Raw genomic sequence first — 55,574 nt, forward strand, 5'->3', positions numbered from 1 at the left:
GGCCGGTGGGTGCGCCGGTGGGGGTGCCGAAGGCCACGAAGTAGATGCCCAGGACGAGGAAGGACAGGAGCGCGGCGACCTTGATGAGGGCGAACCAGAACTCCATCTCGCCGAAGACCTTGACCGAGACCAGGTTCAGGGCCAGGACCAGGACCAGGGCGATCAGGGCCCAGGCCCACTGCGGGACGGCGCCGATCCAGGGCACGTAGCGGCCGAAGAAGTTCATGTACAGGGCCGCGGCGGTGATGTCCACGATGGTGGTCATCGCCCAGTTGATCCAGTAGAACCAGCCGGAGACGTAGGCGGCCTTCTCGCCGAAGAACTCCCGGGCGTAGGAGACGAAGGAGCCCGAGGAGGGCCGGTGCAGGACGAGCTCGCCCAGGGCGCGCAGGATGAGGAAGACGAACGCGCCGCAGATCGCGTAGGAGAGCACGAGCGAGGGCCCGGCCGCGGCGAGCCGGCCGCCGGCGCCGAGGAACAGGCCCGTGCCGATCGCACCGCCGATCGCGATCATCTGGATCTGCCGGGCCTTGAGGCCCTTGTGGTAGCCCGCGTCCTCGGCATGGAGCACGTGGTCCGCCGCGTGCGCGTGGCCATGATCCTCGAGGTGGTCAGGGACCGAACCGACAGCAAGCTCAGTGGGTTCAGTGGGCATGGGTGATCCTTTCGAGGGGGCGAGCAGGAACCAGGAATCAGAACGAGCAGGAGTCAGAAGATGGACCAGCCGGTCCTGTCGGTGAGCTCGGCGAGGGCCGAGGTCCCCGCGAGGGAGTTGCCGTGGGCGTCGAGGCGCGGGCTCCAGACGCAGATGGCGCACACGCCCGGCACGATGGCCAGGATGCCGCCGCCCACCCCGCTCTTGCTGGGCAGCCCGACGCGGTAGGCGAACTCCCCGGCGGCGTCGTACATCCCGCACGTGAGCATGACCGCGCCGATCCGCTTCGCGACGGACGGGGAGACGACCCGCCCGGCCGGCCCCACGCCGTCGTTCGCGAGGAACAGCCCCGCCCGGGCGACATCGGCGCACGACATCTCGACCGAGCACTGGCGGACGTAGTGGCGGACGACGGCGTCTGCCGGGTTCCGGAGATTGCCCAGGTCCGCGAGGAAGTGGGCGAGGGCGAAGTTGCGCTCGCTGCGGGCCAGCTCGGAGGCGAACGCCTCCTCGTTGACCGAGCAGCGCCCGGAGGGCGACGCCAGCAGCCGGAGCACCTCTCCGCTCGCGTCGCCGAACGCCTCGATGAGGTGGTCTGTCACGACGAGCGCGCCGGCGTTGATGAACGGGTTCCGCGGGATGCCTCCCTCGGCCTCGAGCTGCACGAGCGAGTTGAAGGCCGTGCCCGAGGGCTCCCGGAGGACCCGCTGCCAGAGGCCGCCCCCGCCGTCGTGCCCGAGGGCCAGGGCGAGCGAGAACACCTTCGAGATGCTCTGGATCGAGAAGGGGAGGGCGGCATCGCCCGCCGAGAACACCTCGCCCGAGACGGTGGCGACGGCGATGCCGAAGCGACTGAAGTCGACGCCGGCCAGGTGCGGGATGGAGGCAGGGACCGAGCCGAGCGGGCGGGCGGGCCGGTGGACGCGCACGAGGTCCTCGAGGAGGCCGCCGAGCTCGAGCGCCCCGGGCCCGCGTCCGCCGCCGGCAGGGAGCGCGGTGGCGAGGCCCATCACGAGGCCGCCCCCGCGCCGTCGAGCGCCCCGCGGGACCACAGGCCCAGGTGGAGCTGCGCGATCGTGGCGTGCGAGGGGTTGCCGAAGTCGAGGCCGGTGAGGCGCTCGGCCTTGGCCACCCGGTAGTACACGGTGTTGCGGTGCACCCGCATGGCCTGCCCGCACGCGGTGACGTCCATCGACGCCGCGAAGTAGCCGGCCAGCGTCTCGGCGAGCTCCCGGTCCGTGGTCAGCAGCTCCGTGAGCGCCCGGTGCCTGAACGCGGAGGAGGCGAAGCGCGTGACGGCCTCGTGCAGGAGGACGTCCGTCTCGACGTCCCCGATGGCCGCGACCTGCAGGCCGTTGCCCCGCAGGAGGGAGTCCAGGACGGCGTCCGCCTCGTCATGCGAGGCGCGCAATGCCGTGAGGCTCGGGACGATGCGGCCGACGGCGACGAACGCCGTGACGCCGAGGTGACGGCTCGCGTCGGCGACGATCAGGCTCCCGAGCGAGCGCAGCGCGGCGATGTCCGTGCGGGCCGCCAAGGCGGGCAGGACCACGGCGGTGCGCCCGCGGAGCTGCCCGACGATGGCGGAGCCCTTGAAGGCGGCGGCGTGCAGCGCGACGAGGTCGGCGAGCTGGCCGCGCACGAGTTCGGCGTCCTCAGCCATGGCGTCCGCAGGGGAGACGCTGACGAGGAGGAGGCACGACGGCGCGTCGGCCGCCACGCCGAGGGTCTTGGCGAACGCCTCGGCCTCCGCCGGCCCGGAGAGGAGCCGGCCGATGCGGTCCTCGTGCATGGTGACGGACTGCTGGTTCCGGTACCGGATCAGCTCGGATGCGGCGCGCCGTGCGGCGCCGGTGAGGGCGTACGTGACGTTGTCGCCGAACCCCTCGCCAGTCTCCTGGAGCCAGATGTAGCCCATGATGCGTTCGCCGGCGAAGATGGCGATCGCGGCGCGCTCTCGCAGCCCCCGCTCCGGCCGGGCCGGCACGCGGACCACCCCACGCGTGCGGTGCATTTCGCGGTAGGCGCCGAGGTCCTTGAGCATGAGCTCGTATTCGCGCGGCCCGCGCCGGGTCAGGATCGAGGCCATGCGGAGCTCGTCGATGTTGTTCGAGACGGTCGAGTACGCGAGCACCCGGTTCGCGGCGTCCTCGATCACGACATGGCTCGACGTGATCCTCGCGGTCGTCTGGGCCAGGGCGAACAGGTCCTCCTCGAGGAGGGCCATGGCCGCGGCCTGGGGCTCGGCGTCGTTCACCCGGGACGTCGCGGTCGCGACGATGCGGTCCCACGGCACCTCCGGGGCGACGAGCAGGAGCCCGACGCCGGCGGCCCGGCAGAGCTCCTCGGCCTCGGGGGTCCGGTCCCCCTTGACGGCCACGGCCGCCGCTCCGGCCTGGACCAGCCGCCCGATGGCCGGGACGGCGGCCCGCCCCCGCGCGCCGACGAGGCACACGAGCGCAGAGCGCACGTCCGGGTGCGCCCCCGAGGCGAGCGCCTCAGAATTGTCGGCAAAGTCTGCCGCCTCGAGCACGAGGACGCGGGTGACGGCGGGATCCGCGCCTGCCGCGTCCAGCCTGTGGTGTGCCCATCCCGGCGGGAGGTCCGCGAGGATGCTGTTGATGGTGGAGCCCACTGCCTCTTCCTTGAACCGTCTCGGCTCTGTCGGAGCCGCTGTGACCCACCATGTTAGGCGGCTCACAGTGCCGGCCCCGTGGGTGCGGGCACAGGAAAATGCTCCCCTTCTTGGACGTGGGAACAAAGCGGGCCCCAGCGCGCGGCGGGGCGCACGACGGCGGGTGCGCGCCCGCCGTCGTGCGCCCTCCTGGCGCCGGGGCTACTTCACCGGCGACTCGGCGAGGATCGCGTCGATCTGGCCGATGGCCTCCTTCAGGCCCTCCTCCATGCCCATCTCCACCATCCGCTGGAGCTGCTCGAGGCTGCGGAACGAGGCGACCATGGTCATGCGGGTCGTGCCGCCGTCCTCGTCGAGGGTCACGACGGTCGTCGACGTGTCCTCGGGGTCCTGGGGGGAGCCGTCCTCGTTGGCGAAGCCGTCGATGAACTCGAGCCGGTCCGGCGCCTCGACGCTCGTGACCTCCCACCAGCCATGGGGCTGCTCGCCGTCGGGGCCCGTCATGTAGTAGTGCGAGCGGTGCCCGGGGGAGAGCTCGTGCGTGACGAAGGTGGCCGGATACGAGGGCGGGCCCCACCAGCGCTCGAGCTGGCGCGCGTCTTCCCAGACCTGCCACACGCGCTTGGCGTCCGCGGCGAACTCCGCGACGAGGGTGAGGGTCAGGTTCTCGGTGTCCTTGCTGCTGCTGACGAAGGTCATTGCTGGGTGTCCTTCCGGGTGTCATTGCCTGGCGTGTCTGGACGTGGTGCCTCGGTGCCTGGTTCGGAGAGCAGGTCTCCGAGGCGATCGATGCGGTCCCGCCACAGCGCCTCGTAGGCGTCGAGCAGGCGGGCCGCCCTGCGGAGGGCGGCGGGGTTGGAGTGCACGATCTGTTCCCTCCCTCGCCGTTCCTTGGTGACGAGCAGTGCTCGCTCAAGCACCGCGACGTGCTTCTGGACCGCCGCGAAGCTCATGGAGTAGTTCCGCGCCAGCTCGGAGACCGACTGCTCCCGCAGCATCGACTGCCGCAGGATGTCCCGCCGGGTCGCGTCGGCGAGGGCCTGGAAGATGCGGTCGATGTCCGCCTCCTCCAGCCGGTCTCGTGAGCTGGGCTTATATACAACCATTTGGTTGTAGGTTAGCGCGCACGACGGCGGGTGGCAAGGCCTGCTTTCGTGTCGCCGGGCTCGGCGCGGGCCGGCGGCCGCCCGCCCCGGGCAGCCAGGGCAGCTAACCGTTCACACCGCCCAGCCCAACGGGTAGGGTGCCGAAGGTGGACGAGAACTTCGAGGTGATCGTGGTCGGTGGAGGGTTCGCGGGCGTCGCCGTGGCGCGTGAGCTCGGGCGCAAGGGCGTCCGGGTCCTCCTGATCGACAAGAATTCCTACCACCAGTTCCAGCCCCTGCTCTACCAGACGGCCACGGTGCAGCTCGGCGTCTCCGAGGTGGCGCGGCCGCTGCGGGACATCTTCCGCGGCCACCAGCACGTGCGCGTACTGGTCTCCGAGGTCACCTCGGTGGACACCGAGGCCAGGCAGATCACGACGGCGGACGGGCGCGCCTACCAGGCGCGGATCGTCGTGATCGCCTCGGGCGCCGAGGCCAACTTCTTCGGCATCCCCGGCGCGCAGGAGCACGGCTTCCCGCTCTACTCGGTCGAGGACGCCGTGGACCTCGGGTCCTCGCTGGTCGCCGCGCTCGAGCGGGCGGACAAGGACGATGACGGCGGCGAGCTGCACGTCGTCGTCATCGGCGCGGGACCGACCGGCGTCGAGACCGCGGGGGCCGTCGCCGAGACCATCCGCTACGTCCTCCCGCAGTACTTCTCGCCCGAGCTAGCGGCCCGCTCCCACGTGCACCTCGTGGACATGCTCCCGGACGTGCTCAACGCCTTCGCTGCCAGGTCCAAGGCCTACGCGCGGCGCAACCTCGAGCGGATGGGAGTCAAGGTCAAGCTCGGGGTCGGCGTCTCCGAGGTCACCCCCGAGAAGGTCGTCCTCGTGGACGGCACCGAGATCCCTGGGGACATCGTCGTGTGGGCCGGCGGGCTCAAGGCCGGTCCCATCATCGCCGCCTCGGGCCTGGCGCAGGGCCGTGGCGGTCGCGTCGATGTCAACCCGGACCTCACCGCGCCCGGCGCCGAGGGCATCTACGTGCTCGGCGACGCGGCGAACATCACGGACACGCGCGGCACCCTCCTGCCCCAGCTCGGATCCGTGGCCCTGCAGTCAGGCAAGTGGGCGGCGAAGAACATCCTCGCCGACCTCGCCGGGCAGCCGCGCGAGCCGTTCAAGTACGTCGACAAGGGCTACATGGCCATGGTCGGGCGCGGCTCCGCCGTTGCCGAGATCGGCCGCAAGCGCATCCTCATGACCGGCCCGCTCGCGTTCCTCGCGTGGCTCGCCGTGCACGTTGTGCTGCTCTCGGGCAGCCTGCAGAAGATCCGGGCCCTCGTGAGCTGGCCGAGCGACTTCCTCACGCACCGCCGCTCGTACGTCCTGCTCCCGAGGGAGAGCCGGGACTGACGCTCACGCTGATCGGCCGGAACTACGAGTCGACGCGGGCTCTGGCCGCATTCCGTATGCCCTGCCTACACTGACAGGACCAACACGCGGAATTCGGCTGGGGTCTCTCGCGCGACCGTTTCGTTCCGAGGGAGCGACGATGCTTCGCCATCACACCCCGTCCCGCGCCACCCAAGGCCTCAGGCGACGTCTCGCCGCCGCAGGGCTCGCGGCACTTGCCGCCGTCCTTGTTCCAGGACCCTCCGCCTCAGCGGCGCCGTCGTGGTCCAGCTCCAGCTTCGTGGTGCCGCTGACGTCCGCCGAGGGCATTGCCGCCGGAGCGGGCTACACCTTCTATCAGGGCGAGCTCTTCACCGGAGACATCTACCGCGGCAACATACGGTCCGGCACCCTCTCGCGCTTCATCGACGCGCCGGACGGCAGGATTGCCGTCGGGATGAAGGCCGACATCGCCCACAACTTGCTGTTCGTCGCAGGTGGGCCCACAGGCCAGGCCTACGTGTACAACACGAAGACAGGGGATGACGTTGCCACCGTCCACTTGGCCACGGGCTTCATCAATGACGTGGCCCTCACCACCGAGGGGGCATGGTTCACGAATTCCAGCGAGGCCGCGTTGTACTTCCTCCCGGTCGGCCCCAGCGGGCAGCTCGGTGAGGTTGAGCGGTTGGAGCTCTCTGGTCCGGGCGCCGATACGAGCTTGCCCTTCAACCTCAACGGCATTGCTGCCAGCCCGGACGGCAAGACTCTGATCGTCGCCCATACCGGGCTGGGATCCCTCTTCACCGTCGATCCAGAAACGGGCGCTAGCGCCCCCATCGCGATCGATGGAGTAACCGAGGGGGCCCTCGCCAGTCCAGACGGCATCCTCCTCCGAGGACACACTGTGTGGGTCGTGCAGAATACCGCGAATGGTAGCGTCGCGAGGATGGCGGTGAACTCCGACTTCTCTGCAGCAACCACTGAGGCGGTCAATGCGAGCACTGCCTTCCAGTCGCCGGCGACGGCGGCTCTGTTCGGCAACACCCTCGCGGTCGTGAATGCGCAGTTCTTCTCGGGCGCCGGAACACCCTTCGAGGTTGTCCGAGTGCCTGCCCGCTGATCCGAGGGAAGGCCGTCAGCGATCGAGCAGGTGGTTCGGGACCCGGCCGCCCGGGGCCCTGCCCCGGATCTCGAGCAGCTCCCGCGCGTGCTCCCAGAGCCGCCGGTCCTCGGCGGAGGCCGGCTCCCAGTGGCGGACGGGGACGGCCGCGCCGGTCTCGTCGCGGGCGACCATGATGGTGAGGCAGTACGTCGTGAGGTTGAGCTCGTGGCCCTTCGGCGAGCCCGAGCGGACGTGCACCGCGATGTGCATGCCCTTGTTCCCGGTGTAGACGAGCCGGGCCTCGACCTCGACGACGTCGCCGATGAGCAGGGGCCGGTAGAACCGCACGCCGCCCGAGAACACCGCCACGGTGTCGCGGCCGCTGTAGCGCGAGGCGCAGACGTAGGCAGCCTCGTCGATCCACCTCATGACCGTGCCGCCGTGGACCTTGCCACCCCAGTTCACGTCCGTCGGCGCGGCGAGGAAGCGCAGGACGACGCGCTCCGCGGTGCCGGCGTCCGAGTACTCCTGGCCCTTCATCGACTCGACGATCTCGTCGCGAACCCTGATCCGCGCGACGGCCTGGGCCTCGGCCTCGCGCTCCTCGTCGGTCTGCGGGACCCAGCGCGGCACCTCGACGGGCTTGCCGTCCGCGCCCACGGCCACGAAGATCACGAGGCACTGGCTGCGCATCGTCGGCGTGCCGCCCTTCGGGTCGCCTGAGGAGACGACCGTGCGGATGTGCATCGACGTGCGCCCGGTGTAGACGATCGTCGCGGTGACCTCGACCATGTCGCCGACGTTGACCGGGTCCGCGAAGTGGATGTTGCCCACATACGCCGTCACGCAATACGTCTTCGCCCAGCCCACGGCGGCGGCGTAGGCGGCCTTGTCCACCCATTCGAGGACCGTCCCGGCGTCGACCGAGCCCGCGCGGCCGAGGTCCGTCGGGGCCGCAAGGAAGCGGAGGGTGACCTCGTTGCTCAGGGGCGCGTCGGCGTCGTGTGTCGTCATGGGAGCCAGTGTTCCGCAGCGGGGATGCGCGCGCGAGGGTTTGTCGGCGACGTCACGCCCCGGCGCCCGTCGGAGTCAGTCCCGGTCGGGGTCCCCGAAGCCGGTATGCGCGTGGCCCGTGGAGTCCGGGATGCCGCCCGCGCCGGAGGTGCCGAGACCGAACGCGTGGCCGCGCCGCCGCTTCTTCTTCCCGTCGGCCGGGGGATCGACCTCGTGCCGCGGCTCGCCCGGCGGGGCATCCGCGTAACGCTTCGGATCGCGCAGCACCGTGAAGTCCTGATTGTGCCCGTAGTGCTCCTCCTGCGTGTAGCCCTTGTCCAGCGGGGCCTGGTCGTCGAGGGCTGGGAGCCCCGGGGGAGGTATCGCGCGGTCGCCGTCCTGCATACCTGCACGCTAGACGCCCGACGGCGGCACGCGCCAGAGCCTTCGGCTGGCCCCTCGCGTGTGACCTCCCCGGACCCTATCCTCAACTCGGGAGCGTTCCATCTGGGGGACACTGATTGGGGTTGCTCGATGTCCGATTTCTTCACCATGCATCCTGGGGAGACCGCGGCCCCCGTGCCGCCCGGGCCCGCCCTCTGCGCCGGGACCGCGGCCATGCGCCGCGTCCACCGCGTGTTCCTGTGGGCCTACGACGAGGCGCCCGGCCTCGTGCGGTCCGCCCAGCCGGGCGACACCGAGCGCGCCTCCTACGTGGGAGAGGTGCTGGGGACCTTCGACAGGCTGCTCCACGTGCACCACGAGAGCGAAGACGCGCTCATGTACCCCAAGCTCTCCCAGCGCGCGCCCGCCTGTGCCCTGCATGCCGAGCAGATGATCGAGCAGCACCGCCAGGTCGCCGAGCGGCTCGTCGCGATCGAGCCGCTGCGGCTGCAGTGGATGACGGCCGCGGACTCCCTTGCCGGCGAGGACCTTGCCCAGCGCTACGCGGACCTGTCCGCCCTGCTCAAAGTGCACCTGCGCCGGGAGGTCACCGAGGTGATGCCGGCGGTCGAGAAGGTGATGACGGAGGAGGAACTGGCCTCCATGGCCAAGCACAGCCAGGACGAGTTCAGCGTGAAGGTCATGCTCGCCTACCTCGGGCTGGTCCTGGCGACGAACCCGCCGGGAGAGCGCGAGGAGCTCTTCAAGGACATCCCGGCCCCGATCCGCCTCGCCTACCGTCTGCTGGGCCGCCGGCTCTACCGGAAGCAGTATTCGACGCTGTTCCCCGGGCGCGAGGTCCCCGCGACCCTGTAGTGGCGGCCCTGCCGCGGAGCCTAGGCGATCCGGTCGAACAGCACGGCGAGCTCCGCCGTGAGGGCGCGGACCAGCTCCGGATCCGCGCCGATGGCCTTGCCGTCGAGGCGGTTCACCGGAGTCAGGAGCCGCACCGAGGAGATGAGCCACACGGCGTCGGCGTCGAAGAGGTCCTCGGGCTCGAGCGGGCCGTAGCCGAGCTCCCACCCGGCCTCCTTCGCCGCCGCGAACAGCGCCCCCTGCGACGTGCCCGGCAGGATGCCCGAGTCGAGCTGGGGGGTGACGAGCCGCTTCGCGGTTACCCTGCCGGCGTCGTCCGTCTCAGCGTGGGCGACGAGGACGGTCGAGGTGGGCCCCTCGAGGACCTTCCCGTCCGAGGAGGTGAAGATGACGTCGTCGGCGCCCTGCCCGTGCGCGTAGCGCAGGGCCGCCATGTTCACGGCGTAGGAGAGCGTCTTGGCACCGAGCAGGAGCCACGGGGCACGCTCGCCGATGGCCGAGTCGTAGCCGCGCTCGAGGAGGATGACGTCGATGCCATGCTCGCGCTGCCGCTTCGCGTTGGGGTGGGGGGCGGAGGCGGAGACCCAGCACGTCGGCGCGTGGGCGCCCTCGACGCCGCGGGTCGCGACGAGCCGGACGACGACCTCCTGGAGGGGCCCGACCTCGCGCTGGTACTCGTCCAGGGCCGTGACGACCGCGCGCTCCCAGGCCTCGTGCTCCGGGACGTCCAGCTCGAGCAGCCGCGCGCTCGAGGCGAGCCGGCGCAGGTGGGCCGGCAGCTTGCGCACGTGGCCGTCCATGACGAGGAGCGTCTCGAACACCCCGTCGCCGCGCGTCGCTCCGAGGTCCGTGACGAACAGCTGGGGCTTCGAGGCGTCCTCCACCCGGCCGTCGGGGTGCGCGGGGTCGAGGAAGACGAGCACGGTGGAAGTCATGGGGACAGCTTAGGCCGAGCCCGTCCGGGACCCGGACGACCGTAGGCTGAGCACATGCTGTTCCAGCTCCCGCTCGTGGGGTTCCTGCCGGACTGGGTCACGTTCCTCCTTGCCGTCGTCGACCTCGTCATCCGCCTCGCCGTACTCGGCATCATCCCGGGCAACCGGCGCCCCACGACGGCGATGGCCTGGCTCCTGGCCATCTTCTTCATCCCGACCGTCGGGCTGGTCCTGTTCCTCCTGTTCGGCAACTTCCGCCTGTCCCGCCGGCGCCGCGAGCAGCAGCAGGAGGTCAGTGCCCGGGTGCGGGCCGCGCTCGCGGGCTCGCACGACGTCGACATCGACCTCCCAGGGCCGGAGTGGCTGCACTCGGCGGCCCAGCTCAACCGCGGCCTCGGCTCGCTGCCGATCGTCGGCGGCAACGCCGTCCGGCTCATCCCGGGCTACGAGGACGCCATCGCGGAGATGACGGAGGCCGTGCGCGGCGCCGAGCGGTTCGTCAACGCCGAGTTCTACATCATGAGCTCGGACGAGATCACGAACGGGCTGCTCACGGCCCTCGAGGAGGCCGCCGAACGCGGGGTCGAGGTCCGCGTGCTGTTCGACCACATCGGCACGCTGCGGATCCGCGGCTACCGGGACCTCATCCGCCGGCTCAGGGCCTCGAAGATCCACTGGCGGCGCATGCTCCCGCTCCTGCCGGTGCACGGCCAGTGGCGCCGCGTGGACCTGCGCAACCACCGCAAGATCCTCGTCGTCGACGGGGAGGTGGCGTTCACGGGCTCGCTCAACCTCGTCGAGCGCTCCTACCGCAACCCCCGGCACCGGCGCCTCGGCCGGAAGTGGGTCGAGCTCATGGCCCGGCTCGAGGGCCCGGCCGTGACGACGCTCAACGTCGTCTTCGCGACCGACTGGCTCTCCGAGACTGACGACCTGCTCGAGGAGCAGCTGGTTCCCGCCGAGCACGTGGGGGAGTCCGCCGCGCAGGTCGTGCCGAGCGGGCCTGCGTTCGCGAACGAGAACAACCTGCGCCTGTTCAACACCCTCATCTACTCGGCCCAGCACCGGCTCTCGATCTGCAGCCCGTACTTCGTCCCCGACGACTCGCTCCTCTACGCCGTCACCACCGCAGCCCAGCGGGGGGTCGACGTCGAGCTCTTCGTCTCCGAGCAGGGCGACCAGTTCCTCGTCCACCACGCGCAGCAGTCGTACTACGAGGCGCTCCTGGCGGCGGGCGTGAAGATCTACCGCTACCCCAAGCCGTTCGTCCTGCACGCGAAGCACTTCACGGTCGACGACGAGGTGGCCGTCCTGGGCTCATCCAACATGGACATGCGCTCGTTCTCGCTCAACCTCGAGGTCTCGCTCATGCTCCCGGGCTCGGCGATCGTGGGGCAGATGCGCCGCGTCGAGGACATGTACCGCGAGATCAGCAATCCCCTCGACCTCGACTCGTGGCGCCGCCGGCCGCTCCTGAGCCGGTACGTGGACAACGTCGCCCGCCTCACGGCCACCCTCCAGTAGCGCCGAGGTGGGGGCCTGTGCCGCCGAGGTGGGGGCCTGTGCCGCCGAGGTGGGGTCGTGTGCCGCCGAAATGGGGGCCTGTGCCGCCGAGGCGGGTCCCGCGCACGACGGCGCGTGGCGGCTCAGCCGGGGAACTCGGCTCCCAGCGTGCTCAGCACCGCGAAGGCCTTCGTGCGGATCTCCTCGTACTCGTCGGCGGGGTCCGAGTCGGCCACGACGGCGCCGCCGACGCCGAGCGCGAGGCGGGCCCCGCCGTCGTCCGCCTGCTCGACGACCAGGGTGCGGATGACGACCGACGTGTCCGCGGCGCCCGTGCGCGAGAAGTAGCCGATGGCGCCCGAGTAGACCCCGCGGGGGCCGCGCTCGAGGCGGTCGAGGATGTTCATGGTGCTGACCTTGGGCGCACCGGTCATGGACCCGGGCGGGAAGGCCGCCGCGATGGCTTCTGCGCGGGACGCCCCGGGGCGGAGCTGGGCGTCGACCGTGCTGACGAGCTGGTGCACCGTTGTGTAGCTCTCGACGGCGAACAGCCGCGACACGGCAACCGAGCCCGGCACGGCGAAGTGGCTCAGGTCGTTGCGCAGCAGGTCCACGATCATGAGGTTCTCGGCGCGGTCCTTGGGGTTCGCCGCAAGCTCGGCGCGCACTTCGGCGTCGCGCCGGCGGCCGGCCTCGGTGGCGAGCTCGGCCGCGGGGGAGCGGCGGCGCGTGCCCTTGATCGGCTCGGCCCGCAGCGCGCCGTCCGCCGAGATGGAGAGGAACCGCTCGGGAGACGTGCTCGCGACGGCCAGCGGCCCGAACCGCGCGAACGCCGCGAAGGGCGCGGGGCTGCGCCGGCGCAGCGCGCGGTACGCGGCCCACGCGTCCGCGGCCGGGGCGCCGGCGGGGACACGGGCCTCGAGAGTCGTCGTGAGGCAGACCTCGTAGGTGTTGCCCTCCGCGATCTCGGCCTGCGCGGTGCGGACTGCGGCGAGGTAGTCCTCGGAGGCATGGCGGGCGGTGAAGGCGGGGGCGGCGTGGGTTGGCGGCTTCGACTCTGCTTCGCTGCGCTCAGCCACCGGGGCGGCGCTGCGCCCAACCACCGGGGCGACGCTCTGCTCGACCGCCCGGGCCGCCTGCTCGAGCCACTCGGCGGCGTCGGGGGCCTCGAGGGCGAGGAGCCACACCTCCCCGGCCTCGTGGTCGATCACGACGCCGCGCCCGGCGCCGACGAGCTGGGCGTCGGGCACCCCGGCGGGGACGTCGCTGCCCCCGCACTCGCGCTTGAGCTCGTACCCGAGGTAGCCGATCCACCCGAGCGCGAAGCCGCACGCGAGCCCCTCCGGCCCCGGCTGCGGGCGGCCCCAGTCCGCCCCGAGCCAGCGGAAGAACGGCTCGGCGAACGTGGCCACCACGCCTCCCCCGCTCACCTCGGTGGTCCCGCCTCGGTGCACGATGGCGCGCCCCAGGGCGCCGCCGTCGTCCGCCATGACGCTGAAGCGGCTCCGCGGGCCCGCCGCCGGTGTGCCCGCGTCCGAGGCGTCGAGCCACACGGCCCGCGCCGAGCCCCCGTACAGGGACGCGAAGAGCGTGGGCGCGTCGGGCCGCGCGGGGAGGCGGCGGGACATCAGCGGGACGGCGTCGCGCAGGGCGCGCTCTGGCGCGAGCATCTCGCGGAGCGCCGGCAGGCATGCGAGCGCGTCCACGGTCCGGCGGGTGCGGGACGCGGGATCCCCGTCGGGAACGGTCACCGCCGCGGCGGCGGGCACGTCGTCGTCCGAGAGCCACGCCACCTCCTGGGCGGCCCAGCGGTCCCAGTGCGGAGCAAAGGTATCCCCGTCGCGGGCGAGCGCGCGCTGCTTTCGCTCGGCCTCGGGCACCTCGACCCACACGACGGCGTCGACGAGGCCGCGTGCGCCGTGTGATCCAGCGCCGACGCCCTCGACGATCACGATGTCCGCCGGCTCGGTCCCGCGCTCGTGGCCCTCGCGGCCCGCGGCCCAATCCCAGGCGCGCCACCGCGCCGTCTCGCCGCGCCGCAGCGGGGCCAGGACGCGGTCCGCGTAGGTGGCGATGCCGGCGGCGAGGCCGTCCCAGCCGGGGTAGAGGTCCTCGAGGTGGAACAGCGCGACGCTGCGGTGCTCGCGCAGCGCCGTCGCGAGCTCGACGGCGAGGGTCGTCTTCCCCGCCCCCGAGCGGCCGTCGACGGCGATGATCACCGGCGGGCGCGCGGCAGCGCGGGGTGCGGCGGGCATGGGTCTCGGCTCAGGCGCCCGTGAGCAGCCGGGCGCGCGCGTCGAGCTCGCGGCGGACGTGCTCGACGATGCCGGGGAGCGCCGCCGCGATGAGCTGCCACGTGATCTCGAAGTCCGACTGGTCGCCGAACCACGGATCCTCGATGCCCTTCTCGAGCGGGTCGAGGTGGTCGACGGCGGGGTCGAACTCGCGCAGCATCCGCACCTTGTCCTCGGACCCGGCCGGCGCGTGCTCGCGCAGGTGGCCGTAGTGGTCGACGTCGAGCGCGAGGATGAGGTCCCGCCCCGTGTACCAGTCGGGGTCGAACTGGCGCGCCGTGTGGCGCGTGTTGGTGCCGTGCAGGCCGTGCGCGTCGAGCACGCGTGCAGCGCGCGGGTCGATCGGCCGCCCGACCTCATAGCTTGTGGTGCCCGCGGAGTCGACCGCGGCCCTGCCCTCGAGCCCAGCCGCGCGCAGCGCCTCGACGAGCATGAACTCGGCCATGGGCGAGCGGCAGATGTTCCCGGTGCAGACCGTGATGATCCGGTAGGGGCTCGCCATCGAGTTCATGGGCTCAAGCATAGGGGCGCTGCCGCCTGCGGCCAGCATCGGAGGGATTTGATGACCCGACTCCCGCTCAGACGAGCGCGAGGAGGACGCCCACGCCGACGAACAGGACCCCGAAGACCCGGTTGACCACGCGCTGCCCCCGCTCGCTGCGGGTGAAGCGCTGGAAGCCCTTGGCCGCGAGGGCGAAGAAGAACCACATGACGAGGATGTCCACGGCCACGATCGTGGCGCCGATGACCGCGTACTGGCTCCACAGGGGCTGGTCGGGGCGCACGAAGCCGGGGATGAAGGCGAGGAAGAACACGATGGCCTTGGGGTTCAGGAGGTTCACCCACAGGCCCCGTCGGACCATGGACCAGGCCGGCTCGTTCGCGACCGCCGTGACAGCCTCGGCCGAGAGGTCGGGCCGGCGCAGGAACTGCCGGATGCCCAGGTACGCGAGGTACGCCGCGCCGAGGTACCGGATCACGTTGAACGCGAGGGGGGAGCTGGCCACGAGGACGCCCAGGCCCGCCGCCACGATCGCGAGGTGGACGATCAGGGCCGCCTGCTGCCCGAGGACCCCGTAGACGGCGCGCCGGAAGCCCGCACTGAGCGCGTTGCTCATGGTGTTGATGGCGCCCGCGCCGGGCGTGAAGCTGATGAGCATGCTGGCGCCCAGGAGGGTCGCCCAGAGGGAGAACGGCACCATGCAAGGGTAGGGGGCTCGGCGTCCGCGCCGCGCCGTGCCGATCTACGCGCGGCCGATCACCTCGCCGTTGGGGATGAGGAACCACCCGTCAGGGCTCGAGCCCCACCGGTGCCAGCCGGCGGCGATCCGGTTCAGGTCCGTCTGGTCAGCGATGCCGTAGTCGATCGCCTGCTCCGCGAATGCCGAGTGGAGCACGCGCTCGCTCCAGACCCGAGCCTGCCAGGCCCGCTGCTGGGGCGTCGCGTAGAGCCAGTTGCTGCTCGAGGGCGAGACGTCGGTGAACCCGGCCTCCTGCATCCAGGACACGAGCCGCCGCCCGGCGTCCGGCTCGGCGCCGTTCTTCCTCGCGATGCGCTGGTAGACGTCCATCCACTCGTCCAGCTCGGGGATGTCGGGATACCAGCTCATGGCGTGGAAGTCCGCGTCGCGGACCGCGACGATGCCGCCCGGCCGCGCGACGCGGCGCATCTCCCGCAGCGCGGCGACCGGATCCGTGAGGTGCTGCAGGACCTGGTGGGCGTGCACGACGTCGAACCTCTCGTCCTCCAGCTCGAGGTCGTAGACATTGCCGACGGCGAAGCTCGCGTTCATGACATCGCGCTCCTCCGCAAGGGCCCGGGCCTGGGCGACGATGTCCTCCGAGCGGTCGAGCCCCAGGACCTCGCCCGGGGACACGAGCCGGGCGAAGTCGCACGTGATGCTCCCGGGCCCGCACCCGACGTCGAGCACGCGCAGCCCAGGGGTGAGATGGGGGACGAGGAAGGCCGCCGAATTCTGCGCCGTCCGAGACGCATGGGCCCGCACGACGCTCTCGTGATGGCCGTGCGTGTAGACGTCGTTCGGAGTGCTGGAATTGCTCTCGGCGCCGTTCATGGCATCACGTTACAGGAGCATGTGAGGTTCGCTACGAAAGGGCCGTTCTGTCAAATTGGCGTCCTTGGCCCGCGTAAGCTAAGGGCGGATCATATACGAAACCCTGGGCAACGGTGCCCGTGACTGAGAGGAGCGCCGATGTCCCTGATCGACAACCCGAGCCGCCGTGCCCGCACTCACCGACGGGGCCGGATGCACCTCGGCGAGGACATCCTCCTCGCCCGCCACGGCAGCCGCATCCAGAGCCTGCGCCTCGACCGCCGCGCGGACCGCATGGTCGCGACCCTCACCGACGGCACGATCGACTGCGCCTCGAACCGGCTCCTGCCCAGCGGCCCGACCCCCGTCGAGGTCCTCCGCGCGAAGGTCGACGCCATCCGCACGGACACCGCCTCGGTGAGCCGCGCAGAGCTGCACCTTCTCCTGCGCTTCAGCGCCATCTGGCTCGCGATCAGCGTCGTCCTGACCGCCCTCATCGTGGGGTTCTCGTCGGCGGCCGGCAGCCCGGACCTGCTCCAGGCGAGCCTCACGTACCCCGCCTACTGACGACGGCCCGGCCCTCTCTGCAGATGGTCAGGAGGCAGCGGCAGTTGCGTAGGCGTTCTGGACGGCATCGCCCCAGTACGGGCCGTACATGACCTTGAACCTGCTGTAGCCGTAGGAGTTGACCGAGTTCTGGTACCCGGGGGAACCCCCGCCCTGGATGAACCACGGCCCGCCCGAGGAGCCGCCGTTCATGTCGCACGGGATGCCCTGCGTGTTGAACTGCGGGTTGTAGGGGTCGTTGCCCGCCTGGCCCGTGCAGGAGATGAGCGACTGGCCGTTGAAGGGCTTGGCCGCGGGGTAGCCGTACGCCTTGTACGTCAGGCCTCGATCCATGTTGAACGCCACACCCGTGCTGCCCACCGTGTCGGTGAGCTTCACCGTCGGGTCGATGTTCCCCGTCGAGTCGATGAGGGCGACGACGGCGAAGCCCGTGTCGTAGGCGATGTTGCCGTGGTCCTTCCACTCGTTCGTCGTGTGCAGGCTCGTCGCCGCCCACCTGCCGTACGGCTCGACGCCGTTGAGGTACTTGGGGACGAAGACGAAGTTGGTCACGAACGCGCCCGGCCCCTCGTTGAGGCAGTGGCCGGCGGTCGAGACCGTGCTGCGGTTGGCGGAGGCGACGGCGTTGCCCGAGCACACGTAGTTCTGTCCGCCGAGCGTGAAGAACACCTTGCCGATGTAGGAGACGGGGTCTTCGTTCGTGTGCAGTGAGGTCTTGCCCTGCACCTTGGTGGGTGCGCCCTTGGCTGTGGGTGAGCCCTGTGCCACGGACGGCAGCGTGCCTCCACGGGCGACGGCCCTCTGGGCCAGGACATCCCCGGGGACCGCCGAGCGCATGCGCTCCGCGGTCCAGTACTCGGCGGCCGCGGCGGCGTTCTCGACGCGGTGGCTCGCGGCCTGCGGACTGCCGTTCCCGCCCGCGTTGCCGCTGGGCGCGGCGCTCGCGGCGCCCGCGGCGCCCGCGCCCAAGGCCAGGAGGATGGCGGAGGCGAGGGAGACGAGGCTCGTGGTGATCTTGGTGGCCATCGGGTCCCTTCCAGGGTCGCCGGGGCCGGTCGCGGCCGCCCCCCAGAGGCGCGTCGCGACTCTTGGGGACATGGTATGGTGTCGCGGCCGGGGTGGGGAGGCCCTGTCAGGAACCCGGCCCGGCCCCCCGCGCCGTCGCTACGCTGTGACGGTGACCTCAGCCCCTCCCGCATCCGCCTGGAACCCCCGGCTCGCGCTGCTCGTCGCGGCCACGTTCTTCATGGAGTTCCTTGACGGCACGGCCCTCACCACGGCCCTGCCCGCGATCGGCGCGGACTTCGCGGTGGCCGCCGCCGACGCGAACGTGGCCATCACCGCCTACCTCGTGACCGTGGCGATGGGCATCCCGTTCGGCTCGTGGCTGGCCGATCGCTTCGGGCCACGGAGCGTGTTCACCGGCGCGATCGGCCTGTTCACGATCGCCTCGCTCCTGTGCGCGCTGAGCCCGAGCCTCGGCGCCCTCACGGCATTCCGGGCGCTGCAGGGTTTCGCCGGGGCGATGATGGTCCCGGTCGGGAGCCTCGTCGTCCTCCGTGGCACCCCGAAGGACGAGCTGCTCAAGGCCACCGCGTTCCTCGTCTGGCCTGGCCTGCTCGCCCCCGTCGTCGCGCCCCTCGTGGGCGGCGCGCTCACCCAGTACCTCTCGTGGCACTGGATCTTCCTCGTCAACCTCCCACTCGGCGCCGCGGCGGTCGTGGCCGCGCTCCGGCTCGTTCCGCAGGGCGGCGCGGATCCTGGGCGCCGGCTCGATTGGCCGGGGCTCGGGCTCACGACGGCGGGCGTCGCCGCCGTCGTCGTCGGCCTCGAGCTGCTGGGCCACGGCGGCGAGGCGGGGACCGGAGCGGCGGTGCTCGCCGTCGGCCTCCTCGCCCTGGCCGCCGCGGTGGCGTGGATGCGCCGCGTGCCCGCGCCGCTGTTCGACTTCGGCGTGCTGCGCGTGCGCACGTTCCGGGCAACCCAGACGGGCGGCTTCGTCTACCGGCTCACCATCTCCGCCGTGCCGTTCATGCTCCCGCTCATGCTCCAGGACGGCTTCGGCTGGGACCCGGTCCGCTCAGGCCTCATGGTCGCGGCGGTGTTCGTCGGCAACATCGGCATCAAGCCGGCCACGACTCCGCTCATCCGCCGGTTCGGCTTCAGGCCCGTCCTCGTCGGCGCGGCGGCTGCGTCGGCCGGGACCTTCGCGCTCTGCGCGCTCGCGGGCACGGACTGGCCGGACCCGCTGCTCTTCGCGATCCTCGTGGCCTCGGGCGTCTTCCGCTCGATCGGCTTCTCGGCCTACATGACTGTGCAGTACGCCGACGTGGACTCGCCCCAGCTCCCGAGCGCGAACGCGATCTCCAACACCCTCGTGCAGCTCGCCCACGCGCTGGGGGTCGCCGTCGGCGCCCTGTTCATCCGCGCCGCGGCGCAGCTCGTCGAGGCCGCCGGGCCGGCCGCAGCGGATTCTGCGGCGGCCCCCTACCGCGTGGCCTTCGCGGCCATCGCGGTGCTCATGCTGGCCTCGGTCGCGGACAGCCTGCTCCTTCCCCGGCACGCGGGGACGGAGGTCAGCGGACGGCGGTGAGCCTCGCGCTCTCGGCCCGCGCTCAAGGGGCGACGACGTGCCGCTGCCGCCCGAGGCCCTCGACCTCGACCTCGACCGTGTCGCCGGGGGAGAGATAGGGGAAGCGCCCCGAGAGGGCGACGCCTGCGGGGGTCCCCGTGAGGATCACGTCCCCGGCCTCGAGCAGCATGTACTGGCTGCAGTGGTGCACGAGTTCCGCCGGGGCGAAGATGAGGTCCGAGGTGCACGCGTCCTGGCGCGGCTCGCCGTTGACCCAGCTGCGCACGCGCAGGGACCCGGCGTCGAGCTCGTCCGCCGGGACGAGCCACGGCCCGAGCGGCGTCGACCCGGGCGCGGACTTGCCCTTGGTCCACTGCCCGGCGGCGCCAGGGAGCTGCCACTGGCGCTCGGAGAGGTCGTTGGCCGCCGTGTAGCCCGCGATGTGCGCTGCCGCGGCCCCCGGGGACGCCGTGCGGTGGGCGTCGAGCCCGATCACGATGGCGAGCTCTGCCTCCCAGTCGTACTTCGCGGACGACGGCGGGTAGGGCGCCGCGTCCTCGGGGCCCGCCACGGTGCTGGTCGGCTTGAGGAACACGACGGGGACCGCCGGCGGCTCGGCCCCCGACTCGGCGGCGTGCGAGGCGTAGTTGAGCCCGATCCCGACGACCGACCGCGGCCGGGCGATGGGCGCGCCCACGCGCAGGCCCGCCGGGTCGAGCGAGGGGAGTGCCCCGGCGGCGAGCGCCGCGCGGGCGCGGGCCACGCCGTCGTCCGCGAGGAACGCGCCGTCGACGTCCCGGGTGAGCGGGCGCAGGCTGTAGGCGCGCTCGACGCCGTCGGTCCCGGCCGCCAGCACTGCGGGCTGCTCGGCTCCGGGCTCACCGAGTCTGAGGAACTTCATCGGGCCTCCTGAGGTGAATCCACTATGCGGAATAAAAATCTCAATACACGAAACTATACCTGCCGGGGAGTGTCGGGGAGCTGCCGGGAGCAAGTTGAGCCCACTCCACTCAACTTCATTTGACACGCGAACCGCTCTGCGTAGACTTGAGTGCAGACCGCTCAACTTGCATGGTTGGGCGAGCACAGTCCGACCACCAGCAGGAGGAACCCATGTCCCGCGCAGTAGGCATCGACCTCGGAACCACCAACTCCGTCGTCTCCGTCCTCGAGGGCGGCGAGCCGACGGTCATCGCCAACGCCGAGGGCGGCCGCACGACGCCGTCCGTCGTCGCGTTCTCCAAGACGGGCGAGGTCCTCGTCGGCGAGATCGCCAAGCGCCAGGCGGTCAACAACATCGAGCGCACCGTCGCCTCGGTCAAGCGCCACATGGGCACCGACTGGTCGATCGGCATCGACGAGAAGAAGTACACGCCGCAGGAGATCTCCGCGCGCATCCTCATGAAGCTCAAGAACGACGCCGAGTCGTACCTGGGCGAGAAGGTCACCGACGCCGTCATCACCGTCCCGGCGTACTTCAACGACGCCGAGCGCCAGGCCACGAAGGAGGCCGGCGAGATCGCGGGCCTGAACGTCCTGCGCATCATCAACGAGCCCACGGCCGCCGCCCTCGCATACGGCCTCGACAAGGGCAAGGAGGACGAGCTCATCCTCGTCTTCGATCTCGGCGGCGGCACGTTCGACGTCTCGCTCCTCGAGGTCGGCAAGGACGACGACGGCTTCTCCACCATCCAGGTCCGCGCGACCGCTGGCGACAACCGCCTCGGCGGCGACGACTGGGACCAGCGCGTCGTCGAGTACCTGCTCACCCAGCTCAAGGTCAAGGGCATCGACCTCTCGAAGGACCGCATCGCCCTCCAGCGCCTCCGCGAGGCCGCCGAGCAGGCCAAGAAGGAGCTCTCGTCCTCGACGAGCACGAACATCTCCCTCCAGTACCTCTCCGTCACCCCCGACGGCCCGGTGCACCTCGACGAGGCGCTCTCCCGCGCCAAGCTGCAGGACCTGACCAAGGACCTCCTGGACCGGACCAAGAAGCCTTTCCACGACGTGATCCAGGAGGCGGGCATCAAGCTCTCCGACATCAACCACGTCGTGCTCGTCGGCGGTTCGACCCGCATGCCGGCCGTCTCCGATCTCGTCAAGGAGCTCACCGGCGGCAAGGAGCCGAACAAGGGCGTGAACCCGGACGAGGTCGTCGCCGTCGGCGCCGCGCTGCAGGCCGGCGTCCTCAAGGGCGAGCGCAAGGACGTCCTGCTCATCGACGTGACCCCGCTCTCCCTCGGCATCGAGACCAAGGGCGGCGTGATGACGAAGCTCATCGAGCGCAACACCGCCATCCCGACCAAGCGCTCGGAGACCTTCACGACGGCCGACGACAACCAGCCGTCCGTGTCCATCCAGGTCTTCCAGGGCGAGCGCGAGTTCACCCGCGACAACAAGCCGCTGGGCACCTTCGAGCTCACGGGCATCGCCCCGGCCCCGCGTGGCATCCCGCAGATCGAGGTCACGTTCGACATCGACGCCAACGGCATCGTCCACGTCTCCGCGAGGGACAAGGGCACCAACAAGGAGCAGTCGATGACCATCTCGGGCGGCACGGCGCTGTCCAAGGAGGACATCGAGCGCATGGTCGCCGACGCCGAGGCCCACGCCGCCGAGGACAAGGCCCGCCGCGAGGCCGCCGACACGCGCAACGCCGCCGAGCAGCTCGCCTACTCCGTGGACAAGCTCATCGCCGACAACGCGGACAAGCTCCCGGAGGAGGTCAAGACCGAGGTCAAGGCCGACGTCGATGCGCTCAAGAAGGCGCTCGAGGGCACGGACGACGACGCCGTGAAGGCAGCGTTCGAGAAGCTCCAGCAGTCCCAGACGAAGCTCGGCGAGGCCATCTACGCCCAGGCCCAGGCCGGCTCCGCCGCCTCCGATGGCGCCAAGGCCGGCACCGCCGACGCCGGCGACAAGGCCGGTGCCGACGAGGACATCGTCGACGCCGAGATCGTGGACGAGGACGAGAAGAAGTAGCCATGGCTCCCGATCACGGAAACGAGCACGAGCGCGAGCGCGAGCGCGAAACGACCGCCGGCGAACGCCCGGAGCCGGTCATCCGGGACCACCGCAAGGTCGACCCGGTGACCGGCAAGGCCCGGCATCCCGAGCAGGACGGCTCCTCGCAGCACCCCGAGGCGCACGAGGAGATCCGTCCCGTCGACGAGGCGCACGACACCGGCGACGCCCTGGCCCAGGCCGAGCAGATCCTGAGCGAGGCCGCGGCGGGGGCCGAGGCCGCGGCGCACGACGCCGTCGTCGCCGAGCTCCGCGAGGACCTGCTCCGGCTCCAGGCCGAGTACGTCAATTACCGCAAGCGCGTCGAGCGCGACCGTGCGGTGGCCGGCGAGGTCGCCGTCATGGGCGTGCTGACCTCGCTCCTGCCGGTCCTCGACGACATCGAAGCGGCACGGCAGGCGGGCGACCTCGCGGAGGGCCCGTTCGCCTCGATCGCCGGCAAGCTCGAGTCGGTCCTGACCGGTCACGGGCTCGAGAGGATTGACGCGGCGGGCGTGGAGTTCGACCCGAACATTCACGAGGCCCTCATCCAGCAGCCGGGCGAGGGCATCGAGGTGGACACGGTCCAGCAGGTGCTGCGCAGCGGCTACCGGACCTCGGGCCGCGTCCTGCGGGCGGCCCAGGTCATCGTGGCGACCCCCCAGGGCTAGCCCCATCCGTTTCGGGTACGCATCTCGCCCCGATTCGGCCCTTACGGGTACACCTCGCTGTACCCGGAAGGCCGAATCCCCGGCGAGATGCGTACCCGAAACCGTAGGACACTTGAAGCAGGATTCGAGCTAAGGAGCGTTCGTGGCAAGTCAGGACTGGGTGGAGAAGGACTTCTACTCCATTCTCGGCGTGTCCAAGGACGCCTCCGCCGAAGACATCAAGAAGGCCTACCGCAAGCTCGCCCGCAAGTACCATCCGGACACCAACGCCGGCGATCCCGAGGCCGAGAAGAAGTTCAAGGACATCACCGAGGCGCACCACGTGCTCTCGGACCCCGAGGAGCGCCAGCAGTACGACGCGATCCGGGCCATGGGCGGCGCGCGCTTCGCCCCCGGCGGAGCCGGCGGCGGTGCCGCGGGCTTCGAGGACCTCTTCGGCGGCCTCTTCACGGGCGGCGCCGGCCGCCACTCGCGCGGCTTCAACACCGGCAACCTCCCGCCCGAGTTCGCGGACCTGTTCGGCGGCGGGTTCGGCGGCGGCTTCGGGCAGGGCGGCTTCCAGCCGCCGCCCCAGCGGGGTGCGAACCGAGAGGCGACGACGACGATCTCCTTCGCGGGCTCGATCCGCGGCACGACGATCGGGCTGCGCGAGCAGAACGGCGAGGTCATCGACGTGCGCATCCCGCCCGGCATCCGCGACGGCCAGAAGGTCCGCGTGCGCGGCCGCGGCGCCCCCGGCTCGGCGGGCAACGGCGACCTCATGGTGACCGTCAACGTCAAGCCCCATGAGTTCTTCGCGCGCGAGGGCGACAACCTCCGCATCCACGTCCCCGTGACCTTCGACGAGGCCGTCCTGGGCGCCCAGATCGAGGTGCCCACCGTGGACGGCGGCACCGTCAGGATGAAGGTCCCCGCCGGGACGAACTCGGGCCGCACGCTCCGGCTCAAGGGCCGGGGTGTCACGACCTCGAAGGCCACGGGCGACCTGCTCGTGACCATCGACGTCGTCGTCCCCCAGAACCTCCCGCGCGAGGCCGAGGACGCCGTCCGCGCCTTCGCCGAGGCCGTGGCCAAGAACGGCCAGTCCGACCCGCGCGCGCACCTTGCGGAGAAGGCGAGGCTCTAGGCCATGGCCATCGATCCGTTCGCACCGATCTTCGTGATCTCCGTGGCGGCGGAGCTGGCCGAGATGCACCCGCAGACCCTGCGCCAGTACGACCGCCTGGGGCTCGTCTCGCCCTCGCGGCAGCCGGGCAAGCAGCGCCGGTACTCCCAGCGCGACGTCGAGATGCTCCGCGAGGTCCAGCGCCTGTCCAAGGACGGCGTCTCCCTCGAGGGCATCCGGCGGATCCTCGAGCTCGAGCACCAGGTCGCGGCCCTGCAGGCGCGCGTCGCCGAGCTGCAGGCGGACCTCGCCGAGGCCCAGCGCGTCAGCGGGGACCCGCGCCGAGTCTTCGCCGCCGGGATTGCGGGGGACGTCGTGTCGCTCGCCCGCGGGCAGCGCCCGCAGCCCCGCTCCCAGGCCCTCGTGGTCTGGCGCCCGCCGCGCTGAGCGGGGCGGGCGCCCTCCCCTCGCCCAGGGTTCGCCCAACGTTCACCCGCTGCTCCCGTGCGAATGTGCTTCTCGGGCAGCGCGCCGTCGTAGGTTCGAGGCGTGATTGACCGCCCGAGCGAGGAGTCCCGCATGAGCACGAGCCAGCACCCCGTCGTCCTCCCCACCGAGGCCCTCGCGGCCGGCAGCGAGGCCGTCGTCGACGCGAACGTCGACGTCGTCAACGCCATGTACGAGGAGCTCCTCGACGAGCGCGAGATCTCCGGGGACGCGCTGCGGAGCTACTACGTGGACTTCTACCTGACCCAGTCGCTCGACGGCGGCTTCGCCCAGTACGTCGTGAGCGCCGGCGACCACCACGGAATCGACGGGTACGTCCGTGAGGGGCTGCAGGCGATGCGCGCCGAGGCGCACCTCGCGCTCTTCGAGGAGCTCGTCGCGGCGTTCGAAGCGCTCAGCGAGGAGGACGCGGAGGCATACCTGGACGGCGACGACGAGGTCGACGCCGTCGCCGCGCTCGAGGCGCTCGACGAGCGCTTCGAACCGCTCCTGTCCGAGGAGGACCTCGTGGCGCTCAACGGCGCGTGGCTGCGCGGGGTCGAGGGCGTCCTCGCGCTCGACGAGGACGGGATCGAGGACGAGATCGCCCGCCGCGTGGGGCTCATCGAGGACCTCGAGGAGCGGCGCGCCGCGGCCGAGGAGGACTCCCTCGTGGACGTGCCGGACTTCGAGCTCGTGATCCGGGAGCTGTGCGACGTCGCCGGGCACGAGCTGCAGGCCATCACGATGGGCGACCCGAACTACCTCCACCACGGGGTCAAGACCCTGGCCTGGCGGTTCACGACCGAGCAGGGGGAGTACCTCATGGTCGAGGAGGACGACGAGGCGTACATGATCGACCCGGCGACGCAGGAGATCCTCGCGGCGGTCGAGTTCGAGGAGTTCGACGAGGACGAGTTCGACATGTACGAGGACGACCCGCGCAGCGGGGAGTCCGAGCGCGAGCCCGAGGGCCAGCCCCAGGGCCAGCCGGCCGGCTGACCCGGGCGGCGCGTCAGGCGGCGCGTCAGGCGGCGGAGCGCATCAGGGGGCGAACTCCGGGCAGGCCTCGTTCGAGCAGCCCTTGTCCCGGGGCGTCCAGCGCTCGCCGTCCTGCTGCCACACGATGTGGCGGTGCTGTCCGCACAGCTCGCACGACGGCGCCACGTAGCTGTGCTTCTCGTCTTCCGTGTAGGTGCGGAAGTCTGACATGGTCCCTCCCTCACGTTGGAGCACCCAGCCTACTCTCGGCCCCCGAGGGGGGCCAGAGCCCGGGGGAGCCGGGGCGTCGGCGACGGGTCAGGAGTTCTGGGCGTGGGCTGCCTCGAGGAGGTCGAAGAGCACGTCGTCGACGTCCTCGGGGGTCCTCAGCCGCGCCCGCCATAGCCGAAGACCTCCCACGAGACGGCGTACTGGGCGTAGCCCGTGACGCCGTGCTCGTCGCTCCACGTGCGTGCAGCATCGGCCATGGACCGATGCCACGCGAGCCCTACTCGAGCGGGTCCGTGATCATCTTCCCGTCCGGCGCGGCGACGTACCAGACGCCGGCGACGCCCTGGCCCGTCGTGTCGCCCGCCTTGGTGTCGTTCGCGTAGTAGTGCAGCGGCAGGCCGTTGAGCGTGACCCAGCGCTTTCCGTCCGGGGCCGCGATCGTCCCGATCGTCCCCGTGACGCCCTCGACGGCGGGCTGCTCCGAGTCCACGGTCACCGGCGGCCACAGCGTAAGGCAGCCTCCCACGCACGCCGACTTCCCGGAGTTCGCCTCGTCCTTCGTGTAGTAGTAGACGGTCTTGCCCTCCCCGCCGACGACGATCGTGTGCGCGCCTGCCGTCGCGGTCTTGAGTGCGACATCCGACGCCGGTGCCGGCGCGGGCGGCGTCGGGACCGGGCCGCCGCCGTATGGGTCTGGCACGGGCGCGACCGGGCTCGTCTCCCCGCCCGTGGTGCCGGGCGGCGTCGTCGTGCTCGGCCCGCCCGCGCAGCCGGCGAGCCCCAGAGCCGCCGCCGCACACAGCGCCGCGAGTCTCAGCCGTACCCGCCGTCGCGCCGCCTCCGTCAGTGCTGCCATGATCGGCTCCTTCCTGGACGTGGCGGTCCGGCGGGCCGCCGCTGCCCCCTCACACGTCGCCGGGCGCAGAATGGTTCACATCCGGGTGAACCGATCGGCCCCGGCGGGCGTGTCCACCCGTGCAAGGAGGCCACGATGCCCATGGACGAGGACGCCGTCGCGGCGCTGTACCGCGACCACGGGGCCGCCCTGCGCCGGTTCGCGCGCGGCGCCGTCGGCAGCGAGCAGGCCGAGGACATCGTCCAGGAAGCCATCATCCGGGTCTGGCGGCAGGGCCCGCCCGACGCCTCGAGCCTGCGCGCCTACCTCTACCGGACCGTGCGGAACCTCATCGTGGACCAGCACCGGCGCGCCGAGCGGCGGCCGCACGCCGTCGCGCCGCTCGGCGAAGACGGCTTCGACGCCGTCGCGGACGGGGAGCCGATGCAGGAGCTCGTCGACCGCGTCGTCATGGAGGAGGCCCTCGCCCGGATCACGCCCGAGCACCGGCAGGCCCTCATCGCCGTGCACTACCGCCGGCTGAGCGTCGCCGAGGCCGCCCGGGAGCTCGGCGTCCCGCGGGGGACCGTCAAGTCCCGCTGCTTCTATGGGCTGCGCTCCCTGCGCGCCGCGCTCGACGAGATGGGGGTGGACCGGTGAACGGCGAGCTCCACCGCCGCGCCCGCCTCGATCTCGGCGCCTACGTCCTCGGGGCGCTCCCGCACGAGGAGTCCCGCGCCCTCGAGGCCCACCTCGCCGAATGCGCGGCCTGCCGCGCGGAGCTCGCCGCGCTCGAGTCCCTCCCCGCGCTCCTGGACGCGGTGCCCGTGCCGCGCGCGGTCGCCCTCGCGCGCGACGCGGGCCGCCCGCCCGAGGCGGCCGCCGCGCCCGCTGCCCTGCTCGCCCGGGTGCGGCGCCGCCGTCGTGCGCGCCGCCTCGCGTGGGGGGCGGGCCTCGCCGCGGCCGCGGCGGCATTCTTCGCCGCGGGCGCCGCGCTCGGGCCGGCCCTGCGGGCGGGGGCGCCCGACGCCGGGCCCTCGCCGAGCGCGTCGACCTCGCCCAGCGCGCCCGCCGCGACGTACCTGCTCTCCTCGGCCGAGGGGGCCGACGTCGAGCTCTCGCTCGGCCGGCGGGGCTGGGGGACGCAGCTCGACCTCGTGTGCCGCGGCATGCCGCCGGACGAGGTCTTCAGCGTCTGGGTGGTCGCGGCGGACGGGAGCCAGGAGCGGGCTGCAGGCTGGTCCTCGACCGGGTACTCGCGCACAGCGGTCCTCACCGGGGCGACGTCCGTGCAGCTCGCCGACATCCGCGCCATCCAGATCCGCGACAAGGCCGAGCGGACGGTCGCGAGCCTCACCCTGGGCTGACGCGGGGACCCGACCTCGGGGGTCCCACGGCGCGACCTCAGGCAAATTGACCCTTGACGCGATGTGATCCGCACCTCTACCGTCTGTTATATATCAGTTGTATGAGCACGGACCATCCTGGAAGGACGCCCCTGTGACCGCAGCCCCTACCCTCTCGCGCTCGACCGCCGAGGCCCCCGCAGCACGCGTGACCCCGACGGCGGTGCTGACGCTCTCATGCCCCCAGCGCGCCGGGATCGTCCACGCCGTCTCCAGCTTCCTCGTCGAGCGGGGGTTCGACATCACGGAGCACCAGCAGTTCGACGACGCCTCGGAGGGCGCGCTGCACCTGCGGACCGCCTTCAGCTCCGAGGGCACGATCGACGCCGACGCCCTCACGGCCGAGTTCGCGGAGACGGCCGAGCACTTCGGGATGGAGTTCACGTTCCACCCGGCCGCGGCGCCGCGGGTCCTCGTGATGGTCTCCAAGGAGGACCACTGCCTCCACGACCTCATCTACCGCTGGAAGGCCGGCAACCTCGCGGCGGAGCTCGTCGCCGTCGTCTCCAACCACCCGACCCTGCGCCCCATGGCGGAGGCGGCCGGGCTGCCGTTCATCCACATCCCGGTGACGCCCGAGACCAAGCCGGGTGCCGAGGCCGATCTCCTCGCCCTCGTCGAGGAGTACCGCGCCGACCTCGTGGTCCTGGCCCGCTACATGCAGATCCTCTCGGACGACCTCTGCCGGAGGCTGGCCGGCCGGGCCATCAACATCCACCACTCGTTCCTGCCCGGCTTCAAGGGGGCCAAGCCGTACCACCAGGCCCACGCCCGCGGCGTCAAGCACATCGGGGCCACGGCCCACTACGTCACGGCCGACCTCGACGAGGGCCCGATCATCGAGCAGGAGGTCATCCGGGTGGACCACCGTCTGGCCCCGCAGGACCTCGCGACCCTCGGCCGGGAGTCCGAGACCATCGCCCTCGCCCGGGCCGTCCGCTGGCACGCCGAGCGGCGCGTCCTGCTCAGCGGCCACCGCACCATCATCTTCGCCTGACGCGGCGTCGCCAGAACCACCTCACGACTCAAGAGACAGAGGGAACCATGCCTTCACCACGCGTTGTCATCATCGGCGCCGGCATCGTCGGGGCCAACCTCGCCGACGAGCTCACGTCCCGGGGCTGGACGGACATCACCGTCCTGGACAAGGGGCCGATCCCGCTGACCGGCGGCTCCACGTCCCACGCCCCGGGCCTCGTCTTCCAGACCAACTCCTCGAAGACCATGACGGAGATGGCCGCCTACACCGGGCGGAAGTTCGCCTCGCTCACGCGGCCCGGCTTCTCGGCGTTCAACGCCGTCGGCGGCCTCGAGATCGCCACGAGCGAGAGCCGGCTCGCGGAGCTCAAACGCCGCCACGGCTGGGCCACCGCCTGGGGCGTCGAGGCCCGCCTCGTCGACGCGGCCGAGGCCAAGGCCCTCCACCCGCTCATCGACGAGAGCATCGTCCTCGGCGGCCTGCACCTCCCCGGCGACGGGCTCGCGTCGTCGCTCCTCGCCGTCGAGATCCTCCGCGAGCGCGCCGAGGCGCGCGGGGCGAGGTTCATCGGCGGCGTGACCGTCACCGGCATCGAGCGTGCGGGCGGCCGCGTCACGGGCGTGAGGACGGGCGACGACGTCGTCCCCGCCGACGTCGTGATCTCCGCCGCGGGATTCTGGGGCCCCCAGCTCGGGGAGCTCGTCGGGATGCCCGTCCCGCTCGTGCCGATGGCGCACCAGTACGTCAAGACCACCGCCGTGCAGGAGCTCGCCGAGCAGGCCGACGGCGTCGCCCTCGGCGGCAGCCACATCCTCGGGACCGGCAACAGTGCCGCCCTGCCGATCCTGCGCCACCAGGACGAGGGCCTCTACTTCCGCCAGCACGGCGAGGCCCTCGGTATCGGCTCGTACGCCCACCGCCCGATCGCCGTCGGCTACGACGAGCTCCCCGCTGTCGACGGGAAGGACATGGCCGACCACGCGATGCCCTCGCGCCTCGAGTTCACGCCCGCGGACTTCGAGCAGGCCTTCAAGGCGTCCCGCCAGCTCCTCCCCGCCCTCGACCGGGCCGAGATCGCCGACGCCTTCAACGGGATCTTCTCGTTCACCCCGGACGGCGGATCGCTCGTGGGCGAGTCGCCCGAGGTGCGCGGCTTCTACATCGCCGAGGCCGTGTGGGTCACGCACTCGGCGGGCGTCGCGAAGGCCGTCGCCGAGCTCCTCGTCCACGGCCAGTCCGAGACGGACCTGCACGAGCTCGACGTGGCCCGCTTCGAGGAGATCCAGCTCCAGGACGACTACGTGCTCGAGACCTCGAAGCAGAGCTTCGTCGAGGTATACGACATCAAGCACCCCCTCGAGCCGCGGAAGTCGCCGCGCGGGCTGCGCGTCTCGCCCTTCAACGCGCGCCAGCGCGCGCTCGGCGCTGTCTTCCTCGAGTCCGGCGGCTGGGAGCGCCCGCACTGGTACGAGGCCAACCGCGGCCTGCTCGACACGCTGCCCGCCGAGTGGCAGCCGGTTGCCCGGGACGACTGGTCCGCCGCCTACGACTCCCCGATCGCCGCCGCCGAGGCCTACGCGACGCGGACCAACGTGGCCATGTACGACATGACGGCGCTCAAGCGGCTCGAGGTCTCGGGCCCCGGCGCCCTCCGCCTCCTGCAGCGGCTCACGACCGGGCAGATCGACAAGAGCATCGGGTCCGTCACGTACACGCTCATGCTCACTGAGGCCGGCGGCATCAAGAGCGACCTGACGGTGGCCCGGATCGAGGAGGACCTCTTCCAGATCGGCGCCAACGGCGGCCTGGACCTCGACTACCTCACGCGCGAGGCGGCGGACCAGACGGCGGCGTCGCCGCAGGACTGGGTCCAGGTCCGGGACACCACGGGCGGCACGTGCTGCGTCGGCGTGTGGGGGCCCAAGGCCCGCGACCTCGTCCAGCCGCTCACCGCGGCTGACCTCACGAACAACGGGCTCAAGTACTTCAGGGCCGTCTCGACCTCCATCGCGGGCATCCCCGTGCGGATCATGCGCCTCTCCTACGTCGGCGAGCTCGGCTGGGAGATCTACACCTCGGCCGAGTACGGGCAGCGCCTCTGGGACGCGCTCTGGGGCGCGGGCCAGTCGTTCGGCGTGATCGCCGCCGGCCGCAGCGCCTTCAACAGCCTCCGGCTCGAGAAGGGCTACCGCTCGTGGGGCACGGACATGACCACCGAGCACGATCCGGTCCAGGCCGGCCTCGAGTTCGCCGTCCGCCCCGCGAAGGGGGACTTCGTGGGCAAGGCCGCCTTCGAGGCGGCCGCGGCGGGACAGCCGGAGCTCCGGCTGCGCTGCCTCACGGTCGACGACGGCGCCTCCATGGTCCTCGGCAAGGAGCCCGTGTACGTGGGCGGGGCCCTCGCCGGCTATGTCACGAGCGCCGCCTTCGGGCACACCGTCCGCAAGCCGGTCGCGTACGCGTGGCTCCCGGGCGACGTCGAGCTGGGCGGCGCCGTGGAGATCGAGTACTTCGGCCGTCGCATCGCCGCGACCGTCGTGGCCGAGCCGCTCGTCGACCCGGAGATGGCCAAGATCCGCGCCTGAGCCGCAGCCGGGGCCGCACCCGCCGGGCGATATCCCGGGGGGTGCGGCCCCGCCGTCGTGCCCGCCCGCCGCGGGCGAAAGCCTCTGGAGAATCCCGCGGCGTTCTTGCGATCCTTAAGGGAGTCGGGACAGGTTCGTCAAGGAGCCGCCATGTCAGGGTCCTCAGCCCAGCCGGGCTTCAGCCGCCGCCTCCTCGGGGTGGCGGGCGCTGCCGCCGTCCTGCTGTCCGGCTGCGTCGGTCAGCCCCCCGGCGGTCCCACCGCCACGACCACGGTGACCACTACGGTCACCGCTACAGCGACGCCGACGGCGACCGCTCCGCCGTCGGCCCCCACCCCTGGCCCCGACACGGACCAGACGGCCCCGCCGCAGAGCGGCGACCGGGTGATCTCCTCGACCCTGCGGCACGACTGGGGCGTCCCCGCGACGGCTTCTCCGTGGAGCATCCCGCATCAGGTCCAGCCGCCCATCGCCCAGCCGCCCGAGCCCGGCCTGCCCTACCTGTACACGATCGGGGTGGGCGCGCACCCCACCGGCGAGGTGCGTCCCTACGACCAGATCAGCTTCCGCTTCAAGGGCGCCTTCCCCGGCTACGACCTCGAGTACGTGCCCGAGCTGACGCAGGACGGGAGCGGTGCGACCATTCCGATGCCGGGCACGGCGGCGGTCCTCCGGATCCGCTTCACCCCCGCCCAGGCCCATACCGAGGACGGGGCCTCGAGCGTCGTCTCGGCGCCCGACGGGGCGGTGGGCTACACGGCCATCACCAGCTACGCCGATGCGGGGGACTACGAGGGCTACGTGACCTACGGCGTGGGCGTCGGGCGGGCGGGCAGCACCGCCCAGAGCCAGATCCGCGTGATCGAGGTGGAGAAGATCGAGCAGGGGCAGCACCTGTTCGTCGTCGCGGTCCAGGTGGACCAGACGCCCTGGAAGGGCTAGCCGTTTCGGGTACGGACCTCGACGCGGAAATCGGGTTTCGGGTACACGGACGGCCCCCGTCGCTGTACCCGGAATCCTCATAGGGGGACGAGATGCGTACCCGAAACGGGGGTACGTCGACTCCCGTATCAGAGCGCGCTGCGGACGAGGTCCTCGAAGTGCGTCACATGCTCCTCGGCGAGCCGGGCCGCCTTGTCGGGGTCGCCGTCCAGGATCGCCCGGAGGAGCCCGGCGTGCTCGTGCACGTTGCCGGAGATCGGGGCCAGCCCGCTCAGGACGAAGTTCCACATGCGCTGGGACAGGCTGAAGTATTGGACGAGCGTCGCCTCGACGTACGAGTTGCGCATGATCGCATAGACCGTGCGGTGGATCCGCTCGTCGAGGGCCATCGAGGCCTCGTTTGAGCCGACCTCGGCCCGCGAAAGGTCCTCGAGGCACGCGCGGAGCGCGGCGCGGTCCTCGTCGGTGACGTGCTCGGCCGCCTTGCGCGCCGCGAAGGCCTCGAGCACGCGCCGCGCGTCGGAGATCGCGCGCAGGTCGCGGATGTTCACGTCGGAGACGATCGTGCCGCGCCGCGGGTAGACGGTCAGCATGCGGTCGGATTCGAGCCGCTTCACGGCTTCGCGCATCGGCGTGCGGCCCACGCCGAGCTCCCGCATGAGCGCGTCCTCGTCCAGGGCCGCGCCGGGCGGGAGGCGCATGTCGATGATGCGCTCGCGCAGTTCGAGGTAGGCGTGTTCCGCCAAGGTGCGGCCCACGGTGCTGGCAGTTCCCACAGCCTAGATATATCAGACGTATGGCGGAGCGGCCACGACTCGTGCCCGTCGCGGGGCCGTTCGGCGTCAGAAACTGCACAACTCAGAGCGGATTCGGCCCCGGAAGCCGCGTTTTCCGGCGTGAGCTGTGCCGTTTCATACGCCCAGAGGCACTACTGCCGGACGGCGGCGATATCGAAGATGACCCGTCCGGCCTTGAGCGCCTTGTTCTCGAAGCTCGTGAGGACCCGGCCCTCGAAGCGCGGCGCCCAGCCGCCCACCTCGTCCTGCTCGCCGGTCGGCTCGCAGTCCACGCCCGAGGCCCACGCGGCCGTGAGCGGGCTCGCCGCCCCCGCCCGCTCGCCGGCGTGCGCGTTGCGGAAGTCCGGCGAGGCGGACACGACGTCCCTCATCTGCTGCGCATAGCCGGACCAGTCCGTGGCGAGCCGCCACGTCCCGCCCGCGGCCAGGACGCGCGCGGCGAGCTCGGCGAAGGAGTCCTTGACCATGCGCCGCTTGTGGTGCTTGGTCTTGTGCCACGGGTCCGGGAAGAACACCCACAGCTCGTCGACCGAGCCGGCCGGCAGCATCGAGCCGAGCACCTCGGGCGCGTTGGCCTGGACCACGCGGACGTTCGTGAGCCCGCGCTGGCCGATCCGCAGGAGCGTGTTCGCGAGCCCTGGCCGGTAGACCTCGACGGCGAGGAAGTCCCGCCCGGGGTTCGCCTCGGCCGCGGCCACGATCGCCTCGCCGAGGCCCGAGCCGATCTCGACCGTGAGCGGCGCCGTGCGCCCGAACTCCTCCGCGGCGTCGAACACGTACTCCGGGTGCACCGAGGTGTCCGCGATGTGCCGCGGGACGTCGACGACGAACGCGTCCGCGTGCTCGTCCCACGCCTGCTGCCGGCGCCCCTGGAGGCGCGTGCCCCGGCGCACGAAACTCACGGGCTGGCGCCGGTACGTGCCGAAGGAGGCCTGGGAGCCCGGGGTGACCGGGTTGCCGGGCGGGGGTGCGGGGGAGGGGGCCGGGGACGGCTGGGACTGCTCGCTCATGGTCCTTCAAGGCTACGTGCCGCCGGGGCACGCGCACGACGGCGCCCGGCAGCCTGCGCTGTCCGGGCGCCGTCGCGGGCGGCCGGGCCGGTCGGGGTCAGTGGCTGAGGTCCTTGGCCTTCGTCTCGGGGATCGTGACGATGACGAGCGCGCTGGCGAGCAGCAGCGCGACGGCATAGACGTTGAACATGTTCGCCGCTCCGATGCTTCCGAGCCACTGCTGGAGGTAGGGGGCCGTGCCGCCGAACAGCGCGACGCAGATCGAGTAGGGGACGCCGACGCCCACGGTGCGGATCGTGGCGGGGAACAGCTCGGCATACACGGCCGGGACCACCGAGGCGGAGCCCGCGATGAAGATCAGCATGACGGACATCGTGACGGCGAGCTGCCACGGCGAGTCCTTGAGCAGCCACGTCATCGGGAAGTGGAACGCAGCGCTGCCGAGGGCACTGGCCCACAGGACGGGCTTGCGGCCCACCCGGTCCGAGATCATGCCCCAGACGGGCAGGGCGGCGATGAACACGACGAGCGCGATGACGCTCGCCCAGAGGGCCTCGCCGCGGTCCATCCTGAGCGTCGTCGCAGCGTAGGACGGCGCCACGACGCCCCAGATGTAGTACACGACCGTCAGGCCGACCGTGAGGCCGATGACCTGCAGGGCCTGCTTGCGGTGACGGACGATCTGCGGCCACAGGGGCTCGCGCTTCTCCGCGGCGGTCTCATGCTCGAAGATGTCGGTCTCCTTGAGTCGGGCCCGCATGATGAGCGCGTAGAAGCCGAACGCGGCGCCCAGGAGGAACGGGATGCGCCAGCCCCACGCTGCCATGTCCGCCTTGCTCAGGGCGGCCGAGAGCACGGCGCCGAGGAGCGTGCCCGCGAGGATGCCGACCGTCCCGGACGTGTAGATGAGGGTCGCCCAGAGGCCGCGCTTCTCGCGCGGCGCCATCTCGGAGAGGTAGGTCTGCGACGACGGCAGCTCGCCGCCGTGCGCGAGGCCCTGGATGAGGCGGGCCACGAGCAGCAGGAGCGACGACCACGCGCCGACCGCCTCGAAGGTCGGGGCGATCCCGATGAGGAGGCTGCCCAGCGCCGCGAGCCCGACCGCGAGGGTCATCGAGGACTTGCGGCCGATCCGGTCGCCGATCCAGCCGAAGACGAACCCGCCGAAGGGCCGGGCGACAAAGCCGACGGCGAAGATCGCGAGCGTGCTGAGGATCGCGGACGTCGGGTCGGCGCTGTTGAACAGCTGAGACGCGAAGAAGGGCGCGAAGGTCGCGTAGATGGCCCAGTCGTACCATTCGACGGCGTTGCCGATGCCGGTGCCGACGAGGGTGCGCCGGGGCGAGCGCACGGCAGGGGTCGTGACTGCTGCGGTCATGGTGTCCTCCGAGGGGGGCGGGGCCGGGTCAGGGGCGGGGGCCGGGGTCAGGAGAGGGCGAGATCGGCCGTGCGGGCCAGGGCGAGGCGGGCGTAGAGCGCGGCGCCGTCGGCGAGCACGCCGTCGTCGAACGCCGCGTAGGGCGAGTGGTTGAAGGGCGCCTCGCGGTAGTCGCCCCCGGGAGGGGCGGCGCTGAGCCCGATGAAGCTCCCCGGCACGTGCGCGAGGACCCGGGAGAAGTCCTCGGAGCCGCTCAGCGGCTGGGCGAGCCGGCTGTGCCGGCCGTCGAAGAGCTCCGCGAGCTGGCGCTCGGCGAAGTCCGTCTCGGCGTGGTCGGTGACGGTGAGCGGGTACTCGGGCTCGTAGCGCACGTCGACCTCGAGGTCATGGGCCGCGGCGATGCCTCCGAGCAGGCGCGGGATGGCCTCCTGCATGCGCTCGCGGGACGCCTCGGAGAACGTGCGGATCGTCGCGTCGAACTCCGCAGTGTCGGGGATGACGTTGCGGCGCGTCCCGGCGGCGAGCCTGCCGACGGTGACGACGACGGGGTCGAACATGTCGAACTGCCGCGTGACCATGGTCTGGAGCCCGAGGACCATCTCGGCGGCGACCGTGACGGGGTCCTTGGCGCTGTGCGGTGCCGAGCCGTGGCCGCCGGCGCCGCGGACGGTGACGAACACGCCGTCGGACGCGCTGAGCATGACGCCGGGCCGGGTGACGAAGCGGCCGTGCGGCTCCAACGCCGAGAACACGTGCAGCGCGTAGGCGGCGTCGGCGCGGCGGCCGGCGGCGTCGAGGACGCCCTCGCGGACCATGACGGACGCGCCGTCGAAGCCCTCCTCGCCGGGCTGGAACATGAGGACGACGTCGCCCGCGAGCTGGCGCCTGCGGTCGGCCAGGAGGGTCGCGGCGCCGAGCAGCATCGCGGTGTGCAGGTCGTGGCCGCATGCGTGCATCGCGCCGTCGATCCGCGAGGTGTAGTCCAGGCCCGTGCGCTCCTGCACCGGGAGGCCGTCCATGTCGGCGCGGAGCAGGACCACGGGGCGGGCGGACGACGACGGCGGCTCGCCGGCGTCGGGAGCGCTCGGGGCGGTGCCGCGGAGGACGGCGGTGACCGAGGTCGTGTCCGTCCCGGTCGAGACCTCGAGGCCGAGCCCGTCGAGGGCGGCCAGGACCTTCTCCTGGGTGCGGGGCAGGTGCAGGCCGATCTCCGGCTCGCGGTGCAGGCTGTGCCTCAGCTGCGCGATATCCGCGTGGATCCCGTGGGCGTCGCTCAGGAGCGTCATGGTTCCCTTCCAGTCGCTGGCGGACTGTGGCCTGTGCCACATTCCCTCGTGGCGTCCAGTGTCGGGCTGGTTCGCCATCTCGCCTCAGGATTGCCGGATATCATGCACTCCATGGCCGGTTCCGAGCAGAATCATGCATCTGCGGATGAGAACCTACGGCTTTCGGAGCATGACCTGGAGCTCATCAGCGCCCTCCAGATCGCCCCGCGCGTGAGCTGGCAGGACGCCGGCGCGATCCTCGGGGCGCATCCGGCGACGCTTGCGGCGCGCTGGGAGCGCATCCGTGCGGCGGGCCTCGCGTGGATCACGGCCTACAGCGTGGGAGACCCCGCGACCATGAACCTCGCGTTCGTCAACGTCGACTGCGACCCCGGCCGCGCCGACGAGGTCGCGGATGCGCTGTGCGCGATGCCCGAGGTCCAGTCGGTCGAGCTCCCCGCCGGCCACCACGACCTCCTGCTGACGGTCTTCACGGAGACCCTCCCGGACTACGCCCTGCGCGTCGCCCCCGCCATCCGGGCCGTGCCCGGCGTCGTGCGGATCCACTCGAGCCTCGGCACCCGGCTCCACCAGGCCGGCCACGCGTGGCGGCTCGCGGCCCTGGGGGCCAAGCAGGCCGCAGCGTTCGCCGAGGTCGCAGAGGCCCGGCACGCCGAGGGGGTCCTGCCCGCGACGTGCCGCGACCTGCTGCCGCTGCTCGCCCGGGACGGTCGGGCATCGGCCGCGGAGATGGCCCGTGCGCTCGGCAGGAACCCCTCGACCGTGCAGCGGCAGCTCACGCGGATCCTCGGCTCGGGACTTGTGTCCTTCCGCTGCGACGTCGCGCAGATCGCCGTCGGCTTCCCCGTGAACTGCACGTGGTACGCGCGGGTCCCACCCGGCGAGCACGCGGCCGCCGCCGCTGCCCTGCGCTCGCTGCGCTCGGTCCGCCTGGCGGCCTCGGTCACGGGTCCGGCGAACTTCATCGTGACGATGTGGCTGCATTCCGTCGCCGAAGTCATGGGCGCCGAGCTCGCGCTCCAGGAGCGGGTGCCGGGCATCGAGATCACCGAGAGCCTCGTCATGCTCCGCGTCGCCAAGCGGATGGGCATCCTGCTCGGCCCCGACGGGCGCTCCCTCGGAACGCCGGCGGCGGGGCGCACCCCGGCGACGCACGACGGCGTGGATCGCCTCCCGCTCGACGCCCCCTGAGCGCAGGAGGCGCGGCGCAGGGGCGCAGGGCGCAGGATGTCGGAGGGCCGTGTCCGCCTGCCGGAGGGCTTCCGGCTCCGGATCCGCCGTCGTGCGTGCACGTCTCCCCAGCTTCAAGCTTCAACCCGCGGCGTGTTGCCCGTTTCTCCGGCGCGTCGGACCTCGTCGGGGCCCAACGCTGGGGAGATCTGTACGGCTCGACTGCGGAGAGGAAGGGCGCCGGCGCCTGCTGGGGAGGTGGCCACATTCCTTCAGTTGAGTGGTCAGTGTCTGGCCGCTGGTAGACTTGACCGAGTGGGCGCTCGCGCGCCCCGCGTCGATGAACGCGTTGACAGGCCCCCATCCCCGCCGTCCTCCATGACGGCTGCCGGATGCCGCGCGGCCAGGCTCCCTTTCCTCGGCGATCCCCACGGCGCCGCTTTGGCCCGCGGGGCCGATCCGAACCTGGAGTTGCCGACAGCCATGGCTGAACCGACTTTCCTCTCCCTCGGCGTGCCCGCCGTCCTCGCCTCCGCCCTTGCGGAGAAGGGCATCGAGGCGCCGTTCCCCATCCAGACCAAGACCCTTCCCGATACCCTCGCGGGCCGCGACGTCCTCGGCCGCGGCCGCACCGGTTCGGGCAAGACGATCGCGTTCGCGTTGCCGCTCGTCGCCAACCTGGCCGCCTCGGGCGCCGCGGGCTCCGTCCGTCGCGGCCGCCGTGCCGGTGCCCCTGCGGGGCTGGTCCTCGCCCCCACCCGCGAGCTGGCGACCCAGATCAATGCAACGGTCGAGCCGCTCGCCGCGGCCCTCGGCCTCACCACCACGGTCATCTACGGCGGCGTCTCCCAGGCGCGCCAGGAGCGGGCGCTCGGCGCCGGCGTCGACATCGTCATCGCCTGCCCGGGCCGGCTCGAGGACCTCGGGCGCCAGGGCATCGTCTCGCTCGCGGATGTGGCAGTGACCGTCCTCGACGAGGCGGACCACATGGCCGACCTGGGCTTCCTGCCGGTGGTCAAGCGGATCCTCGACCAGACCCCGAAGGGCGGCCAGCGGCTCCTCTTCTCCGCGACCCTCGACAACGGCGTGGACAAGCTCGTCACGCGCTACCTGAGCAACCCGCTCACGCACTCGGTCGACGCCCCGCAGGCGGCCGTGAGCACCATGGAGCACCACGTGCTCCTCACGGCGGACGCGACGAGCAAGAAGAACCTCGTGGAGGCACTCGCCTCGGGCCAGGGCCGCCGCGTCCTCTTCATGCGCACCAAGCACCACGCCAAGCGGCTCGCGAAGCAGCTCACCCAGGCTGGCATCCCCGCCGTCGACCTCCACGGCAACCTGTCCCAGAACGCCCGCGACCGCAACCTCGCAGACTTCTCCTCGGGCGAGGTGCGCGTGCTCGTCGCGACCGACGTCGCCGCGCGCGGCGTGCACGTGGACGAGGTCGAGCTCGTGGTCCATGTCGACCCGCCGGCCGAGCACAAGGCCTATCTGCACCGCTCGGGCCGCACCGCCCGCGCCGGCTCGGAGGGCACGGTCGTCACGATCGCGCTCCCGGAGCAGAAGCAGGACGTCCGCAAGCTCATGAAGGACGCCGGCGTGACCGTCGAGTTCACGCCCGTCACCACCGACTCGCCGCAGGTCGCCGCGCTCGTGGGCGAGCGCGCGGAGTACGTGGACCCGGAGGCCCGGGCGGCCGCCGTCGCCGCGCGTCAGCCGCAGCAGGGCGGCGGCTCGTCGACCGGTGCCAATGCGCAGCGCAAGCGTGCCCGCCGCGGCAGGGGAGGCGCGGCCACCGCGGCACGTACGGGCCACCGCAATGACGTGCCCGGCGCCCAGGGCCAGGACGGCCGCGCCCAGCGGGGCCAGGCGCAGCGCGGGCAGGCACAGCCCCAGGGCCGGGGCCAGCGCGGGCAGTCGCAGGGCGGCCGCCAGAGCGGCCGCGCCGAGGGGTCGCAGCCGCAGGGCGGGCAGCCGCGCGGCGGCTCCGGCCGGAACGGCGAAGCCGGCTCCCAGCAGCGCCGCGCCCAGCAACCGCCCCGCTCCGGACAGGCGTCGGCTCAGGGCAGCGGCGGCGGACGGCGCGGCCCGCGCCGGGCGAGCGCCCCGGCGTCGAACGCCCGCTGACCGGCGTCTGCGCCCGAGGACCCCACGGCACGCCGGACCCGGTCCTAGACTGGCTCCCATGAGCACCAATGCACGCGGTGGCGTTGGCCCCGAGGGCCTGCGGCAGCTCTCCCACGAGGACTCGTGGGCGCGGCTGCGCAGCATGGTCGTCGGGCGCCTCGCCTTCTCCCTCGATGACCGGCTCGAGATCATGCCGGTGAACTACCTCGTGGACCGAGGGACCCTGCTGTTCCGCACGGCCCCGGGCACAAAGCTCGCGGCCTCGGCCGGCCGCCTCCCGGCGGTGTTCGAGGTGGACGGCTACGAGCCTGAGCAGCGCGAGGCGTGGTCCGTCGTCGCCCGCGGCCACCTCGAGCCGGTGCTCGAGACGGCCGAGGTGATCGACGCCGTCGCCCTGCCGCTGTTCCCATGGCAGGGCGGGGAGAAGGGGTTCTTCGTCCGCGTGGTCCCGGAGGAGGTCTCGGGCCGCCAGTTCCCCGTGGCCGATCCAGCCCACTGGGTGTCCCCGCTGACGGGCATCCGGCGCGCTCCCACGGAGTAGCCGCCCGCCGGTCCGCGGGGTGGGCAAAGACGGCCCGACGGCGGGTGGCCCGCGGGCCCGCCCGGCGGCAGACTGGGGGCATGAAGACCCTCCTGAATCTCATCTGGTTCATCTTCGGCGGCTTCGTCCTCGCCCTCGGGTACTTCCTCGCCGGCGTGGTGTGCTGCCTGCTCATCGTCACCATCCCGTGGGGCATCGCCTCCTTCCGCATCGGCGCGTACGCGCTCTGGCCCTTCGGCCGCACGATCGTGGACCGCGGCGGCCGGGTCGGGGTCCCCTCGGCGATCGGCAACGTGATCTGGATCCTCGTCGCGGGGCTCTGGATCGCGATCGGGCACGTGGCCACCGCCATCGCCATGGCGTTGACGATCATCGGGATCCCGCTCGCGATCGCGAACCTCAAGATGATTCCCGTCTCGCTCATGCCGCTCGGCAAGGAGATCGTTCCGACGGACCGCCTGCTCGCCGGCTTCGGCCGCTGAGCGCGGCCAGACGCCGCCCCCTCTCTTGGTCCTCGGCGTGGCGGCCGGATAACGTGTGCTCTGAAAAAGGAGGCATCCATGCCCGAACTCGACAGCTCCCTCGCCGGCGAATGGCGCTTCGACCCTGCGCACACCCGTCTGGGCTTCTCCACCCGCCATGCCATGGTCACCAAGGTGCGCGGCGCGTTCAACGACGTCGAGGGCGTCATCAACGTCGACGCCGAAGAGCCCACCAACTCCACGGTCGCCGTGACCATCAAGGTCGCGAGCATCGATACCCGGAACGAGCAGCGGGACCAGCACCTGCGCACGAACGACTTCTTCGATGCGCCACACCATCCGGAGATCACGTTCGTCTCGAAGCGGATCGACCAGATCGAGGAGAACAGCTTCATCGTCAACGGCGACCTGACGATCCGCGGCGTGACGCGGGAGATCGCCATCCCGATCGAGTTCATCGGCGTCGAGCGGGACCCTTTCGGGAACCTCCGGGCGGGCTTCGAGGGCTCCCGCCGGATCGACCGCAAGGACTTCGGCGTCAACTGGAACGCGGCACTCGACTCGGGCGGCGTGCTCGTCTCCGACCGCATCCTGCTCGAGTTCGAGGTCTCGGCCGTCAAGGCCAACGGCGCCAGCCCCGAGGGCGCTGACGCTGAGCAGAAGGGTGAGGGGCAGGGGTAGCCCCATGGACCCTGCGGGGCCGCAGCTGCACCCCTTCGTCGTCGTCGCGTTCGTCGAGCCCGCCCCGGTGGGCGAGCGGTTCAGCAAACGGCACTGGCCCCTGCACGTGACGCTCCTGCGCTTCGACATGGCCCCCGAGGCGGCCCTTGCGGCAGCCGCGGGGGCCTTCGCGTCGTTCCAGCCGGTCACGGTGCGCGTGGGGCGCGACGCCGACTTCGGCTACCGCGGCCGCGTGCGCGTGAGCCTCGTGGACCCTCACCCCGACCTGGCCGAGCTGCACGAGCGCATCCGCAGCGCCGTCGCCGACGCGGACGGCCGCATCCACAGCCCGCAGCACACCGGCCGCGGCTTCCGGGCGCACATCACCGTGCAGAACGGCCGCCGCGTCGCCGAAGGCGAGGAGCTCGTCCTCGGCGCCATGACCCTCGTCGACATGGCCCCGGACGGAGACACCGAATGGCGCCTGCCCGTCGCGGAGTATCCCGCCCAGCCGGCCGCCGACGCGGATCGCTGACATCCATTCGGTGATGGTATTCGGCGTCGCGGGGGCCTAGTCTCTTCACGTGTGGCGCCTGGGGCGGCGCCCATGGCCTGAGGGGGACAGGTGAAACGTGCCGTTGGGGCAGTTCTCGCAACTTTGGCGCTGAGCGCCTGCACGCCCGGCGGCGGAGACGGTGGGCCGCCGTCGTCCCCTGCGGCGAGCACGACGACGGGCGCCGCGAGCGCGTCAGGCTCGCCACCGGCGTCGTCCCCGGCACCCACGAGCAGCGCCGTCGACGCGATCGCGGCCGGATCCCTCGAGAACGCCCAGTGCATCCACGGGGGCGGCGGGTCGTGGCTCTTCACGGGCACGCTCCGCAACGGCACCCAGGACCGCCAGACGTTCACGGTCGCCGTCGCGCTGACGTCGAACTCCGGGGCCCTCGTCGTCGGCCACGCCAACTCCTCGGAAGTCCTCGCGCCGGGCGAGTCGCGCGAGGTGTCCCTTCCCCTCTCCGTCGATGCCGCAACCTCCGTGGACTGCAGCTTCGTCGTCTCCCAGGAGGTTGCGCCGTGAGGCGGGCCGCGGCGAGCATCTGCGCGCTCGTGGTGCTGCTCGCTTCGCTGGCCGGACCCGCCTCTGCCCTCGGATCGCTGCCCGAGGAGGCAGGCGATCCGAGCTCATCGCCCTCGTCCACCGCCACCACTGGATCCAGCCCGGCACCCACGGGCGATGGACCCACGGGCGCTGCATCCACAGGCCCGGCGCCCACAGGCACAGCACCATCGGCTCCCGCGGCGACCTCGGCATCTCCGATCCCCTCCGCCGCGGCTGCTCCCTCCCCGGGGCCGGACGCCATCGCGGCCAAGTACGCCGCCCTGGGCGGGGCGGCTGGGCCTCTCGGGAAGGCCAGCGCGGATGCCGTCTGCACAGCCGACGGCGGGTGCCTCCAGATCTTCGCGGGCGGCCGGATCTACTGGTCCCAGGCCACGGGGGCATGGGCCGTGACCGGGCGGGTCCTCAAGGCCTACCTCGCGGCGGGGGAGCCCGCGGCGGGGATGGCGGGCTATCCGCTCGCCGACACGCAGGCGCTCGGTGCCACGGCGGAATGGCAGCCGTTCCAGCGCGCAGACCTCTACGCCGGCGATGCCACGGGCGCGTGGTTCACGCGTGCCGAGATCGGGGCCAAGTACGAGGCCCTCGGCGGCCCCGCAGGTCGGCTCGGCATGCCCCTCGGTGCCCAGACCTGCGGCCTGCGGGACGGCGGGTGCTTCCAGCATTACGAGCGCGGCGCGATCATCTGGTCTCCGGGGACGGGGGCGCGGATCTCCGTGGGCGCGATCCGCGGGGCGTGGGCGGCGCATGGGTTCGAGGGCGGACGCATGGGCTATCCGACCTCGGACGAGGTGTGCGGCCTGCGGGACGGCGGGTGCTTCCAGCATTACGAGCGCGGTGCGATCATCTGGTCTCCGGGGACGGGGGCGCGGATCTCGGTGGGTGCGATCCGCGGGGCGTGGGCGGCGCATGGGTTCGAGGGCGGACGCATGGGCTATCCGACCTCGGACGAGGTGTGCGGCCTGCGGGACGGCGGGTGCTTCCAGCATTACGAGCGCGGTGCGATCATCTGGTCTCCGGGGACGGGGGCGCGGATCTCGGTGGGTGCGATCCGCGGGGCGTGGGCGGCGCATGGGTTCGAGGGCGGACGCATGGGCTATCCGACCTCGGACGAGGTGTGCGGCCTGCGGGACGGCGGGTGCTACCAGCGCTATGAGCAGGGGGCGATCATCTGGTCTCCGGGGACGGGGGCGCGGATCTCCGTGGGCGCGATCCGCGTCGCCTGGGGCGAGCAGAACTTCGAGCATGGGTGGCTGCGCTATCCCGTCACCGACGAGATCTGTTCGGGCGCGGAGTGCGTCCAGAAGTTCCAGGGCGGCGTGATCTCGTGGCGCAACGGCGGGACGAGGACCCATCCCTATACGGAGTGCGACACCCTCAATGACTCGCGCTCGGTGTACCCAAGCCACGGCGCGCGTTCCGTGACCTTCGCCCTGGCCGACGACTACGGGCGTTCGGACGCCTGGGTCATCCGCTGCATGAACGTCGCCGGCGTCTACGCCACGGACTGGGCCACCCCGGGCACCGTGGGCGCGAGCGGATTCAAGCCTCCGGGCGTCCCCTCCGGGCCGACGCGGCACCTCTACTCGCCGACGGGCAGCTACTCGGTGACCGAGGCGTTCGGGCTGGGCAACCCCGGCACGGCGCTGAACTACATAACCCTCAACCCGAACAGCCGTTGGGGCGGCAACCCGTGGACCCCGACATACAACAAGTACTTCGAATCGTCGAGCTGGGTCGGATGGGACGAGAACATGTGGTACTTCGCCACACGTCCCCAGCACGACTACCGCCAGGGCGCGGTCATCAACTACAACCGGCCGCCAGACAGCGAGATTGTCCAGGATGCCGGCTTCGCCATCTTCCTGCACATGAACGCCGCGCCCACCGCCGGCTGCGTCGCCATCCCCGACTGGCACATGGTCGACTGGCTCCAGAAGGCCGCACCCGGGGACCGCTTCATCATGGGCGTCAGATCGGCCCTCTTCCGGTAGTCGGGACGGGCGGGTCAGAGCGCGCTGCGTGCACCGCCCACGTGCCGGGCCTGCGCCGCCGCGTGGCCGAGCGGATGGTCGAGCGGACCGCCGCCGCGCAGCCGGGACAGCTCGTGGCCGAGGTTCTCCCGCGCGGGCCGCAGCCACAGCTCGCGGGCCCGCTCGGTGTGGAAGAGCGGGTCGAGGCCGAGGAGGTGCTCGACGACCGCCGCCCGGCCCTCGCGGAACTGATCGTCCGCAACGTGCGCGTACTCCTCGCGGACCTGGACGGTGTAGCGGTGGTAGCCACGGGGATCCCGGCCCAGCACCGAGAGGTCGGCGTCGCACAGGAGCCGCCCGCCGGCGTCGTGCGCCTCCGGCGCGTGCCCGGCGGTGAGCCGCACGAGCCGCGCGACCTCCGCGACCTCTGCGTGCGGCAGGCCGGCCCCCGCGAGGCGGTCCTCCGCGAGCCGCGCGGAGTCCTCCTCGTCCTGGCCCGGCCGGCCCGGCGCGGCGGTGTAGACGGCGTCGTGGAACCACGCGGCGAGGACGACGGCGCGGCTCGCCTCTGCGGGCGTCTCGCCGGCGATCCGCTCGAGGGCCTCGAGCACGGTCAGGAGGTGCGCGCGCGTGTGGTACCGCCGGTGCGGCTCGGCCCAGCGCTCGAGCAGCTCGACGCCGAGCGGGGCGTGCCCGGGCAGGAGCATGCTCCAGCGGTGCAGGAGGGGCGTGAAGAGGGCCTTGCCGCGCTCGCGGGCCGGGACGCGCAGGCCGCTGCGAATGAGCGCGCGGACGAGGGTGCCGCCGTCCACCGGCCGCGCGCCCAGGGCGAGCATCTCGGCATAGCGGCGCTCGGGCACGTCGTAGTGGTCCTCGTCGAACGCCCCCGCCGGAAGGCCCGCGGCGTCGGCGAAGTCCCGCAGCTCCACGAGCGAGGAGTCGCTCACGAGGTGCGAGAACACCGTGCCGTGCGCCGGCCACACGGGCGGGTCGATGAGGATCGCCATGGAAGCGAGTGTGCCACGGGGGCCCGAGGGGCGCCGCCTCGGCGCCACCGTCACTCGCCGGGGCGGATGTTCTGGTTCCCGCGGAAGACGTTCCCGGGGTCGAACTCCTTCTTCACCTGCGCGAGTCGTGCGTAGTTCTCGTCCCCGAAGGCGGCGCGGACGCGGCCCTGCCCCTCGTCGCCGATGAAGTTCAGGTACACGCCGCCGTTCGTGTATGGGGCGATGTCCGAACGGAAGCGCCGTGTCCAGTCCCGCGCGCGCTCGCCGCCGGCGAGGTCGGCGGCGATCCCGAAGGGGTGCGAGACCCACGCCGACTTCCGGTGGGCGAGCGGCGAGCCGCTGGCCGGACCCTCGGCGACCGCGCCGTCCCACGGGACGATGAGCTGCTGGGACTCGGGGCTGGGCAGCTCCTGGCACGAGGCCGCGAAGACGTCCAGGGCGGCGTCGCTGAGCTCGTCGTGGTAGTCCGCCGACCAGTAGTTGAAGTGGTCCGCGGGGTCATCGATGCTGCACTGGAAGTCGACGTAGGGCGTCAGCCCGGAGAAGTCTGCCGCGGGATCGAGGTCCCGGAAGGGGTGGATCGCCTCGAGGCCCTCCTCGCCTGGCCCGTTGAACACGAAGCCGACAAGGACCGCCGGCCTGCCCCACAGGCTTTCGGGGATCGAATCGTCGCCTGCCGGCGCGGTGAACAGGACGAGGACGGAGCCGAGCCGCCGGTCAGCCGCGTGGGCCAGATCGCGGTAGGCGCCGAGGATCTCGCGGGTCCTGTCCCCGGGCCAGACCAGGAGACCGGCCGCGACCTCGGGACCCAGGGGCTGCAACTGGTAGGTCAGGGACGTCGCGACGCCGAAGTTCCCGCCCCCGCCGTGGAGCGCCCAGAACAGCTCGGGGTTCTCGTCGGCGCTCGCGGTGACATACTCGCCGTCGGCCGTCACGAGGTCCACCGAGACCAGGCTGTCGCAGGCGAGGCCGCACGTGCGCTCGAGCCAGCCCGAGCCGCCGCCGAGCGTGAAGCCGGCGATGCCCGTCGTGGATGCGCGCCCGCCCGTGGAGGCGAGGCCGTGGGCCTGCGTCGCCGTGTCGTACTCGTGCCACGTGAGGCCTGCGCCGGCCCGGACCGTGCGGGCCTCGGGATCCACCTCGGCGGACTTCATGGGCCGGACGTCGATGACGAGCCCGCCGTCGTTCGTGCTGTAGCCGGCCACCGAGTGCCCGCCCGCGCGGACGGCGATGGGCAGGCCCTCCCGGCGCCCGTAGGCCAGCGCCTCGGCGACCTCGGCGGGCGTCGCGCACTGGGCGATGACGGCGGGCCGCTTGTCGATCCAGGCGTTGAACAGCCTCCGGGCCTCGTCGTACCCGCTGTCCTCGGGGCGGATCCAGGCCATGGCGGACTCCTTCGGTGCACGGTCCCTCCGCCCCGTGGGCATGCTACGCCCCGCGCCGCCCTGCCCGGAATGGCCTGCGTGCCCCTCAGCCGAACCGGTGTCAGCTGAACCGGGCGAACGGTGCGGCGTAGCGGAAGGTGCCCCGCGCGCCGTCGTGCGCGGCGAGGAGCCGGACCTGGAAGTAGTCGCCCCAGGCCGGCTCGGGCGCGGCGATCCCGTGGCGGGTCGCGGGCTCCCAGCCGTGCCGGCCGTAGTAGGCCGGGTCCCCGAGCAGCGCGATGAACCGCTCGCCGAGGGCCTCCGCCTCGGCTGCGGTGGCCTCGAGCAGCGCAGCGCCGATGCCGCGGCGCTGCCTGTCGGGGCGGACCGAGATCGGGCCGAGGCCGAGCGCCGGGACCGCCAGGCCGCCGTCGTGCGGGTCGAGCCAGCCGCGCGTCGTGATCGAGTGGCCCACGACGGCGCCGTCCTCCTCCGCGACGAGCGCGAGCTCCGGGATGTACCCGGCGTCCTCGCGGAGCCAGCCGACGAGGGCGGCCTCGCCCGGGTCCTGCGTCCCGTCGGCGGGCGGCGCGGAATGGGGCACCCCCGCGAAGGCGGCGGCCGTGAGGGCACGCACGGCGGCCGCCTCGCCAGGCGAGTCGGGCCGCTCGGGGCGGACGAGGAGGCTCATGCGGCCAGTCTGCCACGGGTGCTGTCCGGACGGTGCGCTGCCTGCTTGGCGTTTGAAGTTGAGCGGATTACACTCAACTTAAGTGCGCTGACCCTCCTAAGGTGGGTCTTCCCGGGCCAGCGCTCTGAGGGTTGTGCAGGCGGAAGGAGCACTGTGGACGTCAAATTCACCACCAAGAGCCAGGAGGCCCTGTCGGCGGCCGCCATGAACGCGAACACCGCCGGCAACCCGCAGGTCGAGCCCCCGCACCTCCTTAAGGCGCTCATGGACCAGCGCGAGGGCGTCGCCGTCGCGCTCCTGCGGGCCACGGGCGCGGACCCCGACGCCGTGAGCGTCGCCGCAAGCACGGCCATCAAGGCGCTCCCCTCGAGCTCCGGCTCGACCGTCGCGCAGGCGCAGCTGAGCCGCCAGTCGCTCCAGGCCATCCAGGCCGCGCAGCAGCAGGCCGAGCAGATGGGCGACAGCTTCGTCTCGACCGAGCACCTCCTCGTCGGGCTCGCGGCCGACGGCGGCGGCGCGGGCAAGGCGCTGCGCGACGCCGGGGCGTCCCGCGAGGCCCTCGTCGCTGCGCTCCCCGGGGTGCGCGGCGACCGCAAGGTCGATTCGCCCGACCCCGAGAACACGTTCCAGGCGCTCGAGAAGTACGGCACGGACCTCACCGCCGTCGCGCGCGCCGGCAAGCTCGACCCGGTGATCGGCCGCGACTCCGAGATCCGCCGCGTGATCCAGGTCCTCTCCCGCCGGACCAAGAACAACCCCGTGCTCATCGGCGAGCCCGGCGTCGGCAAGACCGCCGTCGTCGAGGGCCTCGCCCAGCGCATCGTCGCAGGGGACGTGCCGGAGAGCCTGCGCGGCAAGACCCTCGTGAACCTCGACCTGGGATCGATGGTCGCGGGCGCGAAGTACCGCGGTGAGTTCGAGGAGCGCCTCAAGGCCGTGCTCGAGGAGATCAAGGCCTCCGAGGGCCAGATCGTCACGTTCATCGACGAGCTCCACACTGTGGTCGGCGCGGGCGCGACCGGCGACTCGTCGATGGATGCCGGCAACATGCTCAAGCCCATGCTCGCCCGCGGCGAGCTGCGGCTCATCGGCGCCACGACCCTCGACGAGTACCGCGAGAACGTCGAGAAGGACGCCGCCCTCGAGCGCCGCTTCCAGCAGGTCTACGTGGGCGAGCCGAGCGTGGACGACACGATCGCGATCCTGCGCGGGCTCAAGGAGCGCTACGAGGCGCACCACAAGGTCTCGATCGCCGACTCAGCCCTCGTCGCCGCCGCGACCCTGTCCAACCGGTACATCAGCGGGCGGCAGCTTCCGGACAAGGCCATCGACCTCGTGGACGAGGCAGCGTCCCGGCTGCGCATGGAGATCGATTCGGCGCCCGAGGAGATCGACCAGCTCCGCCGCGCCGTCGACCGCCTCACGATGGAGGAGCTCGCCCTCGAGGGCGAGACGGATCCGGCCTCCGTCGAGCGGCTCGCGACGCTGCGCGCGGACATGGCGGACAAGAAGGAGCAGCTCGCTGCCCTCAATGCGCGCTGGGAGGCCGAGAAGGCTGGCCTCAACCGCGTCGGCGACCTCAAGGCGAGGCTCGACGAGCTGCGCTCCCTCGCCGACAAGGCCCAGCGCGAGGGGGACCTCGCCGAGGCCTCGAGGATCCTGTACGGCGAGATCCCCACGTTCGAGCGGGAACTCGCCGAGGCGAATGCAGCCGCCTCGGCCGCCGAGCAGGACGCCAGCGTCCGGCAGACGATGGTCGCAGAGGAGGTCACCGCGGACGACATTGCCGAGGTCATCTCGGCGTGGACCGGCATCCCGGCCGGCCGCATGCTCCAGGGCGAGAGCCAGAAGCTCCTGCACATGGAGGGGGAGCTCGGGAGGCGGCTCATCGGCCAGACCAAGGCAGTCGAGGCGGTCTCGGACGCCGTCCGCCGGGCGCGCGCGGGGATCAGCGACCCCAACCGGCCTACGGGCTCGTTCCTCTTCCTCGGCCCGACCGGCGTCGGCAAGACCGAGCTCGCCAAGGCGCTCGCGGACTTCCTGTTCGACGACGAGCGCGCCATGGTGCGCCTCGACATGAGCGAGTACTCCGAGAAGCATGCGGTCGCGCGCCTCGTCGGCGCCCCTCCGGGCTATGTCGGGTACGAGGAGGGCGGCCAGCTCACGGAGGCCGTCCGCCGTCGTCCGTACTCCGTGATCCTGCTCGACGAGGTGGAGAAGGCCCATTCCGAGGTCTTCGACATCCTTCTGCAGGTGCTCGACGACGGACGCCTCACCGACGGCCAGGGCCGCACCGTGGACTTCCGCAACGTGATCCTCGTGCTCACCTCGAACCTCGGAAGCCAGTTCCTCGTGGACCCGCGCCTGAGCCCGCAGTCGAAGCGGGACGCGGTCATGGGCGTTGTCAATGCCTCGTTCAAGCCCGAGTTCCTCAATCGCCTGGACGAGGTGATCATGTTCGAGGCGCTCACCGTGGACGAGCTCTCGCACATCGTCGAGCTGCAGGTCGCATCGCTCCAGTCGCGCCTGCACGAGCGCCGGCTCGAGCTCGAGGTCACTGACGGCGCCCGCGCGTGGCTCGCGATGTCCGGCTACGACCCCGCGTACGGCGCGCGGCCCCTGCGTCGCCTTGTGCAGCGGGAGATCGGCGACCGGCTCGCGAAGTCGCTCCTGTCGGGGGAGATCTCCGATGGCGACACCGTCGTCGTCGACGTCGCGGACGTGGACGTGGACCTCAAGGACCTCACGGGCGCGACGAGCGGCCTGAGCCTCGCCCGGAAGGACGCTGCGTCGCGGGAGGCGCCCGCGGAGTAGCCGGCGCCGGTCAGGGCGCGCGGGGTCAGGGCAGGAGGGATCCGGTGAGGATCTTTCCGCCCGTGCTCACGATGAAGCACTCCGTCCGGCGGTCGCCGTTCTGCCAGCCGTCCTGGGTCGGGACGACCGCACGCTGCTTGAGCGAGCTCGTATCCGCGGGCAGGTTCAGGTTGGCGGCGCCGCAGAGCCGGAGCGCATCCGCCTCGAGGGCCTCGCGGCCGGGGTATGCGCCCTCGTCCGCGGTGCCGACGGCGACGAGCTGGGCCGAGTGCGGTTCGATGCACGGCACCGTCCGGTTGTCCCCGGCGGTGGGGTCGGCGTCGGCGAGGCAATCGCCCTGTGCGTAGGGCCCGGGGGACGCCGTGGGCCCGCCGCCGGAGCCGCCCAGGCAGGCCGAGAGGCCCCACACCATGAGGGCCAGGAGCGCGAGCGCGATCACAGCGGCGAGGGGCCGATTCCGGCGCTCGGGGGCCTTCCGGCGGCGCGTCGGCCGCCGCTTCGGGACCGCTGGGAAGGCCGAGACGGGGGAGCGCCGGGGCCGGGGCGGAATGTTCCGCGCCGGGGCCGCGTTCATCCTGTCATAGCCGTCGGGGGTGCTCATGTGCGTCACTCGCTTTCGGATCGTCTGACCGGCCGGGAGGGCGCGCCGCACGAATACGCAGTCGGCCGCGATTACATGTAGTCTAGACCTACGACAAATTGATCAATGACTCCGGGGCCTCGCGAGCCTGCCTTCGCGACTACCTCCGGGACGAGGCAAAAGAGGGGGTCACGCCATGGGGCGCGGCCGTCAGAAGGCTAAGGCAACCAAGCAGGCCCGGGACATCAAGTACTACAGCCCGAGCACTGACTATGCGGCACTCGAGCGCGAACTGGGCGCCGGTGCCAGCCACTCATCCCACCGCTACGCGGACGACCCGGAGCCGGACTACTCCGACTACGAGGACAAGTACGCGGATCAGTTTGCCGACGAAGACGACGACGAGGATTCCCGCCGGATCGGCTGACCCTCTGGACGCGTTCGAACACCCCGCCGTTGCCGGGGCCCATGCTGCGGCCCTGCGGTCCATCGCGCGCGAGGTGATGGAGACCGCCGCAGCGCAGCCACCCGCCGTCGCCCGGGAAGGGATTCTCGGCATGCTGCGCGCGGGGAACGTCCTCGTCCTCACGGGCGCCGGCGTCTCGACGGCCTCCGGCATCCCGGACTACCGCGGACCCGAGGGCTCGTGGCGGCGGCACCGGCCCATGACGTACCAGGAATTCCGGCACGATCCTGCCGCGCGGCACCGCTACTGGGCGCGCAGCTTCGTCGGCTGGCGGCACATCGACCGCGCCGTCCCCAACCGGGCCCACCGCGCGCTCGCCGCCCTCGAGGCCGCAGGGCGCGTGGCCGGCGTCGTGACCCAGAACGTCGACGGGCTGCACGCCGCCGCGGGGACCCGCCGGCTCGTGGCCCTGCACGGTGAGCTCGACCGGGTCGTGTGCCTCGCGTGCGGCAACGTCGAGGGGCGCTCGAACCTCGACGAGCGGCTCGATCAGGCCAACCCCGGCTACCTCGAGGCCGCCGCGTTGGACCCGACCGCAGTCCGCCCCGACGGCGACGTCGATCTCTCGGGTGCGTGGGTCGAGCGCTTCCGCATGGTGGGCTGCCTCGTGTGCGGGTCGGTAGAGCTCAAGCCGGACGTGGTCTACTTCGGCGAGGGGGTACCTGCCGAACGCAAGGCGCGGGCGACGGCGATGCTCGCCGAGGCCGCCGGCCTCCTCGTGCTCGGCTCGTCGCTCGCGGTCATGAGCGGGTACCGGTTCGTCCTGGACGCCGTGCACGACGGCAAGCCCGTGGGGATCATCAACCAGGGGCCGACCCGGGGCGATGGCCGCGCCCGCTGGCGCTGGCGCGAGGACGTGGGCGAGGCCCTGGGAGATCTGGCGGCCCACCTCTAACCCAGCCGTTTCGGGTACGTATCTCGACGCCAAAACCTGATTCCGGGTACGGACTGTCATATTCCGACGTCGACTGCGCAGCCTTCCGTGGACTCTCTGTGGTTTGCGCACAGGAGTGCGGTCGCCCGGGAACTCCTGCGCGCGACGCGACAGTGCTAGGGCTTCATGGCATCTTCACTGTTGGAAGACCGATTCAGCGGTTTGCCGCTCAACTCGTGGATCGGCGTGCCGGTGAAGGACCTTCCACCCGTCCGCTTCGCGCCGGTACACGCACGTGACACGGACCGCGAAGTCGCTCAGCTCGTCCCGTCCGCCGACCTTGCTGCGAACGCGCTCGATTTCCACGGTGTAGGCCAGATCCCCTCCGACAGACTTCGCGATCGTCTCGATGGAGGCCACTTCTCCGTCCCGGAAGTATGACCCCGCCCGGTCGAGCTGCTCGTGGACAGCTGCCCTGCCACGCGCAATTCCACCGAACGGATTCGCCCAGGTAATGTCTTCGCCCGCAGAGATGATGGCCTTGTAGCTGCTCGGGTCGCCGCGGACGATGGCGCCGAGCGCTGCCCTTGCCTGAACTAGCAGGTCGTCAAACTCGGTAGCTCCCATCGGGCATCGTCTCCTTCGATTTGTGTGCCCATAGTGTGGCAGCGACCGGAGCTCCTGCCCAGAGATGGTAGTGGCGGATCGGACTGGCGCCAACCGCGCCCACCGACGGTCCTTCGGGGACAGACTTGGGCCATCGCCGCTGTTGGAGGCGGCGCGGTGGTGGGACGATGGGCTCCTCGTTGGCACCAGCACAGAGGAGTTGGACATGTCTGTCGGAAGTGGATTGATGCATCGTTTCTACGCAGATGTCCTCGTAGGAGGAGACCTCGCTCTCATCGATGAACTGGTGACGGATGACTTCGTCGATCACGAGGAGCCTCTTCCCGGTCAGCCGCCCGGCAAGGAAGGTGTGCGATTCTACATCAATGCCGTCCGGTCGGCGTTTTCGGATCTCAAGATCGAGACAACAGAACCTGCCCTGACCGACGGAAATCTGGAATGCGTTCACGGCATCATCAGCGGTACGCACACGGGCGAGTTCGCGGGAATCCCGTCAACGGGCCGAAGGGTTGAATTCGCTGGAATCGACATCATCCGCGTCCAGGACGGCAAGGTAGCCGAACACTGGGGAGTCACCGATACCTTGAAGATCATGCAACAAATCGGCGCAATACCCGAATAGGCCTTACTGAAAAAGCGTTGGATACCGGGTGATTCTTTGTTGCCCGACGTCCTGCTCAGCGCCTGACCTGACGCACGACAGACGCAGAAGAGGCATTCCGGGTACGCGGCTGCATACCCGGAATGCCTTTTTCGCGTCGAGATGAGTACCCGAAACTCCCGGGGGAGGGTCAGGCGTAGGCGTTGACCAGGCGGACCGCGCCGCCGTCGACCCCCTTGGCGCCCTGGACGTAGTCGGGGTCGCCGGCGCCAGCCGAAGAACCAGTGGCGTCGTCCGCCGAGACCTGGCCCATGACCCACGAGGACAGGCCGCGCTCGGCGAGGCGCGCAAGGGCCGCATCCGCGGCGTCGGGCGCGACGATCGCGACCATGCCCACGCCGAGGTTGAGCGTGCGCTCGAGATCCGCCTGCGGAACGCCGCCGAGCTCGGCGACGAGCTTGAACACCGCGGGCAGCTCCCACGTCGAGCGGTCCACGGTGGCCAGGACGCCCTGCGGGAGCACCCGCGCGAGGTTGGCCGCAAGGCCGCCGCCGGTCACGTGGGAGAAGCCGCGCAGCGGCAGGTCCTGCCCGCCGACCGTGCCATTGAGCGCCCGCACGAGGTCGAGGCAGTCCGCCGCGTAGACCCGGGTCGGCTCGAGGAGCTCCTCGCCCAGGGTGCGTCCGAGCTCGGAGACCTGGCGGTCCAACTGCCAGCCGGCGTGGTTGATGACGCGGCGCACGAGCGAGTAGCCGTTCGAGTGGATGCCGGAGGATGCCATGCCGACCACGACGTCGCCCTCGCGCACGCGCTCCGGGCCGAGCAGGGCGTCCGCCTCGACGACGCCGGTCGCCGCGCCCGCGACGTCGTACTCGTGCTCCCCGAGCAGGCCGGGGTGCTCTGCCGTCTCGCCGCCCACGAGGGCGGTTCCGGCGACCGAGCAGGCCGCGGCGATGCCGCGCACGATGTCCGCGATCCGCTCGGGGACGACCTTGCCACACGCGATGTAGTCCGTCATGTACAGCGGCTCGGCGCCGACCACGACGATGTCGTCCACGACCATGCCCACGAGGTCGAAGCCGATCGTGTCGTGCACGTCCATGGCCTGCGCGATGGCGACCTTCGTGCCCACGCCGTCGGTCGACGTCGCGAGGTACGGCTTGCGGTAGGTGAGCAGGCGCGAGACGTCGAACAGTCCGGCGAAGCCGCCGACGCCGCCCACCACCGAGGCGGTGTGCGTCGCCCTGACGGCGTCCTTCATGAGCTCGACGGCGCGGTCCCCGGCCTCGACATCGACGCCGGCGGCTGCGTAGGTGATGCCGGCAGTGGGCTGGTCGGGGGTCGTGCTGGCGCTCATACGGTCTCTTTCCTGTCGGCCTCGGTCAGCAGGGGTTCGAATTCGGAGTCGGGCCCCGGGTCGCAGCCAGTGGCTCCGACCTTCTTGCCCGGGTCCTCGGTGTCGGCGACGGACGCCGCGGAGCCGCCATTCGGGGACGTGGCGCCGCGCTCGAGGAGGTTCTTGCCGAGCTTGTCGGCGCTCGGCAGCTCGATCGGGTATCTGCCCGTGAAGCACGCGGTGCACAGGCGCTCGCGCGGCTGCTGGGTCGCGGCGATCATGCCGTCCTCGGAGATGTAGCCGAGCGAGTCCGCGCCGATGGCCTGGGAGATCTCGTCGATCGTGGCCCCGTTCGCGATGAGTTCGGCGCGCGAGGCGAAGTCGATGCCGTAGA

General features: G+C 71.8%; 55 protein-coding genes (1 of these 55 running past the window's edge). 28 read left to right on the plus strand and 27 right to left on the minus strand.

Features of this window, described 5'->3' with window-relative positions; translation table 11 throughout:
* From BV907_RS06425 to BV907_RS06445, 5 genes are all read right to left on the minus strand, one after another.
* A partial coding sequence (locus BV907_RS06425; RefSeq protein WP_139346644.1) for an amino acid permease occupies window positions 1-655 on the minus strand: 655 nt, incomplete at its 3' end.
* A gap of 53 nt (window positions 656-708) precedes the next feature.
* The gene (locus BV907_RS06430; RefSeq protein WP_077489092.1) at window positions 709-1,665 is read right to left on the minus strand and encodes a glutaminase; all 957 of its coding nucleotides are present in this window, start codon (window positions 1,663-1,665) and stop codon (window positions 709-711) included.
* Window positions 1,665-3,290, minus strand: a complete 1,626-nt coding sequence (locus BV907_RS06435; RefSeq protein WP_077488912.1) for a PucR family transcriptional regulator — start codon at window positions 3,288-3,290, stop codon at window positions 1,665-1,667. The genes BV907_RS06430 and BV907_RS06435 overlap by 1 nt, the downstream gene beginning before the upstream one ends.
* A 201-nt stretch (window positions 3,291-3,491) precedes the next feature.
* Window positions 3,492-3,989 (minus strand): SRPBCC family protein, encoded by a 498-nt coding sequence (locus BV907_RS06440; RefSeq protein ID WP_077488913.1) that lies wholly within the window; start codon window positions 3,987-3,989, stop codon window positions 3,492-3,494.
* Window positions 3,986-4,396, minus strand: coding sequence for an ArsR/SmtB family transcription factor (locus BV907_RS06445; RefSeq protein WP_077488914.1), 411 nt, complete (start codon window positions 4,394-4,396; stop codon window positions 3,986-3,988). Before BV907_RS06445 ends, BV907_RS06440 begins: the two co-directional genes overlap by 4 nt.
* Window positions 4,397-4,542: 146 nt before the next feature.
* Between BV907_RS06445 and BV907_RS06450 the strand changes: the two genes are divergently transcribed.
* Both BV907_RS06450 and BV907_RS06455 read left to right on the plus strand, forming a co-directional pair.
* The gene (locus BV907_RS06450; RefSeq protein ID WP_077488915.1) at window positions 4,543-5,793 is read left to right on the plus strand and encodes an NAD(P)/FAD-dependent oxidoreductase; all 1,251 of its coding nucleotides are present in this window, start codon (window positions 4,543-4,545) and stop codon (window positions 5,791-5,793) included.
* 283 nt (window positions 5,794-6,076) lie between these two features.
* Window positions 6,077-6,895, plus strand: a complete 819-nt coding sequence (locus tag BV907_RS06455; protein ID WP_245827826.1) for an SMP-30/gluconolactonase/LRE family protein — start codon at window positions 6,077-6,079, stop codon at window positions 6,893-6,895.
* A gap of 15 nt (window positions 6,896-6,910) precedes the next feature.
* On the opposite strand, the gene BV907_RS06460 is transcribed toward BV907_RS06455, so the two are convergent.
* Window positions 6,911-7,891, minus strand: a complete 981-nt coding sequence (locus BV907_RS06460; RefSeq protein ID WP_077488917.1) for an acyl-CoA thioesterase — start codon at window positions 7,889-7,891, stop codon at window positions 6,911-6,913.
* A 75-nt stretch (window positions 7,892-7,966) separates the two neighbouring features.
* Window positions 7,967-8,275: a hypothetical protein gene (locus BV907_RS06465; RefSeq protein WP_077488918.1), complete on the minus strand. Its 309-nt coding sequence runs from the start codon at window positions 8,273-8,275 to the stop codon at window positions 7,967-7,969.
* 129 nt (window positions 8,276-8,404) lie between these two features.
* On the opposite strand from BV907_RS06465, the gene BV907_RS06470 reads away from it, so the two are divergent.
* On the plus strand, window positions 8,405-9,130 hold the full coding sequence (locus BV907_RS06470; protein ID WP_077488919.1) for a hemerythrin domain-containing protein: 726 nt from the start codon (window positions 8,405-8,407) through the stop codon (window positions 9,128-9,130).
* A gap of 20 nt (window positions 9,131-9,150) precedes the next feature.
* Here BV907_RS06470 and BV907_RS06475 read toward each other — a convergent pair whose 3' ends face one another.
* Window positions 9,151-10,065, minus strand: coding sequence for an aminodeoxychorismate lyase (locus tag BV907_RS06475; protein ID WP_077488920.1), 915 nt, complete (start codon window positions 10,063-10,065; stop codon window positions 9,151-9,153).
* Window positions 10,066-10,119: 54 nt separating this feature from the next.
* On the opposite strand from BV907_RS06475, the gene cls reads away from it, so the two are divergent.
* Entirely contained in the window at window positions 10,120-11,589 is a 1,470-nt protein-coding gene (cls, locus tag BV907_RS06480) for a cardiolipin synthase (protein ID WP_077488921.1), read from the plus strand.
* A 122-nt stretch (window positions 11,590-11,711) separates the two neighbouring features.
* Here the strand turns inward: cls and BV907_RS06485 are convergent, their stop codons facing one another.
* The 4 genes from BV907_RS06485 to BV907_RS06500 form a co-directional block, all read right to left on the minus strand.
* Entirely contained in the window at window positions 11,712-13,823 is a 2,112-nt protein-coding gene (locus BV907_RS06485; protein ID WP_077488922.1) for a chorismate-binding protein, read from the minus strand.
* A 10-nt stretch (window positions 13,824-13,833) separates the two neighbouring features.
* Window positions 13,834-14,373, minus strand: coding sequence for a low molecular weight protein-tyrosine-phosphatase (locus BV907_RS06490; RefSeq protein WP_077488923.1), 540 nt, complete (start codon window positions 14,371-14,373; stop codon window positions 13,834-13,836).
* A gap of 67 nt (window positions 14,374-14,440) precedes the next feature.
* Window positions 14,441-15,061: a LysE family transporter gene (locus BV907_RS06495; protein ID WP_077489093.1), complete on the minus strand. Its 621-nt coding sequence runs from the start codon at window positions 15,059-15,061 to the stop codon at window positions 14,441-14,443.
* Window positions 15,062-15,106: 45 nt separating this feature from the next.
* Complete coding sequence (locus BV907_RS06500; RefSeq protein ID WP_077488924.1) at window positions 15,107-15,937, minus strand: methyltransferase domain-containing protein; 831 nt, start codon at window positions 15,935-15,937, stop codon at window positions 15,107-15,109.
* A gap of 138 nt (window positions 15,938-16,075) precedes the next feature.
* Here BV907_RS06500 and BV907_RS06505 point away from each other — a divergent pair, with 138 nt between their 5' ends.
* Window positions 16,076-16,483: a hypothetical protein gene (locus BV907_RS06505; protein ID WP_077488925.1), complete on the plus strand. Its 408-nt coding sequence runs from the start codon at window positions 16,076-16,078 to the stop codon at window positions 16,481-16,483.
* 27 nt (window positions 16,484-16,510) lie between these two features.
* On the opposite strand, the gene BV907_RS06510 is transcribed toward BV907_RS06505, so the two are convergent.
* Window positions 16,511-17,509, minus strand: coding sequence for a trypsin-like serine peptidase (locus BV907_RS06510; RefSeq protein ID WP_077488926.1), 999 nt, complete (start codon window positions 17,507-17,509; stop codon window positions 16,511-16,513).
* A gap of 151 nt (window positions 17,510-17,660) precedes the next feature.
* On the opposite strand from BV907_RS06510, the gene BV907_RS06515 reads away from it, so the two are divergent.
* Entirely contained in the window at window positions 17,661-19,076 is a 1,416-nt protein-coding gene (locus BV907_RS06515) for an MFS transporter (RefSeq protein ID WP_245827827.1), read from the plus strand.
* A 22-nt stretch (window positions 19,077-19,098) separates the two neighbouring features.
* Here BV907_RS06515 and BV907_RS06520 read toward each other — a convergent pair whose 3' ends face one another.
* The gene (locus BV907_RS06520; protein WP_077488928.1) at window positions 19,099-19,956 is read right to left on the minus strand and encodes a fumarylacetoacetate hydrolase family protein; all 858 of its coding nucleotides are present in this window, start codon (window positions 19,954-19,956) and stop codon (window positions 19,099-19,101) included.
* A 212-nt stretch (window positions 19,957-20,168) separates the two neighbouring features.
* Between BV907_RS06520 and dnaK the strand changes: the two genes are divergently transcribed.
* From dnaK to BV907_RS06545, 5 genes are all read left to right on the plus strand, one after another.
* Window positions 20,169-22,037, plus strand: coding sequence for a molecular chaperone DnaK (dnaK, locus tag BV907_RS06525; RefSeq protein ID WP_077488929.1), 1,869 nt, complete (start codon window positions 20,169-20,171; stop codon window positions 22,035-22,037).
* 2 nt (window positions 22,038-22,039) lie between these two features.
* A complete protein-coding gene (locus tag BV907_RS06530; protein ID WP_077488930.1) occupies window positions 22,040-22,729 on the plus strand; it encodes a nucleotide exchange factor GrpE in 690 nt (229 codons plus the stop codon).
* Between the two features lie 142 nt (window positions 22,730-22,871).
* Window positions 22,872-23,855: a DnaJ C-terminal domain-containing protein gene (locus BV907_RS06535; protein WP_175637395.1), complete on the plus strand. Its 984-nt coding sequence runs from the start codon at window positions 22,872-22,874 to the stop codon at window positions 23,853-23,855.
* 3 nt (window positions 23,856-23,858) lie between these two features.
* Window positions 23,859-24,281, plus strand: a complete 423-nt coding sequence (locus BV907_RS06540) for a heat shock protein transcriptional repressor HspR (protein ID WP_077488932.1) — start codon at window positions 23,859-23,861, stop codon at window positions 24,279-24,281.
* A 132-nt stretch (window positions 24,282-24,413) separates the two neighbouring features.
* Window positions 24,414-25,322 carry a DMP19 family protein gene (locus BV907_RS06545; RefSeq protein WP_245827828.1) on the plus strand — a complete coding sequence of 303 codons (909 nt, stop codon included), beginning with the start codon at window positions 24,414-24,416 and terminating at the stop codon, window positions 25,320-25,322.
* Window positions 25,323-25,364: 42 nt separating this feature from the next.
* Here BV907_RS06545 and BV907_RS18770 read toward each other — a convergent pair whose 3' ends face one another.
* Window positions 25,365-25,532, minus strand: coding sequence for a hypothetical protein (locus BV907_RS18770; RefSeq protein ID WP_175637396.1), 168 nt, complete (start codon window positions 25,530-25,532; stop codon window positions 25,365-25,367).
* Window positions 25,533-25,809: 277 nt separating this feature from the next.
* Window positions 25,810-26,388, minus strand: a complete 579-nt coding sequence (locus tag BV907_RS06550; RefSeq protein ID WP_077488933.1) for a COG4315 family predicted lipoprotein — start codon at window positions 26,386-26,388, stop codon at window positions 25,810-25,812.
* Window positions 26,389-26,523: 135 nt separating this feature from the next.
* Here BV907_RS06550 and BV907_RS06555 point away from each other — a divergent pair, with 135 nt between their 5' ends.
* The 5 genes from BV907_RS06555 (at window position 26,524) to BV907_RS06575 (ending at window position 32,279) form a co-directional block, all read left to right on the plus strand.
* Complete coding sequence (locus tag BV907_RS06555) at window positions 26,524-27,027, plus strand: sigma-70 family RNA polymerase sigma factor (protein ID WP_077488934.1); 504 nt, start codon at window positions 26,524-26,526, stop codon at window positions 27,025-27,027.
* A complete protein-coding gene (locus tag BV907_RS18775; protein WP_175637397.1) occupies window positions 27,024-27,734 on the plus strand; it encodes an anti-sigma factor family protein in 711 nt (236 codons plus the stop codon). The genes BV907_RS06555 and BV907_RS18775 overlap by 4 nt, the downstream gene beginning before the upstream one ends.
* Before the next feature lie 133 nt (window positions 27,735-27,867).
* Window positions 27,868-28,770 (plus strand): formyltetrahydrofolate deformylase, encoded by a 903-nt coding sequence (gene purU, locus BV907_RS06565; protein ID WP_217697898.1) that lies wholly within the window; start codon window positions 27,868-27,870, stop codon window positions 28,768-28,770.
* A 47-nt stretch (window positions 28,771-28,817) separates the two neighbouring features.
* Window positions 28,818-31,337 carry a GcvT family protein gene (locus BV907_RS06570; RefSeq protein ID WP_077488935.1) on the plus strand — a complete coding sequence of 840 codons (2,520 nt, stop codon included), beginning with the start codon at window positions 28,818-28,820 and terminating at the stop codon, window positions 31,335-31,337.
* Window positions 31,338-31,487: 150 nt separating this feature from the next.
* Window positions 31,488-32,279 (plus strand): AMIN-like domain-containing (lipo)protein, encoded by a 792-nt coding sequence (locus BV907_RS06575; RefSeq protein ID WP_077488936.1) that lies wholly within the window; start codon window positions 31,488-31,490, stop codon window positions 32,277-32,279.
* Between the two features lie 128 nt (window positions 32,280-32,407).
* On the opposite strand, the gene BV907_RS06580 is transcribed toward BV907_RS06575, so the two are convergent.
* The 4 genes from BV907_RS06580 to BV907_RS06595 all read right to left on the minus strand — a co-directional run bounded on the left by BV907_RS06580 (window position 32,408) and on the right by BV907_RS06595 (window position 36,750).
* Entirely contained in the window at window positions 32,408-33,055 is a 648-nt protein-coding gene (locus tag BV907_RS06580) for a GntR family transcriptional regulator (protein ID WP_245827829.1), read from the minus strand.
* A 152-nt stretch (window positions 33,056-33,207) separates the two neighbouring features.
* Window positions 33,208-34,086 carry a tRNA (guanosine(46)-N7)-methyltransferase TrmB gene (gene trmB, locus BV907_RS06585; protein ID WP_077488937.1) on the minus strand — a complete coding sequence of 293 codons (879 nt, stop codon included), beginning with the start codon at window positions 34,084-34,086 and terminating at the stop codon, window positions 33,208-33,210.
* Window positions 34,087-34,183: 97 nt separating this feature from the next.
* The gene (locus tag BV907_RS06590) at window positions 34,184-35,464 is read right to left on the minus strand and encodes an MFS transporter (RefSeq protein ID WP_077488938.1); all 1,281 of its coding nucleotides are present in this window, start codon (window positions 35,462-35,464) and stop codon (window positions 34,184-34,186) included.
* Window positions 35,465-35,511: 47 nt separating this feature from the next.
* A complete protein-coding gene (locus BV907_RS06595) occupies window positions 35,512-36,750 on the minus strand; it encodes a M20 metallopeptidase family protein (protein WP_077488939.1) in 1,239 nt (412 codons plus the stop codon).
* A gap of 111 nt (window positions 36,751-36,861) precedes the next feature.
* On the opposite strand from BV907_RS06595, the gene BV907_RS06600 reads away from it, so the two are divergent.
* The 8 genes from BV907_RS06600 (at window position 36,862) to BV907_RS06630 (ending at window position 44,841) form a co-directional block, all read left to right on the plus strand.
* Window positions 36,862-37,941, plus strand: a complete 1,080-nt coding sequence (locus tag BV907_RS06600) for an Lrp/AsnC ligand binding domain-containing protein (RefSeq protein WP_077489096.1) — start codon at window positions 36,862-36,864, stop codon at window positions 37,939-37,941.
* 462 nt (window positions 37,942-38,403) lie between these two features.
* Window positions 38,404-40,047: a DEAD/DEAH box helicase gene (locus tag BV907_RS06605; RefSeq protein ID WP_077488940.1), complete on the plus strand. Its 1,644-nt coding sequence runs from the start codon at window positions 38,404-38,406 to the stop codon at window positions 40,045-40,047.
* Window positions 40,048-40,105: 58 nt separating this feature from the next.
* Window positions 40,106-40,588 (plus strand): pyridoxamine 5'-phosphate oxidase family protein, encoded by a 483-nt coding sequence (locus BV907_RS06610; protein WP_077488941.1) that lies wholly within the window; start codon window positions 40,106-40,108, stop codon window positions 40,586-40,588.
* Between the two features lie 80 nt (window positions 40,589-40,668).
* On the plus strand, window positions 40,669-41,070 hold the full coding sequence (locus BV907_RS06615) for a YccF domain-containing protein (protein WP_077488942.1): 402 nt from the start codon (window positions 40,669-40,671) through the stop codon (window positions 41,068-41,070).
* Between the two features lie 78 nt (window positions 41,071-41,148).
* Complete coding sequence (locus BV907_RS06620) at window positions 41,149-41,751, plus strand: YceI family protein (protein ID WP_077488943.1); 603 nt, start codon at window positions 41,149-41,151, stop codon at window positions 41,749-41,751.
* A 4-nt stretch (window positions 41,752-41,755) separates the two neighbouring features.
* Window positions 41,756-42,265 (plus strand): 2'-5' RNA ligase family protein, encoded by a 510-nt coding sequence (locus BV907_RS06625; RefSeq protein ID WP_077488944.1) that lies wholly within the window; start codon window positions 41,756-41,758, stop codon window positions 42,263-42,265.
* Between the two features lie 90 nt (window positions 42,266-42,355).
* Window positions 42,356-42,808: a hypothetical protein gene (locus BV907_RS18265; RefSeq protein ID WP_139346647.1), complete on the plus strand. Its 453-nt coding sequence runs from the start codon at window positions 42,356-42,358 to the stop codon at window positions 42,806-42,808.
* Complete coding sequence (locus tag BV907_RS06630) at window positions 42,805-44,841, plus strand: hypothetical protein (RefSeq protein WP_139346648.1); 2,037 nt, start codon at window positions 42,805-42,807, stop codon at window positions 44,839-44,841. Before BV907_RS18265 ends, BV907_RS06630 begins: the two co-directional genes overlap by 4 nt.
* Window positions 44,842-44,855: 14 nt before the next feature.
* Here BV907_RS06630 and BV907_RS06635 read toward each other — a convergent pair whose 3' ends face one another.
* The 3 genes from BV907_RS06635 to BV907_RS06645 all read right to left on the minus strand — a co-directional run bounded on the left by BV907_RS06635 (window position 44,856) and on the right by BV907_RS06645 (window position 47,882).
* A complete protein-coding gene (locus tag BV907_RS06635; RefSeq protein ID WP_077488946.1) occupies window positions 44,856-45,827 on the minus strand; it encodes a DUF4031 domain-containing protein in 972 nt (323 codons plus the stop codon).
* Window positions 45,828-45,877: 50 nt separating this feature from the next.
* The gene (locus tag BV907_RS06640; RefSeq protein ID WP_077488947.1) at window positions 45,878-47,212 is read right to left on the minus strand and encodes an FAD-binding oxidoreductase; all 1,335 of its coding nucleotides are present in this window, start codon (window positions 47,210-47,212) and stop codon (window positions 45,878-45,880) included.
* 100 nt (window positions 47,213-47,312) lie between these two features.
* Window positions 47,313-47,882, minus strand: a complete 570-nt coding sequence (locus BV907_RS06645; RefSeq protein WP_077488948.1) for a GNAT family N-acetyltransferase — start codon at window positions 47,880-47,882, stop codon at window positions 47,313-47,315.
* Window positions 47,883-48,035: 153 nt separating this feature from the next.
* On the opposite strand from BV907_RS06645, the gene clpB reads away from it, so the two are divergent.
* The gene (gene clpB, locus BV907_RS06650) at window positions 48,036-50,696 is read left to right on the plus strand and encodes an ATP-dependent chaperone ClpB (protein ID WP_077488949.1); all 2,661 of its coding nucleotides are present in this window, start codon (window positions 48,036-48,038) and stop codon (window positions 50,694-50,696) included.
* 25 nt (window positions 50,697-50,721) lie between these two features.
* Here the strand turns inward: clpB and BV907_RS06655 are convergent, their stop codons facing one another.
* Entirely contained in the window at window positions 50,722-51,297 is a 576-nt protein-coding gene (locus tag BV907_RS06655) for a septum formation family protein (RefSeq protein WP_139346649.1), read from the minus strand.
* A gap of 175 nt (window positions 51,298-51,472) precedes the next feature.
* Here BV907_RS06655 and BV907_RS06660 point away from each other — a divergent pair, with 175 nt between their 5' ends.
* On the plus strand, window positions 51,473-51,703 hold the full coding sequence (locus BV907_RS06660) for a DUF3073 domain-containing protein (protein ID WP_077488951.1): 231 nt from the start codon (window positions 51,473-51,475) through the stop codon (window positions 51,701-51,703).
* A gap of 76 nt (window positions 51,704-51,779) precedes the next feature.
* The gene (locus BV907_RS06665; protein WP_077488952.1) at window positions 51,780-52,637 is read left to right on the plus strand and encodes an NAD-dependent protein deacetylase; all 858 of its coding nucleotides are present in this window, start codon (window positions 51,780-51,782) and stop codon (window positions 52,635-52,637) included.
* A gap of 174 nt (window positions 52,638-52,811) precedes the next feature.
* On the opposite strand, the gene BV907_RS06670 is transcribed toward BV907_RS06665, so the two are convergent.
* Entirely contained in the window at window positions 52,812-53,243 is a 432-nt protein-coding gene (locus tag BV907_RS06670) for a YybH family protein (RefSeq protein ID WP_139346650.1), read from the minus strand.
* Between the two features lie 205 nt (window positions 53,244-53,448).
* Between BV907_RS06670 and BV907_RS06675 the strand changes: the two genes are divergently transcribed.
* A complete protein-coding gene (locus BV907_RS06675) occupies window positions 53,449-53,865 on the plus strand; it encodes an ester cyclase (protein WP_077488954.1) in 417 nt (138 codons plus the stop codon).
* Window positions 53,866-54,034: 169 nt separating this feature from the next.
* Here the strand turns inward: BV907_RS06675 and purM are convergent, their stop codons facing one another.
* Both purM and purF read right to left on the minus strand, forming a co-directional pair.
* Window positions 54,035-55,201: a phosphoribosylformylglycinamidine cyclo-ligase gene (gene purM / locus BV907_RS06680; RefSeq protein ID WP_077488955.1), complete on the minus strand. Its 1,167-nt coding sequence runs from the start codon at window positions 55,199-55,201 to the stop codon at window positions 54,035-54,037.
* Window positions 55,198-55,574, minus strand: partial view of an amidophosphoribosyltransferase gene (gene purF / locus BV907_RS06685; protein WP_077488956.1) — the end only. The gene runs 1,231 nt beyond the window's last position; only the last 377 of its 1,608 coding nucleotides appear in the window; its start codon lies off the right edge, out of view; its stop codon occupies window positions 55,198-55,200. The genes purM and purF overlap by 4 nt, the downstream gene beginning before the upstream one ends.

Origin of the sequence: Sinomonas mesophila (genome assembly GCF_001999765.1) — a bacterium.
GTDB classification, from domain to species: domain Bacteria; phylum Actinomycetota; class Actinomycetes; order Actinomycetales; family Micrococcaceae; genus Sinomonas; species Sinomonas mesophila.

Excerpts from the sequence above, each read along its gene's own strand:
- BV907_RS06430 (WP_077489092.1), bottom strand. The coding sequence starts at position 1,665 with ATGGGCCTCGCCACCGCGCTCCCTGCCGGCGGCGGACGCGGGCCCGGG.
- BV907_RS06440 (WP_077488913.1), bottom strand. The coding sequence starts at position 3,989 with ATGACCTTCGTCAGCAGCAGCAAGGACACCGAGAACCTGACCCTCACC.
- BV907_RS06445 (WP_077488914.1), bottom strand. The coding sequence starts at position 4,396 with ATGGTTGTATATAAGCCCAGCTCACGAGACCGGCTGGAGGAGGCGGAC.
- BV907_RS06460 (WP_077488917.1), bottom strand. The coding sequence starts at position 7,891 with ATGACGACACACGACGCCGACGCGCCCCTGAGCAACGAGGTCACCCTC.
- BV907_RS06465 (WP_077488918.1), bottom strand. The coding sequence starts at position 8,275 with ATGCAGGACGGCGACCGCGCGATACCTCCCCCGGGGCTCCCAGCCCTC.
- BV907_RS06470 (WP_077488919.1), top strand. The coding sequence starts at position 8,405 with ATGTCCGATTTCTTCACCATGCATCCTGGGGAGACCGCGGCCCCCGTG.
- BV907_RS06475 (WP_077488920.1), bottom strand. The coding sequence starts at position 10,065 with ATGACTTCCACCGTGCTCGTCTTCCTCGACCCCGCGCACCCCGACGGC.
- cls (WP_077488921.1), top strand. The coding sequence starts at position 10,120 with ATGCTGTTCCAGCTCCCGCTCGTGGGGTTCCTGCCGGACTGGGTCACG.
- BV907_RS06485 (WP_077488922.1), bottom strand. The coding sequence starts at position 13,823 with ATGCCCGCCGCACCCCGCGCTGCCGCGCGCCCGCCGGTGATCATCGCC.
- BV907_RS06490 (WP_077488923.1), bottom strand. The coding sequence starts at position 14,373 with ATGAACTCGATGGCGAGCCCCTACCGGATCATCACGGTCTGCACCGGG.
- BV907_RS06500 (WP_077488924.1), bottom strand. The coding sequence starts at position 15,937 with ATGAACGGCGCCGAGAGCAATTCCAGCACTCCGAACGACGTCTACACG.
- BV907_RS06505 (WP_077488925.1), top strand. The coding sequence starts at position 16,076 with ATGTCCCTGATCGACAACCCGAGCCGCCGTGCCCGCACTCACCGACGG.
- BV907_RS06510 (WP_077488926.1), bottom strand. The coding sequence starts at position 17,509 with ATGGCCACCAAGATCACCACGAGCCTCGTCTCCCTCGCCTCCGCCATC.
- BV907_RS06520 (WP_077488928.1), bottom strand. The coding sequence starts at position 19,956 with ATGAAGTTCCTCAGACTCGGTGAGCCCGGAGCCGAGCAGCCCGCAGTG.
- dnaK (WP_077488929.1), top strand. The coding sequence starts at position 20,169 with ATGTCCCGCGCAGTAGGCATCGACCTCGGAACCACCAACTCCGTCGTC.
- BV907_RS06530 (WP_077488930.1), top strand. The coding sequence starts at position 22,040 with ATGGCTCCCGATCACGGAAACGAGCACGAGCGCGAGCGCGAGCGCGAA.
- BV907_RS06540 (WP_077488932.1), top strand. The coding sequence starts at position 23,859 with ATGGCCATCGATCCGTTCGCACCGATCTTCGTGATCTCCGTGGCGGCG.
- BV907_RS06545 (WP_245827828.1), top strand. The coding sequence starts at position 24,414 with ATGAGCACGAGCCAGCACCCCGTCGTCCTCCCCACCGAGGCCCTCGCG.
- BV907_RS18770 (WP_175637396.1), bottom strand. The coding sequence starts at position 25,532 with ATGTCAGACTTCCGCACCTACACGGAAGACGAGAAGCACAGCTACGTG.
- BV907_RS06550 (WP_077488933.1), bottom strand. The coding sequence starts at position 26,388 with ATGGCAGCACTGACGGAGGCGGCGCGACGGCGGGTACGGCTGAGACTC.
- BV907_RS06555 (WP_077488934.1), top strand. The coding sequence starts at position 26,524 with ATGCCCATGGACGAGGACGCCGTCGCGGCGCTGTACCGCGACCACGGG.
- BV907_RS06570 (WP_077488935.1), top strand. The coding sequence starts at position 28,818 with ATGCCTTCACCACGCGTTGTCATCATCGGCGCCGGCATCGTCGGGGCC.
- BV907_RS06575 (WP_077488936.1), top strand. The coding sequence starts at position 31,488 with ATGTCAGGGTCCTCAGCCCAGCCGGGCTTCAGCCGCCGCCTCCTCGGG.
- trmB (WP_077488937.1), bottom strand. The coding sequence starts at position 34,086 with ATGAGCGAGCAGTCCCAGCCGTCCCCGGCCCCCTCCCCCGCACCCCCG.
- BV907_RS06590 (WP_077488938.1), bottom strand. The coding sequence starts at position 35,464 with ATGACCGCAGCAGTCACGACCCCTGCCGTGCGCTCGCCCCGGCGCACC.
- BV907_RS06595 (WP_077488939.1), bottom strand. The coding sequence starts at position 36,750 with ATGACGCTCCTGAGCGACGCCCACGGGATCCACGCGGATATCGCGCAG.
- BV907_RS06600 (WP_077489096.1), top strand. The coding sequence starts at position 36,862 with ATGGCCGGTTCCGAGCAGAATCATGCATCTGCGGATGAGAACCTACGG.
- BV907_RS06605 (WP_077488940.1), top strand. The coding sequence starts at position 38,404 with ATGGCTGAACCGACTTTCCTCTCCCTCGGCGTGCCCGCCGTCCTCGCC.
- BV907_RS06610 (WP_077488941.1), top strand. The coding sequence starts at position 40,106 with ATGAGCACCAATGCACGCGGTGGCGTTGGCCCCGAGGGCCTGCGGCAG.
- BV907_RS06615 (WP_077488942.1), top strand. The coding sequence starts at position 40,669 with ATGAAGACCCTCCTGAATCTCATCTGGTTCATCTTCGGCGGCTTCGTC.
- BV907_RS06620 (WP_077488943.1), top strand. The coding sequence starts at position 41,149 with ATGCCCGAACTCGACAGCTCCCTCGCCGGCGAATGGCGCTTCGACCCT.
- BV907_RS06625 (WP_077488944.1), top strand. The coding sequence starts at position 41,756 with ATGGACCCTGCGGGGCCGCAGCTGCACCCCTTCGTCGTCGTCGCGTTC.
- BV907_RS06635 (WP_077488946.1), bottom strand. The coding sequence starts at position 45,827 with ATGGCGATCCTCATCGACCCGCCCGTGTGGCCGGCGCACGGCACGGTG.
- BV907_RS06640 (WP_077488947.1), bottom strand. The coding sequence starts at position 47,212 with ATGGCCTGGATCCGCCCCGAGGACAGCGGGTACGACGAGGCCCGGAGG.
- BV907_RS06645 (WP_077488948.1), bottom strand. The coding sequence starts at position 47,882 with ATGAGCCTCCTCGTCCGCCCCGAGCGGCCCGACTCGCCTGGCGAGGCG.
- BV907_RS06655 (WP_139346649.1), bottom strand. The coding sequence starts at position 51,297 with ATGAGCACCCCCGACGGCTATGACAGGATGAACGCGGCCCCGGCGCGG.
- BV907_RS06660 (WP_077488951.1), top strand. The coding sequence starts at position 51,473 with ATGGGGCGCGGCCGTCAGAAGGCTAAGGCAACCAAGCAGGCCCGGGAC.
- BV907_RS06665 (WP_077488952.1), top strand. The coding sequence starts at position 51,780 with ATGGAGACCGCCGCAGCGCAGCCACCCGCCGTCGCCCGGGAAGGGATT.
- BV907_RS06670 (WP_139346650.1), bottom strand. The coding sequence starts at position 53,243 with ATGGGAGCTACCGAGTTTGACGACCTGCTAGTTCAGGCAAGGGCAGCG.
- BV907_RS06675 (WP_077488954.1), top strand. The coding sequence starts at position 53,449 with ATGTCTGTCGGAAGTGGATTGATGCATCGTTTCTACGCAGATGTCCTC.
- purM (WP_077488955.1), bottom strand. The coding sequence starts at position 55,201 with ATGAGCGCCAGCACGACCCCCGACCAGCCCACTGCCGGCATCACCTAC.